This window comes from Flavobacterium sp. UW10123 (assembly GCF_040538975.1).
GTDB lineage: Bacteria > Bacteroidota > Bacteroidia > Flavobacteriales > Flavobacteriaceae > Flavobacterium.
This window is the reverse complement of record NZ_JBEWQE010000008.1, coordinates 1-57,671: the sequence shown is the minus strand read 5'-3', so window position 1 is coordinate 57,671 and position 57,671 is coordinate 1. Positions and strand designations below refer to the sequence as shown.

The window sequence follows — 57,671 nt, the reverse complement described above, 5'->3', positions numbered from 1 at the left end:
AGATTTTTCTATTATATTTAATTCCAATAGCATTTCCAGAAGTATACATTTTATTGGCTTTAAAAACTACTTTCATTTTGCCATCTTCAAGTTCTGCATCAGAAACTTTTTCAACAAGCCATGTAGACTGCCATTTTACAGATAATTCGTTTTCTGCGGTTTTGGTTACGCTTTTTACTAATTTAACGGCTTCTTTTGGAATTTCAAAGTTCTGTGTTAACTGCTTTTGAGTCATTGTCTGACCCATTTTGCATTTGTCTAATATTTTACGAATATTGGCAAAATTTAATAATTTGTCTGTAGCTTCTTTTTTTACAGAAGTTGGTTGACTAGCTATATTGTTTGCTATTTGCGGACTTAATGATTTAATTTCAATCGGATTCTTGATTGAAAATGGATCTTTTTTTGGAACAGTTTCTTTTGAGCTAAATTCTTTGGGAGCGGTAATATTTTTTGAGGAAACTTTAGAATTTACTTGAACGGGAGCCGGTTTTAATTTATTAACAGACTGAATGACTTTTTTAGGCTGCTTTTTTTCGTCATTGCCACAGCTGAAAAAGAAATAGGTAACAGAGAATAAAATAAGCAAGTGATTTTTTTTCATGACCTAAATATTTTTTTATTCTTTTATCCTTTATGTGCGGGATCTTCGTCCAAATATTTTTTAATCAAATGATGTCCTAAATAAATTGCTGGTGTCAATAAGATTGCAATTGCTAATTTAAATGTATATCCTATTAACCCTGAAGATATAAAAGTGTCAAAATCAATTTTTCCTGGAAGCCAAAAAGCAATTCCTAGAACAATAAATGAATCAAATAATTGAGAAATAACAGTAGAACCAGTTGCTCTCAACCATATTTTTTTTTCTCCAGTTCTGTTTTTAAAAAACCAAAATATCCAAACATCAATAAGTTGAGATGCCATGAAGGCTATTAAACTTCCAACAATAATCCACATACTCTGACCAAACACAGCTTGAAACTGATCGTCATTCACTGGGCTAATTCCGTTTGCTGCAGGAATAGTGATTGCCATAAAGAGTATCAAAAAAGCATAAGCAATCAGACATGCGGTTATGAAAGAAAGTTTTTTTACACCTTTTTCTCCAAAATATTCATTGATCAAATCGGTGGTTAGAAATACAATTGGCCACGGTAAAATTCCTATACTCATGACAAAAGGACCAATTTGAATTAGCTTTCCTCCAATTAACTCAGCCACAACGGCGTTAGTTATAAATATTCCTGCTAAAATTACAAAAACAATTTCTTTTCTGGTTCTAAACATGTTATTTTTAAATTGGTATTTCAAAAATAAACTATTTCTTTTTAAATCTTAGAAGCAGATTAATTTTTATAATCTGTTGACGTATGAAGTTTGCTTCTGATTGGTTAATTTTGAGATTCTGTTGCTCTTTTTCTGATTGAAATTGTGCACAGAACTAATTAATGTATTTGTTATGAAAACACCAATAGAGTTAGATAATTCATTGCTAAAAGATTGGTCTGGTCCTTATGGAGGTATTCCAGATTTTACGGCATATAAAATTTCAGATTTTAAGCCCGCAATAGAATTTGCGATTAGAGAAAAATTAGAAGAAATCGATGCAATTGCGAATAATCCACTAAAGCCTACATTTGAAAATACCATTGAAGCTTTAGAGCTTTCGGGTACAAAATTAGATCAAATTCATGCAGTTTATGGCATTTACAGGTCCAATCTTAGTACTCCAGAGTTTAATGTAGTTGATACCGAAATGTCTCCAAAATTGGCAGAGATTAATGACAAATTGTATCAAAATGAAAAACTCTTCTTTAGAATTGAAACTTTATACAAATCAGATGAAAAGAAAAGTTTAACCAAAGAACAACAGCGTTTGCTTTGGCTTTATTATACCGATTTTGTTAGAGAAGGAGCAGAGCTAAACGCTCAAGATAAAGAGAAAGTGGCTAATATTAATCAGAAATTAGCGGGACTTTTTACTGCTTTCAGTCAAAAGTTGCTGGCAGAAGAAAATAATCAGTATATAGAGCTAAAGGCAGAAACTGATTTTGACGGTCTGCCTGAGGAATTTAAGAATGCAGCAATTGCCGAAGCGAAAGAAAGAAATCTAAATGTTTTAGGATGTATTGGAAATACAAGATCTTCAATTGAGCCCTTTCTAACTTTCTCAAATAAAAGAACTATAAGAGAAAAAGCTTTTGATATTTTTGTAAAACGAGGCGATAATAAGAACAAAAATGATACAAATGAAACACTTGTATCTATTTTAAGGTTAAGAGCTGAAAAAGCAAAGATTTTAGGCTTTACAAATTTTGCCGAATGGAGTTTGTCGAACAAAATGGCTAAAGACCCGCAGAAAACGCTTGATTTGATGCATTCTGTATGGAAACCTGCTGTAGAAAAAGTAAAAAACGACGTTTCGGCTATGCAGGAAATGGTCGATAATGAAGGAGGAGATTTTAAAATCCAGCCTTGGGATTACCGTTATTATGCAGAAAAAGTGCGTAAAGCAAAATATGATTTAGATCAGAATGAAATTAAACAGTATCTACAACTTGAAAATTTACGTGAAGGAATGTTTTGGACGGCCGGAGAATTGTTTGATTTGGGCTTTAAGCAATTATTTGATGTCCCTGTTTATCATCCAGATGTTCGAGTTTGGGAAGTGAATAATAAAAAAACTGAAGAACCAATTGGTTTGTGGTATTTTGATCCTTACGCTCGTACGGGAAAACGTTCGGGAGCGTGGATGAATTCACACAGAGACCAGCAGAAAATAAAAGATAATGTACTTCCTATTGTGTCAAACAATTGCAATTTCATAAAAGGAAATAGCGATGAAGCTGTTTTAATTTCTTGGGATGATGCCACAACTTTGTTTCATGAATTTGGGCATGCGCTTCACGGATTGTGTTCAAATGTTACGTATCCGAGTCTTTCCGGAACTTCTGTTGCTAGAGATTATGTCGAGTTTCCATCTCAGCTGTTAGAACATTGGCTAGCAACGCCAGAGGTTTTAAATAAGTTTGCGCTTCATTATAAAACTAACCAACCTTTATCGCAATCATTGGTAGAAAGAATAGGAAAAGCGGCTAATTTTAATGAAGGTTTTGCAACGGTAGAAACGATTTCAAGTTCTATTGTCGATATGAAACTGCATTTAACAACTGATACGGTTGATCCACATGCATTTGAAGAGAAAGTTTTGAATGAAATTAATATGCCGTCAGAAATTGTAATGAGGCACAGAATTCCGCAATTTGCACATATATTTTCAAGCGATGGATATGCGGCAGGATATTACAGTTATTTGTGGGCAGATGTGATCAATGCAGATGCTTATGAAGCTTTTTTAGAAGCTGGCGGACCGTTTGATAAAAATGTCTCTGAACGTCTTTATAAAACCGTTTTAAGCGTTGGAAACACTATTGATAATGAAGAAATGTATGAGAGTTTTAGAGGTCATGCGCCAAAATCTGATGCATTGATGCGAGCAAGAAACTTTCCAGTTGAGAGTTAGTTTTATAAAAATAAAAAAGCCCGAATAAATAAATATTCGGGCTTTTTAATATTGAAAATAATATATTAACCTAAAGTAACTCTTTTGAAACCTGTAATTTCAACATTGAATCCTTTTACGTAGTCACCAACTTTTTTACTATCATCTTTGATGAAGTTTTGATCTAAAAGAGCTTTCTCTTGATCTAAAGTAGTGTTGTCAGAAATGAAACGTTGAACTTTTCCTGGAAGAATTTTGTCCCAGATTTGTTCTGGTTTACCTTCAGCTTTTAATTCAGCTTTAGCATCTTCTTCTGCTTGTTTGATAACTTCAGGAGTTAATTGAGAGAAAGAGATGTATTTAGGAACATTTTTCAAAGTTTTTCCTAAACGTGCAGCTTCTTCATTGTCTTTTTCAATTACAGCAATACGAGCAGCAAGTTCAGATTCAACGAAAGCAGGATCAAAATCTTTGTAAGATAATGTGTCAGCTCCCATAGAAGCAACTTGCATAGAAACGTCTTTTGTTAAAGTCTCAGCATTAGCAATTGGAGCAGAAATTGCAGTTAAAGCAGCAATTTTGTTAACGTGAACATAAGATCCAACGAAAGCACCTTCTAAAATTTCGAAACCACCGATTTCGATTTTCTCACCGATAACTCCAGTTTGCTCGATTAATTTCTCAGCAACTGTAATTCCATTGAAATCAGAAGCTAAAAATTCTTCTTTAGACGAGAAGTTGATAGCTCTTTCAACTAAATCTTTAGCTAAAGTTACGAAAGCCTCATTTTTACCTACGAAGTCAGTTTCGCAGTTTAAAGTAAGGATTGCTCCTTTAGTGTTGTCAGCATTGATAAAAGAAACAGCAGCGCCTTCAGAAGACTCACGGTCAGAACGGTTAGCAGCAACTTTTTGTCCTTTTTCTCTAAGGATTTGGATAGCTTTATCGAAATCTCCTTCAGCTTCAACTAAAGCTTTTTTACAGTCCATCATTCCGGCACCTGTAGATTGTCTTAATTTATTTACGTCTGCAGCAGTAATTGTTGACATAATATTTTGAATTTTTAATGTTAAAAGTAAAAAATTCCAGCTTTTAAATCCCAAACTCCAATTTTAATAAATTATCAACATAACGTTTTTAATTTTGTATTTTGGATTTTGGAATTTAAAATTTGGAATTTAAAATTTGATTTATTCTTCAGTTGCAGGAGCTTCAGCTTCAACAGCAGGAGCTTCTTCAGCAGCTTCAACTTCTTTTTCAGCACCTCTGTCAGAAAGACCTTCGATTACTGCAGTAGTTACTAAAGATAAAATTTTGTCAATTGATTTAGAAGCGTCATCATTTGCAGGAATCACGTAATCAACCTCTCTTGGGTCAGAATTCGTATCAACCATTGCGAAAACTGGAATGTTTAATTTTTGAGCTTCTTTTATTGCGATGTGTTCAGCTTTGATATCTACTACGAACAATGCTGCAGGTAGTCTAGACATATCAGCAATTGAACCTAAGTTTTTCTCTAATTTAGCACGTAGACGATCAACTTGTAAACGCTCTTTTTTAGATAAAGTGTTGAAAGTACCATCTTTCTTCATTTTATCGATAGAAGACATTTTTTTAACTGCCTTTCTGATAGTTACGAAGTTAGTCAACATTCCACCTGGCCATCTTTCAGTGATGTAAGGCATGTTTGCAGCTTTTGCTTTATCAGCAACGATGTCTTTAGCTTGTTTTTTGGTAGCTACGAATAAGATTTTTCTACCTGATGCTGCGATTTTTTTCAAAGCTTCATTAGCTTCTTCGATTTTAGCTGCAGTTTTATATAGATTGATAATGTGAATACCATTACGCTCCATATAAATGTAAGGAGCCATGTTTGGATCCCATTTTCTAGTCATGTGTCCGAAGTGAACACCTGCTTCTAGTAATTCTTTTACTTCTATTTTGTTTGCCATTTTTGTACTAGTTTACGTTCTGTTGATTAGCAATGTGTGAATGGCGATTTCTCTGGCTTCATACATTTAGATGCTAAACTATATCCTACCTCGATAGGAGAGCAACAATAACTGTGTTTTTTAATTTCAATAAATAATTGATAATGTCTTGTTCCATTTGAACAAGACAGGTAATATTAACGTTTAGAGAATTGGAATCTCTTACGAGCTTTCTTCTGACCGAATTTCTTACGTTCAACCATTCTTGGGTCTCTTGTTAATAAACCTTCTGGTTTAAGGATTCCTCTGTTTTCAGCGTTAACTTCACACATTACGCGTGCTAATGCCATTCTTACAGCTTCTGCTTGACCAGTTGTACCACCTCCGTAAACGTTTACTTTTACATCAAAGTTACCAGCGTTTTCTGTCATAGAAAGCGGTTGTAAAACTTTGTATTGTAAAGTTGCAGTTGGAAAGTAAGTTGCGAATTCTTTTTTGTTTACAGTGATGTTTCCAGTTCCTTCAGAAACGTATACACGTGCAACAGCGGTTTTTCTTCTACCGATTTTGTGAATAACTCCCATTACTTAAGATCATTTAGGTTAACAGTTCTAGGTTTTTGAGCTCCGTGTTTGTGCTCAGCTCCTACAACAACATTTAGATTTCTAAAAAGTTCAGCACCTAATTTGTTTTTAGGTAACATACCTTTTACAGCTTTTTCTACTAATGCAGCTGGATTTTTAGCTTGCAATACTTTAGCAGTTAAAGTTCTTTGTCCTCCTGGGTAACCTGTATGACGCATGTAAATTTTGTCATTCATTTTTGTACCTGTAAGGTTAATTTTTTCTGAGTTGATAACAATTACGTTATCTCCACAGTCAACGTGCGGTGTGTAACTTGGCTTGTACTTACCTCTTAAGATCATTGCAACTTTAGAAGCAAGACGTCCTAAGTTATGACCTTCAGCGTCAACAACAATCCACTCTTTAGTTACAGTGGCTTTGTTTGCTGAAACTGTTTTGTAGCTTAATGCGTCCATAATATTATTTTAATTAAACATTCCATCCCCAATAAAGGGGATGCAAAAGTACAATTAATTATTTTAAAACCAAATACCTGAAAGAATATTTTATCTGCTGAAAATCAGGACTTCAGTTTTTTAATTAATTAATGAATAAAAAAAACGTCTTCACAATAAAGTAAAGACGGTTAAATATTTAGAAAAAATCGATCACACAATAAATATATTGGCAATATCTACAACTTGCTGTGTCGTAAGTGGTTCATCATAAGCTTCTGAGCCAGCCGCAGCACCAAAAGCAGTTGCTGTATTAAATCCTGCCTGCATGGTTACACCTTCTCCATCATAAACTGCTTGTGTTGCTGCAGGCATGCCAGCACCTCGTTCGGCATTAGAAATCCACCCTTTTAATCCTCTTAATCGTCTAACTTCAGAAGCATGTCGCGCTTCAACAGAATGGATTTGCAATGCAGCAGTCAATAAATCGGGTGTCGTTATCAAGTTGGCGGCTTGTCCTTTATATGCTCTAACTCCCGTATCTTCAAAAGCTTGAGCCAAAGCTAAAAATGTTGGATAATCATGAAAAGGATCAAAAGCTCCACCTACAGTAAAATCAAAAGTAGGTTTGGGTACAAAGTTCGCGCTTGCGGTTCCACCCAATCCTGCAATTAAAAACTTAACGTGATCAGATTCGTGTGCCGCTATTTGCTGAAAGACTTTCAAATCGCGGCCGCCATTTTCAGAAGCTGGAATTACTCCGGAATCTAATGCCAGGGCATAAAATTCGTTTTCAAGATATTCTAAGGTTAAAGCAAACTGAAGGGCTCCAATTGGAGTTGCAGGAGTTGCTGTTATATCTTTAGCGAAAGCTTTATTGGTAAGAGCCGACAATCCAAATGGAATTGATGCTAAAGCTAAATTTTTTCCCATATTTCCAAAGTGCGAAAAACTATCTCTGCGAGAACCAGTACTATTCATTAAATTGTCATCAGTAAAGGATTCTATAAATTTCAAAATGTTCATAATTTCTAAGTTTTAGCGGTTAAGATTAAGGCAAGTATTTAGCTGTAAATTTTGTGGTGATAAAACCAGCTGCAATCGGTAGGATTTTCGATGGATCTTTTGCATCATCCAATCCTGTTGACATATTTACAATATCGTCTCCAGCAAAATCTTTCGAATTTGGATTAATTAAACTTCTTATTGCAGCAGCGTGTCTGGCTTCAACAGAAACAATCTTTCCAGCTAATAATAAGTAGTCTGCGGTTTTAATTAATCTTCCTGCTCCGTTATAAGCAGCAACGCCAGTATCTTCTAGTGCTTTTGCAGTAGCTAGAACTTCGGTACGGCTATTGAAATTTAAAGAACCATAATTAAAGGCTAAAGAAGGTAGCAATTGCGAACTTGGATCGGGAAGCGCTCCATTTAAAGCAGCTTTGAAAAAATCTCTGTGAACTACTTCGTGATGGTACAAATCAGTCAAAACTTCGCGTTCAATACTACTAAATACGGTGTTAAAACCGCTAGAATTCACTACTTTAGTGTAAAAGTCGGCTTCTAATTGTTCTAGAGCATACGCGTAGGTTAATACTCCAAAATCTCCGGAGCCTAAATCAAAAACACCATTTCTTACTCCTGGCAAAGAAGTGTCTGGCATATCATTGTCGTGGTCATTATCGCTACAGCCAGCCAAAACCAGACCTGTGGTCATTAATGTTAATCCGCTGAGCTTAAGAAAGCTCCTTCTGCTATTCAGTGAAGGGTCAGCTTCATGAATTTTAACTTCGTTTTTCATAATCAAGTTTTTTATTAGGTTAACAACATTGGTTTTTAGTTAATGGGTATTTAGTTATTAACGAAATTTTAGTAAGAGCGGTTTTAAAATCTCTGTTTAATTAATTATTATTTCGAAATGACTTATATTTTTAAATACTAATAGCTTGTTTTTGTTTTATTTTAGGTAATTCTACTATATTTGTATTAATTACATAAAATTCAATTGGATGAAAGCTAAAGCAACTCTAAAACAAATTGCGAAAGAACTTGGTGTTTCTGTTTCGACTGTATCTAAAGCGTTGAATGACAGTCCAGAAATTAGTGAACAAACGAAGGTGAAGATTAAGGAGTATGCCAAACTCAAAAACTATAAGCCGAATGTTATTGGTTTGAATCTAAAGAATCGTAAAACAAAAACGATTGGAGTAATTATTCCAAATATTCTAAATTCTTTCTTTGCGAAAGTTTTTAGCGGTATTGAGAAAGTTGCTGATAAAAAAGGGTATAATGTAATTACGTGTATATCAAACGAGTCATTAGAAAAAGAAATCCACACACTCGAAATGTTGAGTAACGGAACTATTGACGGATTTATCCTTTCGGTTTCAGAAGAAGCTCAAAAACTTCAAGATTACAATCATTTTTCAGAAATTATTAATGATGGAACACCAATCGTGATGTTTGACCGTATTGCTGATGAAGTAGATTGTGATAAGGTTGTTGTGGATGATTTTGATTCGGCATTAAACTCGACACAGCATTTAATTAATCTTGGATGTAAAAATATTGCTCTAATTTCTTCTGTAGATAATTTAAGTGTTGGAAAATTAAGAGCTGACGGATATTTGAAAGCTTTAAAAGACAATAATATTCCAGTTAATGAAAAAATCATTCTTCGCACCGATTCTGAAGAAGATATGAAAAGTAAAATTGATGCAATTTTTGATAATAAAATTGACGGAATTTTTGCTTTGGATGAAAATGATTCGGTTGCAGCCTTAAGAGTAAGTTTGAAAAAAGGATATAGAGTCCCAGAAGATATTTCGATTATTGGTTTTGCAGATGGTATTTTAGCTTCGAGACGTTTATCGCCAAGTTTGACGACGGTTAGTCAGCATGGTGTTGAAATTGGAGAGGTTGCCGCAAAAAGATTGATTGAAAGATTGGAAGAACCTGAAGGAACAGTTTCTGAATATGAAACAATCATCATCAAAACAAAATTGAAAGAAAGAGAATCTACAAGAAAAGTATAAATAAAGAAAACCCATCAGCAGAAACTGATGGGTTTTTATTTATAATGAATATGGAAATTTAGGATTTTTATACTTTTTTAATTTCTCAAAAGGAACTAAAAATGGTTCTTCACAAGCTCTTGCGGCTCTATAAAAAATAGGAGTAAATTCAATTCCTTTTTCAGTATAACTCCAAGATGGGAAATCCCAATATTCTTCATTGGTATAATCACAGTAATCATCTTCATTTTTAGGTTTTTCAAAATGCTCTTGAGAATTAATTACAGCAAGTAATTTAGGTGCAAAATAGTCATTTCTGTATTTAGAAAAAGTATCAAAATTATTCTGTTTGTCGCCAGTTACGCTTTTGTCAAAAGCTAGAATATCATCAATTCCATATTGCTTTCCGTTGTTTAAATCAATAAGATAACCACTACTTCCAAAATCGGGATGAGCTCCTCCGCAGTCCCAAAACATTGAAATTTGAAAACCTAATAAATCATTGTTCAGAAAGTTAATTGTTGAATTTCCTTCAATGCCTTTTCCTTGGCTGTATTCAAAACTAGATGCACAATTAAGCTGAGCTAATGTATTTTCAATATGTATACTTTCTAAGATCGGATTAATCAAAGCCTTGTTTTTTGTTGTAAAATTGTTTCCTAATCTAAAAAAATCAGAATTGCAATGCTTTTCAGAATACCACACAAATTCTTTGTTGTTATAAATCGTAATTTTCTGTTTTTTAAATTCAAGGAATTTGTATTTTACCAGATTAAGACGTTCGTCATCAAATCTAATTTTAAGATTCGACTTGTAGTTGTCAAAATTTACAGGTTCAAGGTGAACGACTAATTGCTTGTCTTTTGCATCATACCAAAAGCCATCAAAATTATTGCCCGATTTTTTGAGATAAAATTTTTCAGTAATAACATCGCCCGGTTTAAAATAGAAAGTATAATTATTGTCGTTTAATTTTGCTTCCAGCTTAATGTCTTTTAATGAATTCTTGTAGAAATAAACAGCATTTAGACTAGCTTCCTGATCTGAATTATAGACCTGAATAGTCATAAAAATGGTGCTTTTTCCTAGAGTTCCTTCCAGATAATAAATCTTGTTCTGGCAAAATGAAATTGTTGAATAAAGTAGAAAAAATAGAATGTAAAGCTTTTTCATTTTTTGATTATAAAGTTTAGCAAAGAAAGAAAATATTTGCAATAGTAAAAGGCGGATGTTCTCTTAAAATTATTTGGAATTAAATAACTGCAAAGATTTTATTGTTGCCGTACTATATAGTCTTCCAATTGGTAGAATCTTATTTTTGATCGTTACGGAACGACTATTAAATTGTGAAACCTTTTTTAACGGAATCAAAAAAGAACGATGTATTCTGAAAAAAAAGCCTTCGGGTAATTTTTCAATCATTTCGGTAATAGACTGATGTGTTTTAAAAGAATCTTTTTCTGTATGAATAATTAAATAATTTCCTTGTGACTCAAAATAATCTATTTCATTAAGATATAATTTAAGTGTTTTCCTTTCGCACTTGACAAATATAAAAGGCTGTTCGGTTTCAGTTTGCGCCAGTTTTTCAAATTGTTGATTCGTTTTTTGGATTTTACTGTATTTATGTACCGCTTTTGAAAATCGTTCCAATGAAATGGGTTTTAATAAATAATCAATAGCTTCAAGGTCAAATCCTTCTACTGCATATTGTGAATTGGCAGTTGTAAAAATAATTCCGATATCCTTTGGTATTAATTTAGCAAACTCGATTCCCGATTTGCCTGGCAGGTTGATATCTAAAAAAACTAAATCCACCTTATTTGTCTTTAAAAAGCCTAGAGCACTATTAGTGTTCATAAATTTACCTTTCAAATCCAAAAAATCGAACTTTGCAATGTGCATTTCCAACAATATAGATGCTGGAAGTTCATCTTCTATAATAATACAGCTTATTCTAGTTGGTGTCATTAATTTTAATTTTTAGAGAGACAAAAAAAGATTCGACTTCATTTTTGATATTTAAAACATGCCTTTCAGGATAGAGAAGTTCTAAACGTCTTTTAACATTGGAAATTCCAGTACCGCTATATGGATTTTTAGCTTTTTTGTCTTCGAAAAAATCCTGCGGTAAACTATTCTCAATTTTAATTATTAGCCATTCTTCAGAAAATGTAATTGAAATTGTAATCCATGCTTTTGAACTGACATCGTCCAGACAGTATTTAAAACTGTTTTCTATAAAAGGAAGAATCAAGAAAGGTTCAATAACTTGATTTTCTGTAATTCCATTTGTGCTGAAACTTAGTTCGAGTCTGTTATCAAATCTTAATTGCTGTAGTGAAATATAATTTTTTAAATACTCTATTTCTTTCTCCAAAGGAATATGTTTGGTATTTACTTCGTAAACAGAATATCGGAGAAAGTCGGAAACTTTAAGGACTATATCTGCGGAATCATCTGATTTGCTTAAAATCCTTGAATACAAACTATTTAGAACATTAAATAAAAAATGAGGATGAAACTGATTTCGGAGAGAAAACAATTCTGCTTGCAGTTTTTCAGAAATAATCAGTTGTACTTTGTTTTTAGCCTCGGCGATATAATAGACAAGCTTGATGATTAAAGGAACCGTGACAACAAATTGGAGTTTAATAACATTATATAAATATACAGGTGCAGAAAAAAGCGGTTCTGATTTCCATTCGGTCAAATTAAATGCAATAATGATATAGTTGTCAATTAAACGCTGAATGAATGCAAAAAATAGAATTGAAATCAAATAGACAAAAATAAAAAGAGCCTTTCTTTTCCTGAAAAATAATTTTGGCATTGCTACTTCTACAATCAATAGTACAAATATAATTTTAGGAAAAACGCTATAACATTCATTATATAATGCCCTCCAGAAATCTGCTGTAGGTAAACCCTGTACTAAGCTGAATAATAAAATATATCCTAGCCAGTAGCCTATATAAAGTTTTATTTTTTGCGATGTGTTTTCAGGATAAATAGCTATTTCATTCATTGCCGAATTTATTTCTTTAAATGTAAAGCTAGTGGTTTTGAATTAGAATTAAAATCCTAGTGTGACAGAAAACAGTTTTCTTATTTAAATAGCATAATTGTTTCTGAGTTGTTGTTTGCAACACAAATTATGTTGTTTAAATAATTGTCTTTTTGATAGATAAAAAGCATAATACCTTTCGCAGACTAATCTAATTTTTTAAAAAACTATTATGAAGAAAACCGTTTTATTTTTAATGTTGCTATTTTGTTTTTCTTGGGTAATAAACGCTAAGAACACTGAAGTTTATCCAACAAATTGGTGGGTAGGAATGAAAACCAATTCTATACAGTTATTAATTCGAAGTATTGACGCTTCTTTTACAACAGATAAAGTAAGCATTAATTATCCAGGAATAACGATTAACAAAACATATTCTTTTCCAAATGCAAAATATATTGCTATAGATATTACCATTGCACCAGAAACTACTGCTGGCGATGTATTTATTGAATTAAATCAAAAGTCAGGAAAACAGAAAATAAAGTGGCCTCTTTATGACCGAAAACCTGGTAATGGAACACAGTATGCGCAAGGCGTTACTTCTAGCGACTTTATCGAATTAATTATGGTAGATCGCTTTAGTAATGGAGATACTGCCAATGATAAAGTAAAAGGAATGAGGGATCAATCTCTTAATAGAAAAGAAATGTATGAACGCCATGGAGGAGATTTGCAAGGGGTAATTAACAATCTAGATTATATTCAGGGACTTGGAGTTACTGCATTGTGGTTTACGCCAGTTATGGAAAATGATATGGAGAAAAGAACTGAGCATGGTTATGCAATTACAAATCATTATAAAATTGATCAAAGATATGGAGGAGATATTGCGTATGAAAAATTAAGCAATCAACTTCACGCTAGAGGGATGAAGCTTATTTTTGATGCAGTTTATAATCACATAGGATCGTTTCATTTTCTAGAATTAGATCCTCCTGCAAATGATTGGGTTCATCGCTGGCCAGAATATACTCAAACTAATTACAGAGAGATTCCGCTTTTTGATCCGTATGGAACAAAATCAGATAAAAAGAAAATGAGTGATGGCTGGTTTGATAAAATAATGCCAGACATTAATCAAGAAAATCCGTTTATGGCCAATTTCATTATTCAAAATTGTATTTGGCATATTGAAAAGTTTGGTATTGATGGAGTTCGCTTGGATACTTATACCTATAATGACCTGAATTTTGCCAATCGTTGTAACAAAGCTATAATGGATGAGTTTCCAAAGATTTCCATTTTTGGCGAAATAATGGTGCATGGAGTAGCAAATCAGGCTTATTTTGAGCAGAATAATATAGATACATCGTTCAAAAGCAATTTGCCTTCGGTTGTAGATTTTCAAAGTTTGTATTACGGAATCATTCCAGCTTTGACAGAACCTTTTGGGTGGAAAGGAGGAGTCAATCAATTGTATTATACTTTGAGCAGTGATTTTTTGAGTAAGAATCCAATGCAGAAAGTATTGCTTTTAGATAATCATGACGAGGCTCGATTTTTTTCATTAATGGGAGAAAATGTAGAAAAGCAAAAAATGGGGTTTCAATGGTTGCTGACCTGCAGAGGGATTCCGCAACTATATTATGGTTCTGAAGTTTTGATGAAGGGATTTAAAAATCCAGATGGTTTACTAAGAGCTGATTTTCCAGGGGGATGGAAAGAAGATGAAAAAAATGCTTTTACAGGAAAAGGAATGACTGAGGATGAAAAATCGACACAGGAATTGGTTCGTAAACTGGCTAATTTTAGAAAAAATGCATCAGCAATAAAAACGGGAAAAATGATGCATTATACACCTGTTGATGGTTTGTATGTTTACTTTAGATATGATGACAACCAGACAATAATGTGTGTGATGAATACAAGTAGTTCTGAAAAAGAAATTGACTTTCAAAAATATGATGAAAGAACCACTGGATTTATTTCTGCTAAGAATGTGATTACAGAAGAAATTTTTTCAACTTCTAAAAAGACAGCTATTCCAGCAACAAAAATGTGGGTTTTAGAATTAAATAAATAAAAAAATGGTTAAAAAAAGTATAGTTTTTCTTTCGATTCTTTTTCCTTTTTATGTTTTTTCTCAGTCTAATGAGGTTGAAAATTCAGTTCAATATTTACTCAATAATTTCAAAACGCCTGAAGAGTATATTGCCTCAAAATTTGCAGAAAAAGATATAGTTCTGCTGGCCGAAGAACATCGGGTTAAAGAAAATCTCTTATTAGTAAAGAATTTGATTCCTGTTTTGTATAAAAATAACGTCTATAACTTAGGGATGGAGTTTGGTGCAAGTGAAGATCAGGTAAAATTAGATTCGTTAGTTTCTGCCACTGATTATAATGAGGATTTGGCTAGAAAATTAATGTTTAATTATAACTCAGGCTGGGCTTTTAAAGGGTATACTGATTTGTATAAGGCGGCATGGTTATTAAACAAATCACTGCCTAAATCTGCAAAGAAATTCCGAATCTTAAACTTAAGTTATCGTTACGATTGGTCTTCATTTTCAGGACAAAGAACCCCTGAGAAAATGAAAAAGGTATTTTATAAAGGAAATACAGAAATATTTCGATTTGGGATCGTAGAGAAAGAAATTATTGCCAAGCAAGAGAAGGTTTTGATTCTTACGGGAGATATTCATGCATTTACAAAATACAAATTTCCAGTGTATGATTTTCTAGGGCAGGATTTTGTGAGATTAGAAGATGGTTATTTCGGAAATCAGCTTTATGCAAAATATCCACAGTTAGTATATTCTGTTTTATTGCATAAACCTTTTGCTAATCGCCCTGAAATTAAACCAAATTTGGTTTCGCCAGCAAATGGCAAAATTGAAATTATAATGAAGAAACTGCAAAATAAACCAATCGGGTTCGATTTAATTAATACGCCTCTTGGAAAGTTACGAGATGATAGTTACTATTCTCTTGGCTATAGCAATTTTACATTGGAAAATTTTTATGATGGCTATGTATTTTTAAAACCAATTAAAGAGCTTTCGGGTTGCGATATTGACTTGAATTTTTTAACGGCTAGTAATTGGAATCAAGCTCAAGAAAATATTGCAGATCCAGACTGGAGACCACGACCAAAGAATTTAAAAGTTTATTGGGAACAAATTAAAGATTATGGAGATATTCCAAAAAAATATGCAGAGGTAGATAAATACTAGTCTTAAACGGCTATAAATTAATAATCCGCTAAAAGCATTCACTTTTAGCGGATTTATTTTTTACTGAAATTTTACTGAAATATTAATGCGCTTCTAACCAATCTTTACCTAAACCAAGTTCAACCTCTAAAGGAACCGACATTTTAAAGGCGTTTTCCATTTCGTGTTTAATCATTGGCTGAATTTTTTCGAGTTCATCATTGTGAACATCGAACACAAGCTCATCATGTACTTGAAGCAGCATTCTAGACTTCCAGTTTTCGTCACGAAGTTTTTTATGAATGTTGATCATTGCTATTTTGATTACATCGGCAGCACTTCCTTGAATTGGTGCGTTTACTGCATTTCGTTCGGCAGCGCTTCTTACTACGGCATTAGCAGAATTAATATCTTTTAAGTAACGACGACGGCCTAAAATAGTCTGTACGTAACCTTTTTCGCGTGCAAATTCAACTTGTTCTGAAATATAAGATTTAAGACGCGGATAAGTTTTGTAATAAGCATCGATCAAAGCGGCACTTTCGCTTCTAGAAAGTGAAGTTTGGCTGCTTAAGCCAAAAGCAGAAACACCGTATATGATTCCGAAGTTTACCGTTTTAGCATTACTTCTTTGTTCGCGGGAAACTTCTTCTAAAGCAACATTAAAAACCTTGGCAGCGGTTGCTCTGTGAATGTCTTCTCCATTTTGGAAAGCTTTAATCATATTTTCTTCACCGCTCAGAGCAGCAATAATTCTTAATTCAATTTGAGAGTAATCGGCAGAGATTAAAGTATGGTTTTCATCGCGTGCAACAAAAGCTTTACGAATCTGACGTCCTCTTTCGGTACGAATTGGAATATTCTGTAAGTTCGGATTATTAGAACTCAAACGTCCAGTTGCTGCAACGGCCTGCATATAATCGGTATGAACACGTAAAGTCTTTTTATCAACTTGTTCAGGCAGAGCCAAAATATAAGTGCTTTGCAGTTTTACCATCTGGCGCCAATCTAAAATATCTTTTACAATTGGGTTGTCATTTGCTAAATAAGTCAAAACTTCTTCGCCAGTTGCATATTGCCCGGTTTTGGTTTTCTTCTGTTTTGCTCCGCCAATTTTAAGTTTTTCGAATAAAATATCACCTAATTGTTTTGGCGACGCTAGGTTGAATTTCTCACCAGCAGTTTCATATATTTTCTGCTCCAAAGATTTGATTTCAACATCCATTTCTTTAGACATATCTTTTAAGAAATCAACGTCTAGGCGGATACCCTCCATTTCCATATCAGCCAAAACACTAACTAACGGAATTTCGATATCATCAAATAACTTTTTAGTCTCGGTTTTGTCTAATTGAGTCGTGAAAATTTCTTTTAACTGTAAAGTAATATCAGCATCTTCGGCAGCATATTCTTTAATATCTTCTAAAGGAACATCACGCATATTAAGCTGATTCTTCCCTTTTTTACCAATTAAAGTTTCAATAGATTTTGGAGAATAATTTAAATAGGTTTCAGCCAAAATATCCATATTATGACGCATATCTGGGTTAATCAGATAATGTGCGATCATCGTATCAAAAAGTTTTCCTTTTACAGTAACGCCGTAATTAGAAAGGATTTTTAAATCGTATTTTAAATTCTGCCCGATTTTCTCAATGTTTTCATTTTCAAAAAACGGAACAAATTTGTCTACTAAAGCTTTTGCTTCTTCCTGATTTTCGGGAAACGGAACATAAAATGCTTTTCCTTTTTCATAAGAGAAAGACATTCCGACCAATTCTGCATGCAAAGCGTCAATTCCTGTGGTTTCGGTATCAAAACAAACAGAAGTCTGTTTTTCTAAATTCTGCAAAAGCAATTTTATACCCAAATCACCTTGAATCGTCTGATATGAATGTGGCGTATTTTCTAATGTATTATAGAAAGAAGTTCTTGGAGCTTCTGTGTCTTCATCTTCAGCGCTTCCAAAAAGATCAAACTGATCTTCGTTCTTAGCTGTAGCTTTTTTTACAGGTTTAGTATCTGGAGTGGCAGTTGTTTGAGTTCCATCTGTTTTAAACAAATTATCAAATTGCTCCGCCATTCTTCTAAATTCCAATTCCTGAAAAATAGCATCTGTTTTTTCGATATCAGGGCGAGATAGTTCGTAGTCGTCTTCATTAAAAGTTACATCGCAATCTGTAATGATGGCTGCAAGCTTTTTAGAAAGAATTCCTTTTTCCTTATTCGCTTCGATGTTTTCTTTCATTTTGCCTTTTAGCTTGTCAGTGTTTGCTAAAAGGTTTTCCATAGTGCCAAATTCTTTTAGGAATTTTTTGGCAGTTACTTCACCAACACCAGGAAGCCCAGGAATATTATCGACAGCGTCACCCATCATTCCAAGAAAATCAATTACTTGTTCTGGTCTTTCTACTTCAAATTTTGCCAAAACCTCAGGAACTCCCCAAATTTCAATTCCGTTACCCATTCGGGCTGGTTTATACATAAAGATATTTTCAGAAACCAATTGTGCAAAATCTTTATCGGGTGTTACCATAAATACCTGATAGTTTTGTTTTTCGGCTTGTTTTGCAATTGTTCCAATTAAATCATCAGCTTCACAGCCTGCAAGTTCAATAATCGGAATATGCATCGCTTTTAATAATTCTTGAATATACGGAACAGCAATTTTAATTGCTTCTGGAGTTTCGTCTCGGTTTGCTTTGTATTCTACAAACATTTCGGTTCTCACATGGCTTCCGCCTTTATCAAAAGCAACGGCCAAATGATCTGGTTTTTCTCTTTTAATAACATCCAATAGAGAGTTCATAAAACCCATAATTGCAGATGTATCCATTCCTTTTGAGTTGATTCTCGGGTTTTTAATAAAAGCATAATAACCACGAAAAATTAATGCATAAGCATCTAGAAGAAAAAGGCGTTTTTGAGTTGACATATTAAAAATATTAGTCTGTAAAAATAAACAATTGAGTTCTCAAAAATTGTCAAAAATGAAAATTTTTACCATATAAGTTATGTAAGTTCATTTTAGCAATATGTATAACAATTAGACACACCGCAGTGCGTCTAATTGTTATGATAAATAGTATTGATACAGAATTTTTAAATGAACTTATATAATTTATATGGTGAAAATCTGCAAAGCGTTAATATCAAGTTAAAATTTTTTATTCAGGGATTTCTTCATTTTTTCTTCATGTTACGGAGGTAATTTTGATCTGTAAAATAAAAGTTATTAATTCTTAAATCTTAGAAATCATGAGAAATTTATTGATGTTATTAGTGGCAGTTTTAGGAACAAGCGCAATGGTTCACGCATTTCCTGCAAAAGATGGAAAAACAACTCCAGCAAAAGAAGTTAAAGCTACAAAACAGCCAAAAAGCAAATCTGATAAAAAAACAAAATCAGTAAAAAGCGAAGCGCCAAAAGCTGAAAAAGCAAAGGTAAAAAATGAAGCAAAAAAATAGTTTAAAATAAAAGGTAGATAATTTAAAATTTTAGAAATCATGAAAAAATTAATTTTATTGGCAGTAGCAGTTTTAGGAACAAGTGCAATGGTAAGTGCACAAACAACTCCAGCTCAAGCGGCACCTACAAAAGAGGTAAAAGCTACAAAACACCACCATAAAGGAAGCAAAAAAGCAAAAGCTGAAGCTCCAAAAGAAGAAGCAGCATCTGTGAAAAAATAAAAATTGCTCTCGTTTTGTTTTCGAAGCATTGTAACGGAGGCAAAACAGGAATAATGATTATGAGAATGCGATTGAAGAAGCTGATGAAGAAATTTGTCAGCTTTTTTCATTCGTTAATTTTTTAATAATGTATAGCAGAACTTTTGAGAATTGATTAATTTTAGTTGTGCTTAAATGCCTTGTTTATGAATGTTTTAATTGTTGAAGATAATAAAGAGCTTGCTGTAGAAGTTTACGATTTTCTATGTAATGCAGGTTATATCTGTAAAATTGCAAATAGTTGTGCCGATGCTTTGGAAGAATTTGGAAGCAATGATTACGATGCCATGTTGCTAGATCTTGGCTTGCCTGATGGTGATGGTTTTGAAGTTTTGCAGGCTGTTCGAAAAACAAAATCTAAAATTGCGGTAATCGTACTTACAGCACGCGGAGAATTGGATGACAGAATTAACGGGCTTCATCTTGGAGCCGACGATTATTTGACCAAACCTTTTGCTTTAACAGAATTGGCGGCGAGATTGTTTGCTGTAATTCGCAGGATTCATGGTTTTACTTTAAACAATTTAAGTATTCATGGTTTTTTATTGCAGCTTCAGGATTATAAAGTAAGCTTTAATGAAGTTCCAGTAAGCCTTACCAAAAAAGAATTTGATATTTTTCAATATTTGGTTCTCAATAAAAACCGTGTGATTACAAGGCTGCAATTGACAGAACATATTTGGGGCGATATTCTAGAGGTCAATTCTGATTCTAATTTTATCGATGTTCATGTTCGTAATCTTCGTAAAAAGTTAGACAAACATACTTCTATAGATTGGTTTGAGACGGTTCGAAATGTTGGGTATCGTATAAACGAATAATGCTATTCTTGTGAAAATAAAACATCAATTAGCCATTTTTAATGCCATGACCAGATTGCTGGTCATTTTGATTTTATGGCTAATGCTTCCTATTTTGGTAGAAAATGTAGTATACCATCATATTAATAACAGTTTGCTGGAAAAAAAGAAAAAATTTATTGAGCATCTTAATCAAGAAGAAATCAATGATTTTATAGAAAATCCAGATGATTCTACTCAGACTTTTTCGGAGTTTTCTACACTTCATAGTGAATTTTTGGTGCTGTCTCGAGTGCCGATAAAACCACATCAGAAAAAAACAACTTTTACAAATGAATATCGTAAGATTGAAAATGAGGAAAGCGAATACCGAATTCTGCAACATCATTTTACTTATGAAGGCGAAGATTATCAGCTTGAAATTGGCAGCAGTTTGAGCGAGGTTAACGATTTAACTTTTGTAATTAGACTCTTTATCATAATTGTTTTTGTGGTAATTCTATTGATGACTTTTTTGGCAGACACTTTTTATATTGAATATCTTTTAAAACCATTTTATAAAATTATTGACACTAAAATTAGGCGTGTAAATGAGCCTGAAGCATTTGATCATACTCCTATAAAAGCGGCTTCACGAGATTTTAGAGAATTAGATTTTGTTTTAAACCAAATGATGGATCGTATTGCAGAAGTTTTTAAAAAAGAAAAACAGTTTATCTCCAATGTTTCGCACGAACTTTTAACGCCAATAGCATTGCTAAAAAACAAACTTGAAAACTTATTGCAAAATGAATCTTTAGATGATAATGCGGTTGATAAAATTGCAGGTTCTCTCAAGACGCTAGATATGCTGAAAAAAATCATCAATAATTTATTGCTGATTTCAAGAATAGACAACAATCAGTACGAAGCAAATGAAGAAATTAATCTTCGTGAAATTGTTTCCGATTTGCAGGAAGATCTTCAAGATCGAATGGACGACAGAGAAATTCAGTTTGAAAATAAAATGGAGAACAGTTTTATTTTTACAGGAAACAAAACTTTAATTCATATCCTGATTTATAATTTGGTAACCAATGCCATTAAATATAACAAACCGCAAGGAAAGATTATTGTAGAAGATGGTTTTGCAGAGAATCATTATTTTATTTCGGTAAAAGACTCTGGAATTGGGATGGACGAATCGCAGTTAGAAAAAATATTCAGCCGTTTTACCAGAATAAGTTCCGACCAGGAAGGGCAGGGCTTAGGACTTGCAATTGCAAAAAGTATTGCTTCCTTCCATCATATAGAAATTACGGTAGAATCTGCAGTTAGAGAAGGCACTTCTTTTAGATTGTGGTTTCAAAATCACAATTAAAAGTTAAACTTTTTTGTAAGGCTTTTTCTTCATTTGGGCTTCATTTTGTGGATATACCTTTGACTTATAAATAATGAAATAATAAATCATAAAAATTTAAAGTCATGAAAAAATTAGCAATTTTAACAGTAGCAGTTTTAGGAACAGTTGCAATGGCAAGTGCACAAACAACTCCAGCACCAGCAAAATCAAAAGAAGTGAAAACTGAAAAACAAGATAAAAAAGCAAACAAAAAAGCTAAAGGTGATAAAAAAGTAGAAGCTGCAAAACCAGAGGCTCCAAAAGCAAAATAAACGAGACTTTAAATCTTGAGATTAAATAGTTTTAAAGGTTGGTTAGGTTTAAAGCTGAAAGAGACATCTTTCAGCTTTTTTTATGTTTAACAGCGTTAAAATTTTTATAATAAAAAGAAATAGAATTCGCATTCTTTGTTACTTTGTTTAAAACTAAAAATTAAATGATCCTTCGTTTTGTAATTCTATGTGCTCTTTTATTATTTATTGAGTTCTATTCATATCAAGCTTTTCGAACTTTAGTCAAAACTCGTTGGGTTGTGATTAGTTATCAAGTTATAAGCTTACTGGTCTTAGTCTTTATTATCTATTCTTTTTCGCAAGTTGATCGTTCTGTTGGTCAAACTAGACAATTTATGTTTACCACAGGTTTGATGCTGACGGTATATGTGCCAAAAATTTTGCTTACGCTAATAATGTTTGGAGAGGATATTTTTAGAATAGGGGCAAGCATCTTAAATTATTTTGTTTACAATACTCCTAGAAAAGAGATGATGCCTGACAGGCGAAAATTTGTCAGCCAACTGGCATTAGGTTTGGCCGCGATTCCGTTTCTTTCTATTATTTATGGAATTTTTGAAGGAAAATATAATTTTAAAGTAATTAAACAAACTGTTTTTTTTCCAGATCTTCCAGATGCTTTTGACGGTTTTAAAATCACTCAGATTTCTGATGTTCACAGCGGAAGTTTTGATAATCCAGAGAAAATCAATTACGCCATTGATTTAATTAATGCGCAAGAATCGGATCTAATTTTATTTACAGGAGACATTGTAAACACGCATGCTAAAGAAATGCATCCTTGGCTGGAAACGTTTAGCCGCATTAAAGATTATAAATACGGGAAGTTTGCAGTTTTAGGAAATCATGATTATGGCGAATATGTGACTTGGCCTTCAGAAAAAGAAAAAGACGAAAACTTTAAGGCTATTAAAAATTTGTATGGTCAAATTGGCTTTAAATTAATGCTTAACGAACATACTTACATTCAGAAAGGCGATGACAAAATTGCTTTGATTGGTGTAGAAAACTGGGGAGTGAATTTTAAAAAAGCAGGTGATTTAAATAAAGCTTCTGAAAACGTACATCAAGATGATTTCAAGGTTTTAATGAGTCATGATCCAAGCCATTGGGATGCCGAAATTAAAAATCATCCAAAGAATTTTCATTTGACATTTGCAGGCCACACACACGGTATGCAGTTCGGAATTGAGATTCCAGGATATTTTAAATGGAGTTTAGCGCAGTATATTTACAAACAATGGGCTGGATTGTACGAAAACGTCGGAAGATACGTTTATGTTAACCGCGGTTTTGGTTTTCACGCTTATCCGGGACGAGTTGGAATTATGCCTGAAATAACAGTTATTGAACTAAAAAAAGGCCGTAATGTCGGTTAATTCGTTAAAAATGCTACATTTGTATAATATTTATTTCTTTTAAGAGATTTAAAAAACTTAATTTTTTGGTTTTATGTCAAAATTTGGAGAACTAATAAATGCTCAAGTTCCAGTGTTAATTGATTTTTACACAGATTGGAATGAATCTTCAGTTTCTATGCATCCTGTTATTAAGGACGTAGCTGCTGCGCTTGGCGATAAAGCCAAAGTAATCAAAATTGATGTAGATAAAAATCAGGAACTAGCAGAAGCGCTTCGTATTAAAGGACTTCCAACTTTAATGATTTACAAAGAAGGGCAAATGATCTGGAGACAATCTGGAGAGCTTGATGCTAATACTATAATTGGAATTGTTCAAGAACAATTCAACGTCTAAATAACTTCTTTCTATTGATGTTATTTAGTGAATAATATCAAACTTGTACCCGTTTTCTTTTAAAAAATGCAGTGTTCGAGGCAAGGCAAATCTTAAATTTGGAGAAGCCTTAATGCTGTCATGAAACACAATTACGCTACCAGATTTCACGTTTTTAGTCACATTTTCAAGGCATTTTTCAGGAGTAATGCTTTGATCGAAATCAGCGCTTAAAACATCCCACATTACTATTTTATAGCCTAAACTTCTAAGAATTTTAGATTGCGCTTTTTTGATTTTCCCGTAAGGAGGACGAAATAATAAACGGTGAGGAGCCTTTTCTTGTTCGTCTAGAACGGCTGCACAGTTTTTTACATTTTCAATATAATCATTGGTATGTATTTTCCATCCATTTACATGGTTCATGGTATGATTACCAATTGAATGTCCGTCGGTAATTAACTTTTCAAATAGAGCCAGATTGGCTTTAATGTTTTTTCCGATGCAGAAAAAAGTAGCTTTTGCATCAAATTTTTTTAATTCAGATAAAACCCAGTCTGTAATTTCTGGAGTAGGGCCATCATCAAAAGTCAGGTATATTTTCTTTTCGTTGTTAGGAATGTCCCAGCAATATTTAGAAAACACCTTTTTTATAAATGAATTAGTTTTTACCCAATAGAAGCTCATTTTGAATTAAAGTTGTATTATATGTATAAAATTAAAAAATGCAGCGCTATTTATCAAACAGCGCTGCATTTTTTTAATAAGTAAGATTTTCGTATATTATTTACTCTTTTTCACGTCCAAAACGCTCAAAAACATTTACGTAAGTATTAAATGTAGTTTTGTGCTGGTTGTAAAAAGCAGTGTCTTTATTTTCATCCATTACATGCAATAAACTTCTGTAACGTTCGATATCTGTAATAATATCTACAGCTAAATCAGTTTGATCAGAAGGAGTCAATGTACTGTAATAGTTTAGATTCTCTTTGTATTTCTGAACCAATTTGTTTAAAAGATCTTGTGCTTTAGCTTTTTCACCAACTTTATAATAGCCATCGGTAAAAGCTTCAACTAAAGAATAATATCCATATTGGTCTAAAGGCATTTTGGTCATTGCCAAATTGATTACATTTTTAGCTTTGTCAATTTTACCTTCAGCAATAAGCTGGTTCATTAATCTAGAAAGATTCGTACGGTACGTAATACTGTTTCTTCTAGTTTCAGGATCGTGGTAAATGTTTCCATTACTATTGCCCCAATCCCATTTCATTACAATATCGTACATTTTATCTGCATCGATTTGTCCCATGTCTAATGGTCCGCCATCTTTAGAAGGAGTGTTTTTTATTGGAACTAATTTATACACCATTCCGTCCAATTGCAGATAATCTTTTAGCCATAAATAATCTTCATCATCAAAAGCTCCACCACTAAAGTAAATTGGTCTTTTCCAATTGTTATTGGCTAAAATATCAAGCATCATTAAACGATTTTTGTATAATGCGCTTCCTTTGATGTCAATATCTAAGTAAGGAACAATAGAATCGTAATACTTAGGATTAACTACTTTATTTTGAATAATAGTGTTTTTATCCACATTCACTCTAATCTTATTTGTTGGGTAGAAATGGATAGTTTGTCCGTTTTGTAAACCAACAGTCGATTTAGGGTTTTTGATGAAATCGATAAAATCTTTAATATTCCAACGTGTATCAATTTTCTGAATGTAAGCTGTGTAATCTAAATTATCTCCCACATATTGACTATGTTCAAAAGATATAGGCAATGGATTTGATTCGTAAGACTTAGCCTTCATTTGATCAATATACCAATCTGTCATAAATAAACTTGTATTTACAATCTTCACATCGGTTCTAAAATGCTCAATTTCTTGTGCATACCAAAGAGGGAAGGTGTCGTTATCTCCAATTGTAAATAAGATTGCATCTTTATCACAAGAACTCAAATAAGCTTTTGCCATTGCAACAGCAGTATATCTTCCAGATCTATCGTGATCATCCCAGTTTTGAGAAGCCATTAAAACTGGCGCTGCCAATAAACTTCCAGCAATAATTACTGGTCCTGCAATTTTTGGAGCAAGGTATTTCTGGAAACTTTCATAGAGCGAGTAAACGCCAAATCCGATCCAGATGGCAAAGACATAGAATGAACCCACTAAAGCGTAATCTCTTTCACGAGGTTCAAAAGGTCTTTCATTTAAATATATTTTTAATGCAATTCCTGTAAATAAAAATAAAGCCAAAAGTACATAGAAGCTCTTCAAATCCTTATTGGCGTGATACATGATACCAATCAATCCTAAGATAAATGGAAGGAAATAATAAGCATTACGTCCTTTATTATTTAATACATCTGATGGTAAATTGTCTTGCGAACCTAAATGAACAGAATCTAAAGCTTTAATGCCGCTAATCCAATTTCCGTCCAAATTATCATATTTGCCTTGAATATCATTTTGACGTCCAACAAAATTCCACATCAAATATCTCCAGTACATATACCCAAATTGGTATTCAAACATAAAGGCAAAGTTATCTGCTGTAGTAGGCTTTTCGATAAGTAAATACTCTCCGTAACTTCTTAAGAATTTTACATAACCTTCATTATCAATTTGCTTTTGAGCATAAGCTTTTCTGAACTCAGAAACTGTTTTTTCAACCTCATTGCGCAATTGAGCTGTAGCCTTGTTGTATTCATCTTCACTTAATTGACTTGCATCAATTCCGTATTTTGCCAAATCTTCATCATAATTATGATTTGGATCGATTCTGAATTTTGGAGGATTTGTAAAGTTGATATAGTTTTGAATGTGCCCCGTTTCTGTACTCCACATTCTTGGCAGAATTGCTTTCTGATTATCATCAGAATTTTGTTCTGCGTTTTTGTAATTATTGGTAATAATATATTTACCTGTTTTATAATCTCTTTCGTAGTTTGGTTTTTTGTCTAAATAAGGAGTTTTAGCATCAAGACCAGCAAAAAGTTCAGTGTATTGAGGCCCATAAAATAAAGGATTCACACCATATTGCTCACGATTATAATAAGCCAAAACCTCAGTAGCATCTGACGGTTTATTTTCGTTAATAACTGTGTTGGCGTTTGCACGAACAGGAAGCATTAACCAAGTTGAGAAACCAATCAAGATGAACAAAATACACAATATAATAGTGTTGTAAAATATTAGACCTTTTTGTCTAGTATATTTTAAGCCAAAATAGAAAAAGGCAACAAATAATAATGCTACAAATATGGTTCCTGAGTTAAATGGAAGTCCCATGCTGTTTACCATGAAAATCTCGGTTTTTCCGAAAAATGCCATAGTAAGAGGAAGAAGTAATTTGAAGATGAATAATAAAATTCCGATAACAACTACGTTAGCAACGATAAAATTCTTGATTGTAACTTTTTCGTAGTGTTTGAAATAATATAAGAATCCAATAGAAGGAATAGTTAAAAGAGCCATAAAGTGAACTCCAAACGAAAGACCAACAACTAGTGAAATAATTAAAAGCCATTTATTTCCTTTTGGTTTGTCCATGTCTTGTTCCCAACGTAAACCAAGCCAGAAAAGTAATGCGATTAATAAAGAAGCCATTGCGTAAACTTCCGCTTCTACGGCATTAAACCAAAAGCTATCAGAGAAAGTGTAAGCCAAAGCACCTACAAAAGAACTCCCTAAAATAACAATCGAGTTATTTTGGTCAATTTCGGCAAAACGAGCTACAATCTTTTTCAAAATCATAGTCGATGACCAGAACATAAATAATATAGTAAATGCGCTAGAGAAAACAGACATCATGTTAACCATTAGAGCCACATGTTGAGCATCTATCGCAAACATTGCAAAAAACGCACCCATCATTTGGAAAAGTGGAGCTCCTGGCGGGTGACCTACTTCTAGTTTGGCTGCGGTAGCAATATATTCTCCGCAATCCCAAAAGCTCATTGTAGGTTCAACTGTTAATGTATAAGTTATTAAAGCGATTGCAAATGCAAACCAACCAATAATTGTATTCCATTTATTGAAATTGAATTGTGCCATATTTAGGTGTTAAAAATTTGAATGTTTTTCTATCCTACAAAGAAAATGTTTTTTTATGTAAAGAAACGAGCATTAACAAAAAATTCTATAAAACTATAAGTTTAAAGTAACGTGTTGTTTCTGAGAAGTTTTCGAAGTGGAAGTAGATTTCAATGTGAAAAAAAACAAAAAAAATGATTTTTTTTGCTCAAAAAGTTTGCACAAACTAAATAAAGACTTAAATTTGCACTCGCTTTACAGCACTGCTGGTCTATGGTGTAATGGTAACACTACGGTTTTTGGTGCCGTCTTTCTAGGTTCGAGTCCTAGTAGACCAACAGAAAAGTCTCTCAGAAATGAGAGACTTTTTTTTATTTAAAAAAGTTTCATTTAAAATTTGCATAAATTAAATAAAGTTTTAATTTTGCACCCGCTTAACCGCACTGCTGGTCTATGGTGTAATGGTAACACTACGGTTTTTGGTGCCGTCTTTCTAGGTTCGAGTCCTAGTAGACCAACAGAAAAGCCTCTCAGAAATGAGAGGCTTTTTTTATGCTTTGAATTCGGGATGTTTTTTAACGCAAAGCGCGCTAAGGTATTCGCAAAGTGCGCAAGGAATATTTTTTTTAAGAATGCAGAGTTTGCAAAGCTTTGTTGGTGAGATTTTCCGAGTTTTATTTTAATATAGCCTGTGATTTCAACCACGGGGAGCTTATTGCGAAAGACGTATTCTGGGAGGTATGTTGTAGAAGGTTTATTTATGATTTAAAGACGAAGGGACGATTCCGAATTTCTTTTTAAAGGAAAATGAAAAATGCGATAGATCTTCAAAGCCGACTCCTATATAGACATCTGATGGTGGATTTCCTTGACTGATTAAATAATAAGCCTCTTGAAGTCTTTTGTTTAAAAGCCATTTTCCGGGTGTTTCCTGAAATACTTTTTGAAAATCTCTTTTAAAGGTGGCTAAACTTCTTCCTGTAAGATACGCGAATCGCTGCATTTGAACGTTGAAGTGAAAATTCTTATTCATAAAAGCTTCTAAGTCGATTTTGCCAGGTTCATTAAAATCAAATAAAATGTCTTTTAATTCTGGATTTACTTTTAATAAAAGGTGAATGGCTTCTTTGATTTTTAAATTGAATAAAGCCTCGTTGTTTTCTTCTTCAACTTCAAGATAAGACAGCAGAGATTCCATGAAAGACTTGTAAAGTGGGTTTGGAGCTAATGAAAACATAGCGTCTGAATCTGCTTTTTTGTCGGCTTTCAAATTATATTCTTTGCTGATTTCTTTTAAAATTTCCTGATCAAGAAAAAGAGAAATGGTTTTAAATTCTCCTCCTTCTGGCGGAATCTTGGTAAATTTTGCTAAATGGTTTCTTCTGCTAAAGCGAAAATCTCCTGGTTTTGAATGAAAAGTGTTTTTGCTGTCTGAAGCAATCATTTCGCCAGAAATTTGATAGCTAAAAACATGTTCGGGTATAAAATGTTCGCCTTCTCGACTGCGTGAATAATAGCACGAGTAAAGGATTTTGGGCTTTGTATTTGGTTTGATGCTCATATTGTAAAAATACTAAAAGATCTGGAAATCTTTAGGTGTAAAGATTTCCAGATTGATGAAGATTATTTTTGCTGAATTAATGCTCTTGGTTCTAGATAAGCTTCAAGGCCAATTGTTCCAAATTCGCGTCCAATTCCAGATTGTTTAAATCCGCCAAAAGGAGCCATTGGATCATGGCTAATTCCGTTAATCTGAACTCGGCCTGCATTAAGTTGTGAAGCGACATTGTGTGCTCTTTCTGAATCTGATGAACTTACGTAAGCTTGTAATCCGTAAGTGGTGTCATTTGCAATTTCAATGGCTTCTTCTTCTGTTTTATAAGTAATGACAGATAAAACAGGGCCGAATATTTCTTCTCTAGCAATGCGCATCTGATTGTTAACGTTGATGAAAACAGTTGGTTTTACGAAATTCCCGCTTTCTAGTCCTTCCGGTTTTCCGAGTCCGCCACTTAATATTTCTGCGCCTTCATTAATTCCTGTCTGAATATAATCTTGAACGCGATTAAATTGTTTTTCGCTAACCATTGGTCCGACTGCAGTGTTTGGATTTTTTGGGTCTCCAACAATGAAATTTGGAATCGTTTCTTTGATAAGAGATTTTACTTCGTCTAATTTGTTTTCTGGAATCAATAATCTAGTTCCGGCAATACAAGCCTGTCCGCTATTCATAAATGCTGCGCCAATGGCAAGCGGAATAGCTTTCGATAAATCGGCATCATCTAGAATAATGTTTGGAGATTTTCCGCCAAGTTCAAGAGTGACTCTTTTCATGGTATTGACTGCTTCTTTTGCAATTATTTTTCCAACATTAGTTGATCCTGTAAAAGATATTTTGGCAATATCTGGATTTCTGCTTATTTCCGCACCAACAATTTCTCCCAATCCGTTTACAATATTAAAAACTCCTCTTGGAAGATTTGCTTCGTGAAGACATTCTAAAATTAATTGTGTTTGTTGAGCACTCATTTCGCTAGGCTTAATTACAGTTGTGCATCCAGCTGCAATTGCTGTAGATAGTTTGCTGCAGATAAAACCATTGCTTGAATTCCATGGAATGATGATTCCGACAACGCCAATTGGTGTCATCTGGACTTCAGATTCGCCCATTGTTTTAACAAAACTGTAAGAGTTAAGAAGGTTTATTGCAGAGTCAAAACTTTTCAGCATATAATCGTAGCTTACGCTTGCAAACTGAAATGTTCCTCCGTATTCTTCTGTCATTACATTGATAAAATCGTCTTTTCTTTTTTCAACAGAAGATTTGATGTTTTTAAGGAATTGGATTCTTTCTGAAGCTGTTGTTTTTGAAAAAGTTTTGAAAGCATTTTTGGCTGCTTCAATAGCTTTTTGAGTGTCTTCTGTGTTGCTTAAACGGACTTTTCCTAATTTTTCGTTTGTTGTTGGGCTGATTAAATCAAAATACTCAGTTCCGTTTGGAGTTACGAATTCTCCATTAATGTAAATTTTGTCTATTGTTTTCATGATATATGCTTTTAAATTTTATTTGACAAAGTTCTGGATAAAGCTGGCGGGAGACTTTGTTGTGAAGTTCAAATAAACTTTGTTTAAAAGCTCATGAATAAGGTGTTTTTTATGGGTGAAGAGTTTTTGTTTTCTTATTTTTTATTGTATATTGTTGTTTATCAGTAATTTGTATATATTTGATATGGCAAAAATACTGCAGTATGTTTTTGTTTTTAGCTAATTAATAACTATAAAAAAATGAAGTTATGGATAATTTTGAAAAATTCAATTCGGAAAAATTGAGTGCTTCTGAAATGAAAGAAGTGCAAGGCGAAGGTATTCTTGATGATTTATTGAAGGTTGTTGATACTGTTACACCATTAGTTGCCCCATTAATTGATGCTGTTACGGGAGGGAAGTGAAAAAGAAGTTGAAATGCTGTTGAGTTTCTTTAAGTTTAATATTAATAAAAAAGCTTCTCAATTGAGAAGCTTTTGCTTTTTTAGATTTTAAATGTAATTACGGGTTTAACGGCGTGATTAACCAGGCCTTCGCTGATGCTTCCGTTAAAGAAGTGTGCAAAACCAGTTCTGCCATGTGTGCACATTCCGATAACATCGGCGTCTATTCTGTTGGAGAAATTGATGATTCCTTTTTCGATATTGGTGTCGTTGTAAATTTGGGTAGTGTAGTTAGAGATATTAAATTCTTCAATAAAATCATTCATTGCCTCCTCGCTAACATGAGTTGGTTTGAAGCTGTTAGGGGTGCAGATGGTGACCAAGTGTAATTTCGAATCAAATAGTTTGGTGAAATTTAAAAGTTTTTCAAATGGTTTTTTTGCTTCGTCTGAAAAGTCAGAAGCAAAAACAATATTGGCTGCATTAAAATTTGGAATATTTTTCTTGATGACTAAAACAGGAATTTCAGAGTTTCTGACTACTTTTTCTGTATTTGAGCCTATTAGAAGTTCTTCAACGCCAGAAGATCCATGCGATCCCATGACAATTAAATCAACGTCGTAATCTTTACTAATTTGAGTGATGCCGTGTATAGGTTTGTCCATTTTTACGATTTCAGTTACCGGGATTCCTTCTAGGTAATCTCTAGAGGCAACTTCGTCTAGTGTTTCGTTTGCTTTCTTCATAAAAAGCATGGCTTCAGGAATGCTGGTTCCGCCCAATACAGCGTCGTTTGATTGCTGCGGCAATTCGAGCATATGAAGAAGAATGAGTTCAGAATTGTTCTTTTTTGCGATTTGAGCGGCAACTTTTAAAGCGTCTTCTGCATGTTCTGAGAAGTCGGTAGGTACTAAAATTCGTTTCATGATTTTGAGGGTTAAAAATTATGAATAATTCGCGTTTTTAATGCTATATAAAGATAAGAAATTATTTTAGAGCAATCAATTTATTTGATTTATAAAAAAAACACTATATTTGCACTGTTATTTATTAAAATCTAAATAATGAGGGGACTAAGTGTCCCCTCTTTTTATAAAATTATGACATTTAAAGAAAAAGTAAACGGATTAATTACGGAAGCTCTTCTGGAAAAACCATCAGTCTTTTTGGTTGATTTGGCAGTTTCGGATTCTTTTAAAATTAGTGTTGGTTTAGACGGAGATAATGGAGTGGCGCTGCAAGACTGCATAGATATCAGTCGCGCAATCGAGAATAATCTGGATCGTGAAGAGCAGGATTTCTCGCTTGAAGTAGCATCGGTTGGGGTAGGAACTCCTCTTAAAATGATAAGACAATACAAGAAAAATGTTGGTAGAACGTTGATTGTTACCACAAATACAGAAAAAATCGAAGCGGAATTGGTAGAAGCTAATGATGTTTTCATAATTTTGTCTTGGAAAGCAAGAGAACCGAAAAAAGTAGGAAAAGGAAAAGAAACAGTTCAAAAAGAGCAACAAATACCTTATACAGAAATTAAAGAGGCAGTTGTTACGGTAACATTTTAATTTTAATTAAAAAATTCGCATGGAAAATTTAGCATTAATCGATTCATTCTCAGAGTTTAAAGATAATAAACTTATTGATCGTGTAACGCTTATGGCAATTTTAGAGGACGTATTTAGAAATGCATTAAAGAAAAAATACGGTTCAGATGAAAATTTCGATATCATTATTAATCCTGATAAAGGTGATATGGAGATTTGGAGAAGAAGAGTAATTGTTGCTGATGAGGATCTTGATTTTGAAAATGAGGAAATTACATTGACTGAAGCAAGAAAAATTGAAGCGGATTTTGAAATTGGAGAAGAAGTTTCTGAAGAAGTAAAATTGATTGATTTAGGGAGAAGAGCTATCTTAGCGCTTCGTCAGAATCTAATATCTAAAATTCACGAACACGATAATACAAACTTATACAAACAGTTTAAAGATATTATCGGTGATATTTATACAGCAGAAGTGCACCACGTACGTCCAAGAGTAGTTATCTTAGTTGATGATGAAGGAAACGAGATTGTGCTTCCAAAAGAAAAACAAATTCCATCAGATTTCTTCCGTAAAGGAGATAATGTTCGTGGAATTATTGAAAGCGTTGAATTAAAAGGAAACAAACCTCAGATTATTATGTCTAGAACTTCTGAGAAGTTCTTAGAGAAATTATTTGAGCAAGAAATCCCAGAAGTTTTCGACGGATTAATTACTGTGAAAAATGTAGTTCGTATTCCTGGTGAAAAAGCAAAAGTAGCTGTTGATTCTTACGATGATAGAATTGATCCAGTTGGAGCTTGTGTGGGAATGAAAGGTTCTCGTATTCACGGAATTGTTCGCGAATTAGGAAATGAAAATATTGATGTAATCAATTATACAAACAATATTCAATTATTTATTACAAGAGCTTTAAGCCCTGCTAAAGTTTCTTCTATCAAAATTGATGAAGATAACAAACGTGCTGAAGTATTCTTGAAATTAGAAGAGGTTTCTAAAGCAATTGGTAGAGGTGGTCACAATATCAAATTGGCAGGTCAATTGACAGGTTATGAGCTAGATGTTATTCGTGAAGGAGATGTTGCCGGTACTGTTGCAGATGAAGACGATGTTGAATTAACAGAGTTCTCAGATGAGATCGAAGAGTGGGTAATTGAAGAGTTTGCAAAAATCGGTTTGGATACTGCAAAAAGTATCTTGAAACACGACGTAGAAGATTTAGTAAGAAGAACAGACTTAGAAGAGGAAACGATTCTAGATGTTATGAAGATACTAAAAGAAGAGTTTGATAATTAAGCAATAGCTTACATCTGCTCTAACAACACAACGAAAAAGGTAATAATAAAAAGGTTATATGTCTGAAGAGAGAGTAATAAGAATAAACAAGGTTTTAAGGGAATTAAATATTTCGTTAGAAAGAGCTGTAGATTATCTAAAAGATAAGGGAATTGCTATTGATGCAAATCCAAATGCAAAAATTTCTGATAGCGAGTTTAATATCCTTCAAAGCCAATTTGCGGGCGATAAGGGGAACAAGGAGGCTTCTAAAGAGGTTGGAGAAGAAAAAAGAAAGGAAAAAGAAGCATTACGCGTAGAGCGTGAGAAAGAAATTGAAGACAAACGCAGACAAGAAGAAGAGCGTCAAAAACAGCAAGAAATAATTAAAGCAAGAGCAGTTGTTTCGGGACCTGTACAAGTTGGTAAAATTGACTTGAATCCAAAAAAACCTGCGATTACTCCTTCTGAGGAAACGGTTAAGGTTGAAGAACCAAAAGCTGTTGCTGCGCCTGTGCAGCCAGAAAAACCTGTTCAAAATGAAACAGTAAAATCTGAACCAGTTGTTTCAACTCCTGTTTCTGAAACTAAAAAAGAAGAACCTATTATTACTGAGAAAAAAGAAGTTAAAGCAGAATCTAAAGTTGCGCAGGAGCCAATCGTGTCTACTGATCCGACAACTTCAGAGGAAACTATTACTACTCAATATCAAAAGCTTACAGGAACAACTCTTACAGGTCAGACAATTGATTTGTCTCAATTTAATAAGCCTAAGAAAAAGAAAGAAGATCCTAAAGCGGCTCAGAATAAACCTGGAACTCCTGGAGTTGGGAATAATAATAACGCAAATAAAAATAAGCGTAAAAGAATTGGTCCAAAACCGGGTACGCCTGGTGCGCCAAAACCTGCTACAGGTAATGCGCCTGGAACACCAAATCCAAATAAGCCTGCTCAGAATAACAATGGTGGAGGTTTTAATGCTAATAGAAGCCAAAGACCAGGTTTTGTAAAAGGAAACCGTCCTGCAATTGTAGCTAAAGTTGAGCCTACTGAAGAAGAAGTAAAAAACCAAATTAGAGAAACTCTTGAAAAACTTCAAGGTAAAGGAGGGAAATCTAAAGCGGCAAAATATAGAAGAGATAAAAGAGAAACGCACCGTCAGAAATCTGATGATGAGCAAAGAGCTCTTGACGAAGGAAGTAAAACTATTAAAGTTACAGAGTTCGTTACTGTAGGTGAAATTGCAATCATGATGGATGTGCCGATTACTAAAGTAATTGGAACTTGTATGTCTCTTGGTATCATGGTTACCATGAACCAGCGTTTAGATGCTGAAACTTTAACTATCGTTGCTGATGAGTTTGGTTACGATGTTGAATTTATTACAGTAGATATCGAAGAAGCGATTGAAGTTGTAGAAGATAAAGAAGAAGATTTAGTAACTAGAGCGCCAATTGTGACAGTAATGGGTCACGTTGACCACGGTAAAACATCTTTACTGGATTATATTCGTAAAGAAAATGTTATTGCTGGTGAGTCAGGAGGTATTACACAGCATATTGGGGCGTATGGGGTTACTCTAGATAACGGGCAAAAAATTGCATTCTTAGATACTCCAGGACACGAGGCGTTTACCGCGATGCGTGCACGTGGAGCTCAGGTTACCGATATAGCTATTATCGTTGTTGCGGCAGATGATGATATCATGCCACAAACAAAAGAGGCGATTTCTCACGCACAAGCTGCGGGAGTGCCAATTATATTTGCAATCAATAAAATTGATAAACCAAACGCGAATGTTGATAAAATTAAAGAGCGTTTGGCTGGTATGAATTTACTTGTTGAAGATTGGGGTGGAAAAATTCAATCGCATGATATTTCTGCAAAAGTTGGAACAGGAGTAAAAGAATTATTGGAGAAAGTTTTATTGGAAGCTGAGATTTTAGATCTAAAAGCAAATCCAAATAAAGCGGCTCAAGGAACTGTTGTTGAAGCTTACTTGGATAAAGGAAAGGGTTATGTGTCTACAATTTTAGTACAACAAGGTACTTTGAAAATTGGAGATTATATGCTTGCTGGTAAACATCATGGTAAGGTTAAAGCGATGCATGATGAAAGAGGGCATACAGTATTAAGTGCTGGACCTTCGACTCCAGTATCTGTTTTAGGTTTGGATGGAGCAGCAACTGCTGGTGATAAGTTTAACGTATTTGAAGATGAAAAAGAAGCAAAACAAATTGCATCTAAACGTTCTCAATTAATGCGTGAACAGTCTGTGCGTACTCAAAGACATATTACGCTTGATGAAATTGGACGTCGTATCGCTCTTGGTCAATTTAAAGAATTGAACGTAATTCTTAAAGGAGACGTGGATGGATCTGTTGAAGCATTATCAGATTCGTTCTCAAAACTTTCTACAGAGGAAGTTCAAATCAATATTATCCACAAAGGAGTTGGTGCAATTACAGAAACCGATGTTAACTTGGCTTCTGCATCTGACGCAATCATCATCGGATTTAACGTTCGTCCTGCTGGAAATGCAAGACAGCTGGCAGATAAAGAAGAAATTGATATCCGTTATTATTCTATTATTTACGCGGCTATCGATGACTTGAAAGATGCGATGGAAGGAATGTTGGCTCCTGAGATGAAAGAAGAAGTTTTAGGAACAGCCGAGATCCGTGAGATTTTCAAAATTTCTAAAGTTGGATCAATTGCTGGTTGTATGGTAACTGATGGTAAAATTTTGAGAGCTGCTAAAATTAGAGTTATTAGAGATGGAGTTGTAGTTCATACAGGTGAATTAGTTGCTTTAAAACGTTTCAAAGACGATGTGAAAGAGGTAACTAAAGGTTACGATTGTGGTATTCAGATAAAAGGATTTAATGATATTGAGATTAATGATGTTATTGAATCTTACCATGAAGTTGCAATCAAAAAGAAATTGAAATAAGATTCAGTTAATATATTTAAAAGTCCCAATGCAAATTGGGACTTTTTTTTGTTTAAGCTTTTTATATATTGATGATTTTGGTATTAAGAAATTAATTATTGCAAATGCGTTTCATTTTATAATAAACCTAAAAGAAAGATTAGACAACGGTTTAGTTAGCAGATTGGTTGTTTATTTGTGTAGTAATTTTCTTTTTTTTAAATATAAATGCAAGTGTAAGAATAGTTTGTTGGATAAAATATTTGTATTGATATGAGGATAAGGGTAGGCCATATTGTAAATATAATTCTTGGCGGGCATTTGAAATCATAGAATTCTGTTAATAATTTTGCAAATGTTCAGCAGTTAAGAGAAATTATGCCAGCTTTGCTAGAGGGATATTTATCTGAAGCAGAAATACCAAATAGTCTTCTTTTGCTATCGCCGCCTCCTAAACACAACTCCAATCTTTTTGAATTGGATTTAGAATATGCTAGAAGAGCTTTGGAATCTAAAGATGAAGAACGCCTTTTGCAAGCGGCAAGAGATGCGGATTTGTCCTTTCCTTTTGCGATTAAATCATTTGAACCAATCATTGGTGTGGAAATTAGTGAATCAAAAACTCCTAAGCTTTATATACTGATGCGAAGAGTAATGACAGATGCGGGACTGTCTACTTATGCAGCTAAAATCATTATAAGCGTAAGCGTCCATTTATGGTTAATAATCAAAAGACATGTACTCCAGATCAAGAAAATATATTGTATAAAGTAAGCTCGTTTCCCTCGGGCCATGCTGCTGTTGGTTGGGCATGGTCATAGGTTTTAATTAAGCTTTTCCCAAAAAAGGAGAAAGAAATTTTGAAACGCGGACATGACTTTGGTGAGAGCCGTGTTGTTTGTAATGCGCATTGGGATAGCGATGTAAAGATGGGCAGAGTTATGGGGAAGGCTGCTGTTGATTGTTTGTGGACTAATTCAGATTTTTTGACTGATTGGAATGGTGTTGAAAAAGAGATACAGCAGATTTTTGATTCTAATTCGGAATAAAATGAAGTGGTTGTGAATTTGAGAGATATTTCAAATTTTTATATTATTTTTGGATATAAATGAGGTAAATATGAAAAGAGTTTTAATATATACTACCTTGCTTTTTGTAAGTTTTTCTACATTGTCTTTTTCGCAGGAAAACGTTGAAAAACCTTCTCCGCCAGTTGGAAATGCTCTAGTTGGGGATTATTATGGACAAGACGTTTCGGAGGCTTTTGTGACTAAGTCGATTTCGGTTGTAGAACTCGAAAAAAAATTAAAAGCTGTAGACAAAATAGAAAGTGTTACAGTAAAAGGTGAAGTGACGGATGTTTGTCTGAAAAAAGGTTGTTGGATTAGTATTAGGGCGGAACAAGGAACTTCTTTCTTTGTTAAAATGAAAGATTATGCTTTTTTTGTACCGATAGCGTTAAAGGGAAAAATTGTAGTTTTAGAGGGAAGTGCAGAGAGAAAAGTTACATCTGTTGACGAGCTTAAGCATTATGCAAAAGATGCTAAAAAAACAAATACGGAGATAGATGCGATTAAAAATCCAAAAGAAAAAATACGTTTTTTAGCTAGCGGAATCAAAGTGGTAAACTAAATTTAACAGTTGTAAAAATTATAAAAAAAGCGAGATGTAAAAATCTCGCTTTTTTTATTTCCAAATGAATTACTTGCCTGGTTTGAGTAAGAAGACACTTTTATATCTTTTTTTGATTTCCGCCAAATTTCTTTCGGCTTCTATTCTAGTCTTAAAATTTCCAACAATCACTTTGTAATTTGGAGTGCTGAAAATAATAGTTCCGTCAATGTTTGAGTTTTCTCTTTTGAAATCCGATAACGTTTTTTTTGCCTCGTCGCTTTTACCACTAAAAATTTGGATTCTATAGGTATCGTTTGTATTTATTGACGTGTTAATTTTGCGCTTCTCGTTTAGTAATTGCTCAAATTTAGGATCTTGATTCAATGTTAAATTTTGGTCTTGCGCATTAATATTGTGTGCAAAAGCAATCGTTGTAATTGTTAATAAAAGGCTTTTTGAAGGACTTAAAATTCTCATAATGTGATGGTTTTTATGCAAAAATACTATTTAAAGTTTGAGTGTAAAATTTTAATATTATTTAGAATTGATATAAATTGATAATTAAGACTATTTTAAGGTTTTGAGAATAGCTCATAAGTCGTATTTTTGTGCAAGTTTTAAAAGAGGGTATAGGTTTTTGCTGGATTTAGTACAGAAAAAATCATACCAAAAATTAGTAGACAATTATTTATACTATATGAAAAAGGTGGGTAACCATAATTCGATCTCAAGAAAATTGCTGTTTGGCTTATCGCTAACGTTAATTTTCTCCCTAACTTCATTTGCTCAAGATGCTCCTGCTCCGGCGGCGCCTGAGGCTGCTGCGGCTGCTCCAGCTGCAGGAGGCGGTGATCCAGTAAAAGGGAAAGAACTTTTTAATGCAAATTGCGCTGCATGTCACAAATTAGATGCTAAATCAACTGGTCCTGCTTTAAGGGGGGTTGCTGATAAGCATGACAAAGCTTGGATTTACAAGTGGGTGCATAACAGTTCTGACATGATTAAGTCAGGTGATGCTGTTGCTGTTAAACTTTTTGAGGAAAATAACAAAGCTGTTATGACTTCTTTTCCTCAATTGTCTGAAGGAGATATTGATAACATTTTAGCTTATACTTCTGAACCTAAAGCTGAACCAGCTGCTGCTGCAGGTGGCGCTGCAACTCCTCCGGGAACAAATGTTCAGGATGGTGCTATTTCGAATAATATTATTTTAGGGGCTCTTGCTCTTGTTATGGCTATTTTAGTTGTGATGTTGTTCATGGTGAACAAGGTTTTAACTAAAGTTGCAAATAAAAACGGTATTGAGGTTGCTCCAAAAGAAGAAAGACTTCCAATCTGGAAAGCTTTCGCTAAAAACCAATTCTTAGTTTTAGTAACTGCAATCTTCTTGCTTTTGGCTAGTGGTTATTTTGTTTACGGATACTTAATGCAAGTAGGTGTAGATCAGAATTATGAGCCAATTCAGCCAATTCACTACTCTCACAAAATTCATGCTGGTGATAACGAAATCAATTGTAAATATTGCCACTCTGCTGCTCGTGTAAGTAAAACAGCTGGTATTCCTTCTTTGAATGTTTGTATGAACTGTCATAAAAACATTTCAGAAGTTGCTGAAACTACTGCTACTCCAGAGTACAGTAAAGCATTCTACGATGCTCAAATTCAAAAATTATATGATGCTGTTGGATGGGATAAGACTAAACAGGCTTATACTGGAAAAACAATGCCTGTAAAATGGGTTCGTATTCACAACTTACCTGACTTTGTTTACTTCAACCACTCACAACACGTTACTGTTGCTGGTATTGAATGTCAAACTTGTCACGGACCAGTGCAAGAATTTGAAATCATGAAGCAATACTCTAAATTAACAATGGGATGGTGTGTTGATTGCCATAGAAAAACTGATGTTAAGATGGAAGGTAATGCTTACTATGACAAAATTCATGCTGAACTTTCTAAAAAATACGGTGTAGAGAAATTAACTGCAGCGCAAATGGGAGGTTTAGAGTGTGGTAAATGCCACTATTAATCGATTTATTAAGATTTTAATATATATATACAATGTCATCAAACAAAAAATACTGGAAAAGTGTTGAAGAGCTAGAAAATAGCTCTATTGTTGAGGCGCTTAGAAATAACGAATTTGTTGAAGAAATTCCTACTGATGAGTTTTTAGGTAATGCGGAAGCTTTAGCTACATCAGGAACTTCACGTCGTGACTTTTTAAAGTACGTAGGGTTTAGTACAGCGGCTGTAACATTAGCTGCTTGCGAAGGTCCTGTTCACAAGTCTATCCCTTATGTATTGCAACCAGAACAAATCATTCCTGGTGTTGCAGATTATTATGCAACTACAGTTTTTGATGGATTTGATTTTGCTAATCTTTTGGTGAAAACTCGTGAGGGTCGTCCAATTAAAATTGAAAACAATACAATTGCGGGAGCTAAGTTTTCTGCAAATGCTAGAATTCATGCCTCTATCTTAGGTTTGTATGATAGTACTCGTTTAAAAGAGCCAAAAGTAGAAGGTAAAGATTCTTCTTGGTCAGCTATTGATTTGAAAATCAAATCTAGTTTAGCAGATGCAAAAGCTAAAGGTGGACAAGTGGTATTATTGACTAATACTTTAGCAAGTCCATCTACAGAAAAATTAATTGGAGAGTTTATTGCAAAAAATCCAAACGCTAAGCACGTTGTATATGATGCAGTTTCATCATCTGAGGCTTTAGATGCTTTTGAATCTGTTTACGGTCAAAGAGCTTTAGTTGATTATGATTTTTCAAAAGCTTCTTTAATCGTATCTGTTGGAGCTGATTTCTTAGGAGATTGGCAAGGTGGAGGATATGATGCTGGATATGCACAAGGACGTATTCCTCAAAATGGAAAAATGTCTCGTCACTTTCAGTTTGAATCAAACATGACATTATCTGGAGCTGCTGCTGATAAGCGTGTTCCAATGACTGTAGCTGCTCAAAAGCAAGCTTTAGTTCAAATTTATAATATTGTTGTAGGTGCTTCTGTTCCTGTAGCTTTAGAAGGAAACTTTAAAACTGAAGTAGTAAAAGCTGCACAACAGCTTAAAGCTGCTGGTTCAAAAGGAGTTTTAGTATCTGGAATTGAAGATAAAAATGCTCAATTATTAGTTTTAGCTATCAATCAAGTATTGGCTAGTGAAGCTTTTAGTACTGCTGGAGCCAGACAAATTAGAAAAGGATCTGATGCTGCAGTTGCACAGTTAATTAAAGATTTGAATGCTGGAAGTGTTCACACTTTAATTATGAGTGGAGTTAATCCTGTTTACACTTTAGCTGATTCAGCTTCTTTTGTATCTGGATTGAAAAAAGTTAAAACTTCGGTTGCTTTTTCATTGAAAGAAGATGAAACTGCATCAATTGTTTCAATTGCTGCTCCTGCTCCTCACTATTTAGAATCTTGGGGAGATCTTGAGCTTACAAGCGGAACATATAGCTTAACTCAGCCTACAATTCGTCCGATCTTCAATACAAAACAATTTCAAGATGTTTTATTGTCAGTAAACGGTACTGCAGGTACTTATTATGACTACTTAAAAGCAAATTCTGGAGCTTATACTGCAGGTGCTTCTTGGAATAAAGTATTGCACGATGGTGTAGCTGTTTTAGGAGCTTCAGCATTATCAGGAGGAGCTATTGATGCTGCTACTGCTGCAAATGCTGTTGCAAAATCTAAATCTGCTGGTGAATTCGAATTAGTATTATATACTAAAACAGGATTAGGAGATGGACAACATGCTAACAACCCATGGTTGCAAGAGTTTCCAGATCCAATTACAAGAGTTTCTTGGGATAACTATGTGACGGTTTCTAATGCAGATGCTAAGAAACTTGGTTTGTCTAACGAAATTGTTGCAAACGGAGGTTTAAATGGTAGTTATGCTACTATTACAGTAGACGGAGCAAAGTTAGAAAACGTTCCAGTTATCGTTCAGCCAGGTCAAGCAGTTGGTACTTTAGGTCTAGCTCTTGGTTACGGACGTAAAGCAGCTCTTAAAGAAGAAATGCAAGTAGGTTTAAATGCTTACGCTTTATATAAAGGTTTCAATAATGTTCAATCTGTTTCTATCGCTAAAGCTGGTGGAGTACACGAGTTCGCTTGTGTTCAAGGTCAGAAAACTTTAATGGGTAGGGGAGATATTATTAAAGAAACTACTTTAGAAATATTCAATACTAAAGATGCTGAACATTGGAATGAAAAACCAATGGTATCTTTAGATCACCAAGAAGTTGAGGCTACTACTGTAGATCTTTGGGAATCATTTGATCGCACAACTGGTCACCACTTTAATCTTTCAATCGACTTAAATGCTTGTACTGGATGTGGAGCTTGCGTTATCGCTTGTCACGCTGAAAACAACGTTCCTGTTGTAGGTAAAGCAGAGGTAAGAAGAAGCCGTGATATGCACTGGTTACGTATCGATAGATACTATTCTTCTGAAAGTACTTTTGAAGGTGATAATGAAAGAAAAGAAGGAATTGCTGGTTTATCTAGTTCATTATCTACATTTAATGAAATGGAAAAAGCGGGAGATAATCCTCAAGTTGCATTCCAGCCTGTAATGTGTCAACACTGTAACCACGCACCTTGTGAAACAGTTTGTCCTGTTGCTGCAACTTCTCACGGTCGTGAGGGGCAAAACCATATGGCTTACAACAGATGTGTTGGTACTCGTTACTGTGCAAACAACTGTCCATATAAAGTACGTCGTTTTAACTGGTTCTTATACAACAAAAACAGCGAGTTCGATTATCATATGAACGATGATTTAGGACGTATGGTTCTTAACCCAGACGTTAACGTACGTTCTCGTGGTGTTATGGAGAAATGTTCTATGTGTATCCAAATGACACAAGCTACTAAATTAAAAGCTAAAAATGAAGGTCGTCCAGTTAGAGACGGTGAATTCCAAACAGCTTGTTCTAGTGCTTGTTCTTCAGGAGCGATGATATTTGGTGATGTAAATGATAAAGAAAGTAAAGTTGCTAAATTAGCTGCTGACGAAAGATCATACCACTTATTAGAGCATGTAGGTACAAAACCTAATGTGGTTTACCATGTTAAAGTTAGAAATACTTAGTAAAATTATTAATTAAGAAACAATATAAAGGATTATGTCGTCTCACTACGAAGCACCCATTAGAAAACCTTTAGTTATAGGTGATAAATCTTATCACGATGTAACTGTAGATGTAGCAGCACCTGTTGAAGGACCTGCAAACAAGCAATGGTGGATTGTATTTTCAATCGCATTAATAGCCTTCCTTTGGGGGTTAGGTTGTATAATTTACACCGTATCTACCGGTATCGGAACATGGGGATTAAATAAAACAGTTGGCTGGGCTTGGGATATTACTAACTTCGTTTGGTGGGTTGGTATTGGTCACGCCGGAACATTAATTTCTGCGGTATTATTACTTTTCCGTCAACGTTGGAGAATGGCCATCAACCGTTCTGCTGAAGCTATGACTATTTTCTCAGTAGTACAAGCGGGTCTTTTCCCAATCATTCACATGGGACGTCCATGGTTAGCATATTGGGTATTACCTATTCCAAACCAATTTGGATCTTTATGGGTAAACTTTAACTCACCATTACTTTGGGACGTATTCGCGATTTCAACGTATCTTTCAGTTTCATTAGTTTTCTGGTGGACTGGTTTATTACCTGACTTTGCAATGCTTCGTGATAGAGCTATTACTCCTTTTAATAAAAGAGTTTATTCTATCTTAAGTTTTGGATGGAGCGGTAGAGCAAAAGACTGGCAACGTTTTGAAGAGGTATCTTTAGTATTAGCTGGTTTAGCAACTCCACTTGTACTTTCTGTACACACGATTGTATCTATGGACTTTGCTACTTCTGTAATTCCTGGATGGCATACAACAATTTTCCCTCCATACTTCGTTGCTGGAGCGGTTTTCTCTGGATTCGCGATGGTAAATACATTGTTGATCGTTATGAGAAAAGTATCTAATCTTGAAGCTTACATTACTTTGCAGCATATCGAGTTAATGAACATCATTATCATGATTACTGGATCTATTGTTGGTGTGGCTTACATCACTGAGTTATTCGTAGCTTGGTATTCAGGTGTAGAATATGAGCAATATGCATTCTTAAACAGAGCTACTGGACCTTACTGGTGGGCATATTGGTCAATGATGACATGTAACGTGTTCTCTCCTCAGTTCATGTGGTTCAAAAAATTAAGAACAAGTATCATGTTCTCATTCATCATTTCGATTGTTGTAAACATCGGTATGTGGTTTGAAAGATTCGTAATTATTGTTACTTCTTTACATAGAGATTACCTTCCATCTTCTTGGACAATGTTCTCACCAACATTTGTTGATATTGGAATTTTCATTGGAACAATTGGTTTCTTCTTTGTATTGTTTTTATTATACTCTAGAACATTCCCTGTAATTGCTCAGGCAGAGGTTAAAACAATTTTGAAAGGAACAGGAGATAATTATATTAGAGAAAGAGCAAACAGTAAAGATTCACATCATGAGTAATAAAGTTATATACGCCATTTATAATGACGATGACGTTTTGATGAATGCAGTAAAGAAAACTAGAGCTGCTCATCATCATATTGAAGAGGTTTTTACTCCATTTCCGGTTCACGGATTGGATAAAGCCATGGGATTAGCACCAACAAGATTAGCAATATGTGCTTTTTTATATGGTTGTGTTGGTATTTCTGTTGCAACAACTATGATGAGTTATATCATGATTCATGACTGGCCACAGGATATTGGAGGTAAACCAAGTTTTAGTTTCATCCAAAACATGCCTTCTTTTGTGCCAATTATGTTTGAAATGACTGTGTTTTTTGCAGCCCACTTAATGGTAATTACTTTTTACATGAGAAGTAGATTATGGCCATTTAAACAAGCTGAAAACCCAGATGTAAGAACAACTGATGACCACTTTTTAATGGAGGTTGCTGTAAATGATAACGAAGCTGAATTAGTTTCTTTCTTCGAAGGAACTGGAGCTGTTGAAGTTAAAGTAATAGAAAAGAATTAATTGTAGCTATGAAAAGGATATATAAAATAACACTTTTAGTTGGTATAACTATTTTAGTTTCATCTTGCCACAATAATTCGGCACCGAACTATCAGTATTTCCCAAATATGTATGAATCTGTTGCTTACGAGCCATATTCAGAAGCAAAAATATTTAAGGGAGGAAAAGAAGGACAGCTTCCTGTTGCAGGAACTATCAATAGAGGTTTTGAACCTTATGAATATGAAAATTCAACTGCTGGTTATGAATTAGCAAAAGCTAATTTAAAATCACCTTTGACAGAAGAAGAGAAAAACTCTGGAAAAGGGAAAGAACTTTTCGAAATTTACTGTATCAGTTGTCATGGTGCAACTGGAAACGGTAAAGGTAAATTGGTTGAAAGAGAGAAATTTCTTGGAGTACCTAGCTATAAAGACAGAGAGATCACAGAAGGAAGTATCTTTCATGTTGAGACTTATGGTTTAAATGCAATGGGTTCACATGCAAATCAATTAAGTGCTCACGAACGTTGGTTAGTTGCTGACTATGTTCTGAAACTAAGAAGCCAATTATAATTGTTGAACAAACTGATCGTAATAGATATGTATACATTTTCAAGTAAATTAAAAACTTTTTCTATCATCTTAATGGCCGTTGGTTTATTAGGAATTGGGTATGGTTTTTTAAGTGCACCAAAAGATATTCAAGAAGTTGAAAAAATACTAGCTGCAGATGAACATGGTTCTCATGGTGCTGCACATGAAGAAAAAGCGGAGGCATCTCACAAAGAAGCAGGTCATCATGAAGCTGCTGAAGCTGCACATGACGCTCATAAAGGAGCTGCACATGCTGAAGTTTCTGGTGCAAATGAGCACGAAAAACATTTAGAGCACGTATTACACCAATTGCAAAATAAGCCTTGGTCTGCTGTATATGTAGCTTGTATTTTCTTTTTACTGCTTTCAATGGGAGTTTTAGCTTTCTATGCTATCCAACAAGTTGCTCAAGCAGGTTGGTCTCCAGTTTTGTTTAGAGTTATGCAAGGTATAACAGCATATTTGCCTGCTGGTTCTATAATCTTCTTTATACTTTTAGTATTATGTGGATTACACTTTAATCATATTTTTGTATGGTTAGGTGAAGGTGTAACAGATCCTAAGAGCCCAAATTATGATGCTATCATCGCTGGGAAATCGGGGTATTTAAACTTTCCTTTCTGGATTGCAAGAGCTTTTATCTTTTTATTAGGATGGAATATTTACCGTCACTTTTCTAGAAAAAACTGTTTGGCACAAGATGAAGCAAATGATGATCTTTACTACAAAAAGAATTTCAAAGCATCTGCAGGATTCTTAGTATTCTTTATCGTTTCTGAGTCTATTATGTCTTGGGACTGGATTATGTCTTTTGATCCACATTGGTTTAGTACTTTATTTGGATGGTATGTATTTGCTTCTTTCTTTGTAAGTGGTATTACAGCTATTGCGTTAGTAACTATCTATTTAAAATCTAAAGGATATTTGGAGTATGTAAATACAAGTCATATCCATGATTTAGCTAAGTTCATGTTTGGTATCAGTGTATTTTGGACTTATTTATGGTTCTCTCAATTTATGTTGATTTGGTACGCTAATATTCCAGAAGAGGTAACTTATTTTGTAACAAGAATTCAGTTATATAATCTTCCTTTCTTTGGGGCGGTTGTTATGAACTTTGTTTTCCCATTATTAATATTAATCAATACTGACTTTAAACGTCTTAACTGGGTTATTGTTATGGCAGGTGTTGTAATATTATTAGGTCATTATGTTGATTTCTTTAATATGATCATGCCTGGTACAGTAGGAGACAAATGGTTTATTGGAGTTCCTGAAATTGCATCGATTCTTTTCTTCTTAGGTTTATTTATATTTGTTGTATTTACTGCATTAACTAAATCTCCTTTGCTTGCAAAAAGAAATCCTTTCATCGAAGAAAGTAAACATTTTCATTATTAATATTTAAAGAAGTAAACAGATGACAAGTTTGTTGGTAATTATAGTTTTAGTTTTATTAGCGGTTGCATTATGGCAATTGACGAAGATATTTGATCTTACTCAAGTAGGATCGTCTTCTGATGATTCGCAGGTTGCATCAGATAATGACAATAACGTTCAGGGATATATCATGTTTGGCTTTTTAGCTTTCATTTATATATTTACGATTTATGGTTTACTAAAATGGGGTAATTTGGTACTTCATACCCCTGCCTCTGAGCATGGTGGTTTAGTAGATAATTTAATGAACATTACTTGGGTTTTAATCTTCATAGTTCAAGTTATTACGCAAGGTTTGCTTTACTGGTTTTCTTTTAAAAATAGAGGAAACAAAGATAAAAAAGCTTTATTCTTTGCTGATAGTAATAAATTAGAGGCTATTTGGAGTATTATTCCTTCTGTTGTTTTAGCTTGTTTAATTCTTTATGGGTTGTACGCTTGGAATAACATTATGTTTGTTGATAAAGATGAAGATGTAATCGAAATCGAATTATATGCTCAGCAATTTAAATGGACTGCAAGATATGCAGGACAAGATAATGTTTTAGGTAAAGCTAATGTACGTTTAATCGAAGGAGTAAATACATTAGGGGTTGATATGTCAGATCCAAATGCTCAAGATGATATCGTAGTTTCAGAATTGCATATTCCAAAAGGAAAAAAAGTTCACTTTAAAATGCGTTCTCAAGATGTGTTACACTCTGCTTACTTTCCTCACTTTAGAGCACAAATGAACTGTGTTCCTGGTATGGTTACTGAATTTGCTTTCGTTCCAACTTATACTACTGCGGAATATAGAGAATTACCATTTATGGTTGAAAAAGTAGCGCACATCAATAAACTTAGAGCTGAAAAAAGTGCGGAGTTAGTTGCAAAAGGTGGTACAGCTTTAGATCCTTACACATTTGATTATCTATTATTATGTAATAAAATTTGTGGAGCTTCTCACTACAACATGCAAATGAAAGTTGTAGTTGATTCTCCAGAGGATTACAAAAAATGGTTAAGTGAGAAAACTACTTTAGCTCAAGATATTAAAGCGGCAGCTGCTGCTGAGAAACCAGCTGAAGGAGCTGCACCAACTACAGATACTGCTGCAAAAGTAATTGACACTGTTAAAACAGTTGTTGATACTGTTAAAGCTGCTGTAGCTAAAGTTGCGATGAAATAATATTATTAAGAAAATTTAAAGTACAAATATATGTCAGCAGAAGCGCACGGTCACGATCACGGACAAGATCACGAGCACGAACATCATCATAAAGACACGTTCATTACTAAATATATTTTTAGTATTGATCACAAAATGATTGCTAAACAATACTTGATTACTGGTATTGTTATGGGAGTAATTGGGATTGCAATGTCCTTGCTTTTTAGAATGCAATTAGCGTGGCCAGAAGAGTCTTTCAAAATATTTAATGTTTTATTAGGAGATAAATTTGCACCTGATGGTGTAATGGCAAATGATATTTATCTGGCTTTAGTTACAATTCACGGTACCATCATGGTATTCTTTGTACTGACGGCAGGTTTAAGTGGAACATTCAGTAACTTATTGATTCCACTTCAAATTGGAGCAAGAGATATGGCATCTGGATTTATGAATATGATTTCATACTGGTTGTTCTTTTTATCAGCAGTTGTAATGTTATGTTCTTTATTTGTTGAAGCTGGACCAGCATCTGCAGGATGGACAATTTACCCTCCTTTGAGTGCATTGCCACAAGCAATTCCTGGATCTGGTACAGGTATGACATTATGGTTAGTATCTATGGCTATTTTCATCGCATCTTCATTGATGGGATCTTTAAATTACATCGTTACTGTACTTAACTTAAGAACTAAAGGAATGTCTATGACTAGACTTCCGCTTACAATCTGGACTTTTTTCGTAACAGCTATTATTGGTGTTATTTCATTCCCAGTTTTATTATCTGCAGCTTTGTTATTGATTTTTGATAGAAGTTTTGGTACTTCGTTCTTCTTATCTGATATCTATATTGCAGGAGAGGTTTTACATTATCAAGGAGGTTCTCCAGTATTGTTTGAGCATTTATTCTGGTTTTTAGGTCACCCTGAGGTTTACATCGTAATCTTACCAGCGATGGGTCTTGTTTCTGAAATTATGGCTACAAACTCTCGTAAACCAATTTTTGGTTATAGAGCTATGATTATGTCTGTTCTTGCAATTGCATTCTTATCAACTATCGTTTGGGGTCACCATATGTTTATTTCAGGTATGAATCCTTTCTTAGGATCTGTATTTACTTTTACAACTTTATTGATTGCAATCCCTTCTGCTGTAAAAGCGTTTAACTGGATTACAACTTTATGGAAAGGTAACTTGCAATTTAACCCTGCTATGTTATTCTCTATCGGAATGGTTTCTACTTTCATCACTGGAGGTTTAACAGGAATCATTTTAGGAGATAGTACTTTAGATATTAACGTTCACGATACTTACTTCGTAATTGCTCACTTTCACTTAGTAATGGGTATCTCTGCACTTTATGGAATGTTTGCTGGTATTTACCACTGGTTCCCTAAAATGTACGGAAGAATGTTAAACAAAAACTTAGGTTATATTCACTTCTGGATTACAGCAGTTTGTGCTTATGGAGTTTTCTTTCCAATGCACTTTATCGGATTAGCTGGTTTACCAAGACGTTACTATACAAATACTAACTTCCCATTATTTGATGATTTACAAAATGTGAATGTTTTAATTACAACATTTGCTCTTGTAGGAGGTGCATTCCAGTTAGTATTCTTATACAACTTCTTTAGCAGTATTTTCTACGGTAAGAAAGCAGTTCAAAACCCATGGAGATCTACAACTTTAGAGTGGACTACTCCAGTTGAACACATCCACGGAAACTGGCCAGGAGAAATTCCTCACGTATATCGTTGGCCGTATGACTATAGTAACCCTAATCACGATGTAGATTTTGTTCCTCAAAATGTACCAATGAAAGAAGGTGAAGAAGTTTTACACCACTAAAAATAATCAAGGGCTGTCAGATATGACAGCCTTTTTTGTTTAGTTAAAGTTTTTTAATCGTTCAGTTTTACTATTTTACAAACTGATTAGTTTATATATCTTTGTGGGATGAATGAAAATCTAGATCCTACTACTAAAGGATATAACTCAGAAGAGTTAGATCTTGAAAAAAGATTACGTCCGCTGTCATTTGATGATTTTGCTGGACAAGATCAAGTTTTAGAAAATTTAAAAGTCTTTGTTGCTGCGGCTAATCAGCGTGGCGAGGCACTTGATCACGCACTTTTTCATGGTCCTCCTGGTCTAGGGAAAACAACTTTGGCAAATATATTGGCAAATGAATTGCAAGTTGGCATTAAAATTACTTCTGGACCAGTATTGGATAAACCCGGTGATTTGGCTGGTTTGCTGACAAACTTAGACGAGAGAGATGTTTTGTTCATAGATGAGATCCATCGTTTAAGTCCAGTTGTTGAAGAATATTTATATTCAGCAATGGAGGATTTTAAGATTGATATTATGATCGAATCGGGTCCAAATGCAAGAACGGTTCAAATCAATTTAAATCCTTTTACTTTGATTGGTGCAACAACACGATCAGGATTGTTAACGGCTCCAATGCGTGCTCGTTTCGGAATATCTTCACGTTTACAATATTATACCACTGAACTTTTAACCACTATTGTTGAAAGAAGTGCATCTATATTAAAAATGCCTATTGATTTGGAAGCTGCGATTGAAATTGCAGGAAGAAGTCGTGGAACTCCTCGTATTGCTAATGCGTTGCTAAGACGTGTTCGTGATTTTGCCCAAATTAAAGGAAATGGTAGAATTGATATAGAAATTTCAAAATATGCCTTAAAAGCACTTAATGTAGATGCTCACGGTCTGGATGAAATGGATAATAAGATATTGCTAACCATTATTAACAAATTTAAAGGTGGTCCAGTGGGACTTTCAACTTTGGCAACTGCTGTAAGTGAAAGTAGTGAAACAATCGAAGAAGTATATGAACCATTTTTGATTCAGGAAGGATTCATCATGAGAACGCCTCGAGGTAGAGAAGTTACGGATAAGGCCTATAAACATCTTGGAAAAGTAAATATTAATAATCAAGGCGAGCTATTTTAATATTAATAGTAATGTCTCTAAGTAAAAAATATAACTATCCGTCAAAACTCTCTATTTTTAGATTTTTTGTTGATGCCGAAGGTGTCCGTAGAAACCCGATACCCTATCATAAAAAATATTTTGAGAGTTTTGGAGATTCATTTTCTATAAGAATTGGAAAATCAAGGCACATTATCTTATCAAGAGATAATGATGTTGCTCAATATATACTGCAGAAAAATCAGAAGAATTATTATAAATCTAAATTCCAGTCTGTTTATCTTTCTAAATATTTAGGAAAAGGTCTTTTAACGGTTGATGGAGAATTTTGGCTGAAACAAAGAAGGCTTATTCAGCCTGCTTTTCATAAGCAAAAAATGAACCAGCTAGTTGACAACATGAAACTAACTATCGTTTCTGAGCTAAAAGAAATTGTTGTTGATAAGAAAGTTGATCTTTTTCCTATGATGAGTGAAGTAGCATTTAATGTTGTAGCTAAATCATTATTTCAATTTTCTATTGAAGAAGAAAAACTTAACCGTATAAAATATATTATTGAAACGGTCCAGAATTTTCTAATTAAAGAAATTAGATTGCCACATAAAGCATGGTGGTTTTCAATTAGTGGTCAGGTGAAAGAGCACCTCCAGTTGGCAAAGGAAAACGATGCGATCATTAGAGGTATAATAGATGAAAGAGTTGCTTCTCAAAATGAAGTTAATGACTTACTGAACATGCTTTTGGAAACTCGCTATGAAGATACAGGCAAGGGTATGTCTGTTGAACAATTAATAGATGAAATAAAAATTCTCTTTATAGCTGGACATGAAACAACCGCTAACGCTCTCACTTTTACATTTCAATTGCTAGGAAGTCATTTAGATGTACAGCAAAAAGTATTTGAAGAAATTCTTAAAGTTGAATCGGAAAGTGACAATGTAGTAGAGCAGCTTCAAAAAATGACATATATAAATGCGGTTTTGAATGAGTCAATGCGGTTGTATCCGCCTGCTTGGATTACTGACCGACAAAATGTTGAAGATGATGTTTTAGGGAAATTTAATATCAAAAAAGATACGCTTATTGGTGTTTCTTTTTATGAGTTACACCGAAATCCAAAATATTGGGATAATCCAGATCAGTTCAACCCAGATCGTTTTGTAGGGGAACAGAAAAAAAATTCTATGCAATATTTTTATCCCTTTGGAGCAGGACCAAGAATGTGTATTGGTGCTGGCTTTGCTATTTACGAAATGTCTTTGGTAATTTCCCATATTATTAAAAAATATAGAGTTGATTCAGTACGAAATACGGTCAATTTTAATCCTTTGATTACCTTAAAACCTGTCGGTGTTGAAGTTGTTTTTTCTGAGAGATAATGATAAATTCTAAAGAAAAATATTCGAAATTTATAAAAGAAGAAGCCAAAAGACTTGGTTTTCTTTCTTGCGGTATTTCGAAAGCAGGTTTTTTAGAGGAAGAAGCTCCTCGACTTGAAAATTGGTTAAAGAATAATCGGAATGGTCAGATGGCTTATATGGAAAACCATTTTGACAAACGTTTAGATCCGACTTTATTGGTTGATGATGGTAAAAGTGTTGTATCGCTTTTACTGAATTATTATCCAGATTCTTTTCAAAATGATGAAAGTTTTAAGATATCTAAATATGCTTACGGGCAAGATTATCATTTTGTAATTAAAGATAAACTAAAAGAACTTCTGCATTCTATCCAAGAAAATATTGGCGAAGTTTCTGGACGTGCTTTTGTTGATTCAGCACCTGTTTTGGATAAAGCTTGGGCGGCCAAAAGCGGTTTGGGTTGGATTGGAAAAAACAGTAATTTGATCACTCAAAAGGTCGGCTCATTTTACTTCATAGCCGAACTTATTATTGATTTAGAATTAGAATATGATTATGCTGTCACAGATCATTGTGGTTCTTGCACAGCCTGTATTGATGCTTGTCCCACACAGGCAATTGTTGCTCCATATATTGTTGATGGAAGTAAATGTATTTCTTATTATACAATCGAATTAAAAGAAAATCTTCCTGAAGAGATGAAAGGAAAATTTGATGAATGGATGTTTGGCTGTGATACTTGCCAAGATGTTTGCCCATGGAATCGATTTTCTAAACCTCACTCTGAGCCTTTGTTTAATCCTAATCCAGATTTACTTTCCTTTACTAAAAAAGACTGGTTAGAGATTACTGAGGAAACTTTCCGAACAGTCTTTAAAAATTCACCTATCAAGAGAACAAAATTCGACGGCTTAAAACGTAATATTAATTTTTTAAAATAAGAAGTATTGTAATTTTTATTGTATTGTTTTTTAGATAGTTATGATTTTTTGTATAGGTAAAAGCTTATTTTTTATGCCTTTACGATTTCTTGCTGTTTCGTCAGTTTTTTTGTAAGAATATGCTTTATTCGTAAAATTTTAAGACTTTTTGATTTGTTCATAATCAAATTGTTACATTTTAAACATGTTAAAAGAGTTGAACATTTGTTAAAAATTGTTGTTTAACGAGTTTATCTGCATTTTGTCGGCATAATGATGTTCGATTTCCTTTCGCGATATACTTTCGCGCTTTCCAAATCTACTTAATTTAAAACTAGAAAGACTTTTATAGTCTTTATTTTACTATATGACAATGGTCTACATAATGCCTTTTTTGTATGTAAGTCTTGAAAAAACTATTTCTAGTTTTTTTAAATCCATTTTATATTTTTTCACGTATCTCATCAAGATGCAAAAAACGATCATCCGTTTTTTAGCGTCCAAAATTTCTGTTCCACAAACTCAAGTTGTCTATGCGTAACTTTACTTTTTGTAAGTCTGGATTTTCTAGACTAATCTTTTTTATTGTTTTTTTATTACTAACCGCACAAAATGCTTCAGCTCAGTTTTTTGCAAAACATTATATTGCGCCTGCACCTTGGCAGTACACTAGTAAAGCAAATGAAATTATAATTGCTACTAATTCTCTTACTCCAGTAACTTTTACTATAACAAAGAGTAATGGGAATGCCATCTCAATAACAAAGCCAGATGGTTCTGCTGTACCAAGCACATTAACCACTGTGAAAGGAACGCCAGCTGTTTACAGATTTGTGGGTGAACCAAACGGATTAGCATTTAACGATGCTAATACGGTTTATAATGATAGAGGTCTTATAGTTACGGCCACAACTCCCGGAGGAGCTGTTTCGGTTAACTTAAGAAATGTTGCGTCTGATGCAATAGGTGAAGGAGGAGACAATTATATTAAAGGGAATGCCTCATTAACCAGTTTTGGTGATGCTGGTTTAGGTGTTGAATTTAGAGTAGGATATTACCGAAATATGGGGACAGCTACCAGAGAGCGACCTTTTTATAGTGTTATGGCGATTAATAATAATACACAAATTAAAGTGAACGGAAGTGTAGTAACTACTTTGAGTGCTGGACAAAGTTATTTATTTAATGCTACAATTGGTTCATTAGTGGAGTCATCTGGACAGGTTGTAATGAATATGGGGGTAAGAGTAGATACTCCAGAAGCATGTGGAGACGGAACTTTTGATCAATTGCCTCCAATATCTGTATTAGGGATGGAATATTTCTTGGAAAGAGGAAAAGGTAATAATACGGCCGAGCAGACGACTATTGTGATGACAAAAGATAATACAACATTTACAATAACTAATTTTAGTAATACAGGAAATGTAGTTGGTACACCTGTAACAGAAACAAGAAATGCCGGTCAATCTTATACTTTTCAAAATGGCGTTTCTGGCCAGCAGCTTTCGGCATCAAGAATTGTAGCAAATAATAATGTTGCTGTATATTCGGGTACTGCCGATGGGTGCGAAGTGGATGTCTCAACAATTGCACCTGTATCAGCTTGTGGAGGATCTAATTTTGTTGAAACCTCTGCCTTTAAAGGATATGGTAATGAAACATTAGACTATTTTGGTTATGTATTGTTAAGAAGTCAAAACGATCCTGTGATGTTAAATGGTACTAATTTAGAAACTAGAACAGGTACTACTAGGCGCCAATTAGGAAATACAGGTTGGTACATAATAGATTTCAATAGAACTCAGATAAACAACCCTAATACTATTTCTATTAGTAGTGATTCAAAGCTTACGGTTTCTATTGCTCAGCAAGGTAACGGTTATTCGATGGCTGCATTTTTTTCAAACTTTGCGCAACAGCCATCGGCGCCTAAAGAAACCTATATTGGTACAGTTGGTTGCCTAAAACAATCGGCAAAATTAACTACAGACGCTAACTTTGCACCATATCAATGGCGTTATAATGGAACAGTTATTCCGGGAGAAACTTCAAATACTATAACTGTTACCAAGTCTGGCTCATATACTGTAACATCAACACTATCTTGTGGCGTTAGTTCACAATCGACTCCTATTACGGTTACACTTTGTAGTGACGTTGCTGTAGAAAATGCAGTTAATGTTTCTAGTCAATGTGTGGGATCAAATGTTGTTTTTACCTTAACTGCTAAAAATTTAGGGCCTTCCAATGCAGAAGGTGTTTCGGTTACAGACAAACTTCCTTCGGGGTATACTTATGTTTCTTCTTCACCTTCAGCTGGAACTTCGTATGATAACACTTCGGGAATATGGACAATTTCTGGTTTAGATAGTGGTGCAAGTGCGGTATTGACGATAACTGCCACAGTTAAAGATACGGGAACTTATTCTAATACTGCTACTATTACATCATCTAATGTGGATGATCCTAGTGCCAATAATACTGCTACATCTTCAATAACACCAAATGCTTTACCAGTTGCAGCGACTCTTAGTTCGAATAGTCCTGTTTGTTCTGGATCAAATGCTGTTTTTACAATATCAGGAACTTCAGGAAATGCTGTTACTTATACAGGAGCGGCTTCAGGGACGGTTACAATAGGATCTGATGGAAAAGCTACAGTTACAGTGTCAAATGTAACTTCAAATAGCACTTTAAATTTAACTAACGTAAGTAATGGGAATTGTAGTCGAGTATTAACAGTTAGCGCTACAGTAACAGTAAATTCACTACCTGCAACACCAACAATTTCTGCTGCGTCAACAGGAACAACATTCTGTTCAGGAGGCAGTGTTGTACTGACATCATCTGCAGGATCTGGAAACCAGTGGTATAAAGATGGAGTTGCGATTCCAAGTGCAACAAATAAAACTTATAGTGCGACAGCGAGCGGTTCATATACAGTTACAACTAATAACGGAACCTGTACAAGTGCAGCATCTGCAGGTACAGTAGTAACAGTAAATTCATTACCAGTTGCTTTATCGTTAACAGGAAGTACAATTTGTGTTTCCCCAGGAGGAAATGGAACAATTTCTTCATCAACTTCAGCTAATGGCGTTAATTATCAATTATATGATTCTAGTAATGCAACTGTTCAATCTGCAAAAACTGGAAATGGTTCTGCATTAGAATGGAGCAATCTTTCTGCTGCAAATGGATATTATGTTATTGCTACTAATGCATCGAACTGTACTTCAAAAAGTAATGTAGTTAATATAACAACGAATCCTAATCCAACGATTTCGATTGGAGGGACATTAACGGCTTGCTTAACAACTACTTTAACCACAACGACAAATGCAAGTTCACCAACTTATGTTTGGTATAAAAATAATGTTATAATTTCTGGGGAAACTTCTTCTTCACTGGTTGTAAATTCTGATGGAGATTATAAAGTTAAAGTTAGAAATACAGTAACAGGTTGCGAGCAAACTTCAGCTGTGTCTACAGTTAAGGTTAGTGATACAGAAAAACCTGTGAAACCAACATTAGCCGATGTTACGGGCGAATGCTCTGCAACAGCGACGGCTCCGACTACAACTGATAATTGCAAAGGAACAGTTACTGGAACAACGACGGATCCACTGACATATAATGCTCAGGGAACTTATACGATTAACTGGAGTTTTGATGACGGAAACGGAAACGTAGAAACGGCGACCCAGGAAGTGATCATTAAAGACACT

General features: G+C 34.1%; 48 protein-coding genes and 2 tRNA genes (1 of these 50 running past the window's edge). 32 read left to right on the top strand and 18 right to left on the bottom strand.

Annotated features, from left to right (window positions below; all coding sequences use genetic code 11):
- On the bottom strand, window positions 1-604 hold the 5' portion of the coding sequence (locus tag ABXT06_RS10555) for a hypothetical protein (protein WP_354590728.1). The gene continues 77 nt to the left of window position 1, outside the view; only the first 604 of its 681 coding nucleotides appear in the window; the start codon lies at window positions 602-604; its stop codon lies beyond the left edge, outside the window.
- A gap of 23 nt (window positions 605-627) precedes the next feature.
- Window positions 628-1,290 carry a queuosine precursor transporter gene (locus ABXT06_RS10550; protein ID WP_354590727.1) on the bottom strand — a complete coding sequence of 221 codons (663 nt, stop codon included), beginning with the start codon at window positions 1,288-1,290 and terminating at the stop codon, window positions 628-630.
- 172 nt (window positions 1,291-1,462) lie between these two features.
- On the opposite strand from ABXT06_RS10550, the gene ABXT06_RS10545 reads away from it, so the two are divergent.
- Window positions 1,463-3,526 carry a M3 family metallopeptidase gene (locus ABXT06_RS10545; protein WP_354590726.1) on the top strand — a complete coding sequence of 688 codons (2,064 nt, stop codon included), beginning with the start codon at window positions 1,463-1,465 and terminating at the stop codon, window positions 3,524-3,526.
- Window positions 3,527-3,591: 65 nt separating this feature from the next.
- Here ABXT06_RS10545 and tsf read toward each other — a convergent pair whose 3' ends face one another.
- The 6 genes from tsf to ABXT06_RS10515 form a co-directional block, all read right to left on the bottom strand.
- Window positions 3,592-4,554: a translation elongation factor Ts gene (gene tsf / locus ABXT06_RS10540; protein ID WP_354590725.1), complete on the bottom strand. Its 963-nt coding sequence runs from the start codon at window positions 4,552-4,554 to the stop codon at window positions 3,592-3,594.
- Window positions 4,555-4,695: 141 nt separating this feature from the next.
- Window positions 4,696-5,457, bottom strand: a complete 762-nt coding sequence (gene rpsB, locus ABXT06_RS10535) for a 30S ribosomal protein S2 (RefSeq protein WP_109191769.1) — start codon at window positions 5,455-5,457, stop codon at window positions 4,696-4,698.
- Between the two features lie 176 nt (window positions 5,458-5,633).
- Window positions 5,634-6,020: a 30S ribosomal protein S9 gene (gene rpsI / locus ABXT06_RS10530; RefSeq protein WP_035645327.1), complete on the bottom strand. Its 387-nt coding sequence runs from the start codon at window positions 6,018-6,020 to the stop codon at window positions 5,634-5,636.
- Window positions 6,020-6,475: a 50S ribosomal protein L13 gene (gene rplM / locus ABXT06_RS10525; RefSeq protein WP_179003107.1), complete on the bottom strand. Its 456-nt coding sequence runs from the start codon at window positions 6,473-6,475 to the stop codon at window positions 6,020-6,022. Before rplM ends, rpsI begins: the two co-directional genes overlap by 1 nt.
- A gap of 192 nt (window positions 6,476-6,667) precedes the next feature.
- On the bottom strand, window positions 6,668-7,480 hold the full coding sequence (locus ABXT06_RS10520; RefSeq protein ID WP_354590724.1) for a ferritin-like domain-containing protein: 813 nt from the start codon (window positions 7,478-7,480) through the stop codon (window positions 6,668-6,670).
- 25 nt (window positions 7,481-7,505) lie between these two features.
- Complete coding sequence (locus tag ABXT06_RS10515; protein ID WP_354590723.1) at window positions 7,506-8,252, bottom strand: ferritin-like domain-containing protein; 747 nt, start codon at window positions 8,250-8,252, stop codon at window positions 7,506-7,508.
- A 208-nt stretch (window positions 8,253-8,460) separates the two neighbouring features.
- On the opposite strand from ABXT06_RS10515, the gene ABXT06_RS10510 reads away from it, so the two are divergent.
- On the top strand, window positions 8,461-9,486 hold the full coding sequence (locus ABXT06_RS10510) for a LacI family DNA-binding transcriptional regulator (protein ID WP_354590722.1): 1,026 nt from the start codon (window positions 8,461-8,463) through the stop codon (window positions 9,484-9,486).
- 39 nt (window positions 9,487-9,525) lie between these two features.
- On the opposite strand, the gene ABXT06_RS10505 is transcribed toward ABXT06_RS10510, so the two are convergent.
- From ABXT06_RS10505 to ABXT06_RS10495, 3 genes are all read right to left on the bottom strand, one after another.
- Window positions 9,526-10,638, bottom strand: a complete 1,113-nt coding sequence (locus ABXT06_RS10505; RefSeq protein ID WP_354590721.1) for a hypothetical protein — start codon at window positions 10,636-10,638, stop codon at window positions 9,526-9,528.
- A 69-nt stretch (window positions 10,639-10,707) separates the two neighbouring features.
- Window positions 10,708-11,436, bottom strand: a complete 729-nt coding sequence (locus ABXT06_RS10500; protein ID WP_354590720.1) for a LytR/AlgR family response regulator transcription factor — start codon at window positions 11,434-11,436, stop codon at window positions 10,708-10,710.
- On the bottom strand, window positions 11,423-12,493 hold the full coding sequence (locus ABXT06_RS10495; protein ID WP_354590719.1) for a sensor histidine kinase: 1,071 nt from the start codon (window positions 12,491-12,493) through the stop codon (window positions 11,423-11,425). Before ABXT06_RS10495 ends, ABXT06_RS10500 begins: the two co-directional genes overlap by 14 nt.
- Before the next feature lie 211 nt (window positions 12,494-12,704).
- Here ABXT06_RS10495 and ABXT06_RS10490 point away from each other — a divergent pair, with 211 nt between their 5' ends.
- Together ABXT06_RS10490 and ABXT06_RS10485 are read left to right on the top strand one after the other, a co-directional pair.
- Entirely contained in the window at window positions 12,705-14,558 is a 1,854-nt protein-coding gene (locus ABXT06_RS10490) for an alpha-amylase family glycosyl hydrolase (protein ID WP_354590718.1), read from the top strand.
- A gap of 4 nt (window positions 14,559-14,562) precedes the next feature.
- Window positions 14,563-15,708: a hypothetical protein gene (locus ABXT06_RS10485; RefSeq protein WP_354590717.1), complete on the top strand. Its 1,146-nt coding sequence runs from the start codon at window positions 14,563-14,565 to the stop codon at window positions 15,706-15,708.
- Window positions 15,709-15,790: 82 nt separating this feature from the next.
- Here ABXT06_RS10485 and polA read toward each other — a convergent pair whose 3' ends face one another.
- Entirely contained in the window at window positions 15,791-18,622 is a 2,832-nt protein-coding gene (polA, locus tag ABXT06_RS10480) for a DNA polymerase I (RefSeq protein WP_354590716.1), read from the bottom strand.
- A 323-nt stretch (window positions 18,623-18,945) separates the two neighbouring features.
- Here polA and ABXT06_RS10475 point away from each other — a divergent pair, with 323 nt between their 5' ends.
- The 7 genes from ABXT06_RS10475 (at window position 18,946) to ABXT06_RS10445 (ending at window position 23,645) form a co-directional block, all read left to right on the top strand.
- On the top strand, window positions 18,946-19,155 hold the full coding sequence (locus tag ABXT06_RS10475; RefSeq protein ID WP_354590715.1) for a hypothetical protein: 210 nt from the start codon (window positions 18,946-18,948) through the stop codon (window positions 19,153-19,155).
- 39 nt (window positions 19,156-19,194) lie between these two features.
- Window positions 19,195-19,377 (top strand): hypothetical protein, encoded by a 183-nt coding sequence (locus tag ABXT06_RS10470; RefSeq protein ID WP_354590714.1) that lies wholly within the window; start codon window positions 19,195-19,197, stop codon window positions 19,375-19,377.
- Window positions 19,378-19,562: 185 nt separating this feature from the next.
- Entirely contained in the window at window positions 19,563-20,237 is a 675-nt protein-coding gene (locus ABXT06_RS10465) for a response regulator transcription factor (RefSeq protein WP_354590713.1), read from the top strand.
- 10 nt (window positions 20,238-20,247) lie between these two features.
- Window positions 20,248-21,576, top strand: coding sequence for a sensor histidine kinase (locus tag ABXT06_RS10460; RefSeq protein ID WP_354590712.1), 1,329 nt, complete (start codon window positions 20,248-20,250; stop codon window positions 21,574-21,576).
- A gap of 104 nt (window positions 21,577-21,680) precedes the next feature.
- Window positions 21,681-21,869, top strand: a complete 189-nt coding sequence (locus ABXT06_RS10455) for a hypothetical protein (protein ID WP_354590711.1) — start codon at window positions 21,681-21,683, stop codon at window positions 21,867-21,869.
- A gap of 164 nt (window positions 21,870-22,033) precedes the next feature.
- Window positions 22,034-23,269, top strand: coding sequence for a metallophosphoesterase (locus ABXT06_RS10450; protein ID WP_354590710.1), 1,236 nt, complete (start codon window positions 22,034-22,036; stop codon window positions 23,267-23,269).
- A gap of 73 nt (window positions 23,270-23,342) precedes the next feature.
- On the top strand, window positions 23,343-23,645 hold the full coding sequence (locus tag ABXT06_RS10445) for a thioredoxin family protein (RefSeq protein WP_008466807.1): 303 nt from the start codon (window positions 23,343-23,345) through the stop codon (window positions 23,643-23,645).
- A 24-nt stretch (window positions 23,646-23,669) separates the two neighbouring features.
- Here ABXT06_RS10445 and ABXT06_RS10440 read toward each other — a convergent pair whose 3' ends face one another.
- Window positions 23,670-24,311 (bottom strand): polysaccharide deacetylase family protein, encoded by a 642-nt coding sequence (locus ABXT06_RS10440; RefSeq protein ID WP_354590709.1) that lies wholly within the window; start codon window positions 24,309-24,311, stop codon window positions 23,670-23,672.
- 100 nt (window positions 24,312-24,411) lie between these two features.
- Window positions 24,412-27,690 carry a glycosyltransferase family 117 protein gene (locus ABXT06_RS10435; protein WP_354590708.1) on the bottom strand — a complete coding sequence of 1,093 codons (3,279 nt, stop codon included), beginning with the start codon at window positions 27,688-27,690 and terminating at the stop codon, window positions 24,412-24,414.
- Between the two features lie 246 nt (window positions 27,691-27,936).
- On the opposite strand from ABXT06_RS10435, the gene ABXT06_RS10430 reads away from it, so the two are divergent.
- Together ABXT06_RS10430 and ABXT06_RS10425 are read left to right on the top strand one after the other, a co-directional pair.
- A tRNA-Gln gene (locus tag ABXT06_RS10430) sits at window positions 27,937-28,007 on the top strand.
- Window positions 28,008-28,116: 109 nt separating this feature from the next.
- Window positions 28,117-28,187, top strand: a tRNA-Gln gene (locus tag ABXT06_RS10425).
- 236 nt (window positions 28,188-28,423) lie between these two features.
- Here ABXT06_RS10425 and ABXT06_RS10420 read toward each other — a convergent pair.
- Together ABXT06_RS10420 and ABXT06_RS10415 are read right to left on the bottom strand one after the other, a co-directional pair.
- A complete protein-coding gene (locus ABXT06_RS10420; RefSeq protein ID WP_354590707.1) occupies window positions 28,424-29,230 on the bottom strand; it encodes a helix-turn-helix domain-containing protein in 807 nt (268 codons plus the stop codon).
- Between the two features lie 62 nt (window positions 29,231-29,292).
- Window positions 29,293-30,714, bottom strand: coding sequence for an aldehyde dehydrogenase family protein (locus ABXT06_RS10415; RefSeq protein WP_354590706.1), 1,422 nt, complete (start codon window positions 30,712-30,714; stop codon window positions 29,293-29,295).
- Between the two features lie 248 nt (window positions 30,715-30,962).
- On the opposite strand from ABXT06_RS10415, the gene ABXT06_RS10410 reads away from it, so the two are divergent.
- Window positions 30,963-31,118 carry a hypothetical protein gene (locus ABXT06_RS10410; protein WP_354590705.1) on the top strand — a complete coding sequence of 52 codons (156 nt, stop codon included), beginning with the start codon at window positions 30,963-30,965 and terminating at the stop codon, window positions 31,116-31,118.
- A gap of 80 nt (window positions 31,119-31,198) precedes the next feature.
- On the opposite strand, the gene ABXT06_RS10405 is transcribed toward ABXT06_RS10410, so the two are convergent.
- Window positions 31,199-32,023, bottom strand: coding sequence for a universal stress protein (locus tag ABXT06_RS10405; protein WP_354590704.1), 825 nt, complete (start codon window positions 32,021-32,023; stop codon window positions 31,199-31,201).
- A gap of 174 nt (window positions 32,024-32,197) precedes the next feature.
- Between ABXT06_RS10405 and rimP the strand changes: the two genes are divergently transcribed.
- The 6 genes from rimP (at window position 32,198) to ABXT06_RS10375 (ending at window position 38,478) form a co-directional block, all read left to right on the top strand.
- Window positions 32,198-32,662, top strand: a complete 465-nt coding sequence (rimP, locus tag ABXT06_RS10400; protein ID WP_162536295.1) for a ribosome assembly cofactor RimP — start codon at window positions 32,198-32,200, stop codon at window positions 32,660-32,662.
- Window positions 32,663-32,681: 19 nt separating this feature from the next.
- Window positions 32,682-33,935 carry a transcription termination factor NusA gene (nusA, locus tag ABXT06_RS10395; RefSeq protein WP_095927936.1) on the top strand — a complete coding sequence of 418 codons (1,254 nt, stop codon included), beginning with the start codon at window positions 32,682-32,684 and terminating at the stop codon, window positions 33,933-33,935.
- Window positions 33,936-33,993: 58 nt separating this feature from the next.
- The gene (gene infB, locus ABXT06_RS10390; RefSeq protein WP_354590703.1) at window positions 33,994-36,867 is read left to right on the top strand and encodes a translation initiation factor IF-2; all 2,874 of its coding nucleotides are present in this window, start codon (window positions 33,994-33,996) and stop codon (window positions 36,865-36,867) included.
- Between the two features lie 357 nt (window positions 36,868-37,224).
- Window positions 37,225-37,620, top strand: coding sequence for a phosphatase PAP2 family protein (locus tag ABXT06_RS22750; protein ID WP_502909024.1), 396 nt, complete (start codon window positions 37,225-37,227; stop codon window positions 37,618-37,620).
- A gap of 86 nt (window positions 37,621-37,706) precedes the next feature.
- Entirely contained in the window at window positions 37,707-37,895 is a 189-nt protein-coding gene (locus tag ABXT06_RS10380; protein ID WP_354590701.1) for a phosphatase PAP2 family protein, read from the top strand.
- Window positions 37,896-37,965: 70 nt separating this feature from the next.
- Window positions 37,966-38,478, top strand: coding sequence for a DUF4920 domain-containing protein (locus tag ABXT06_RS10375; protein WP_354590700.1), 513 nt, complete (start codon window positions 37,966-37,968; stop codon window positions 38,476-38,478).
- Between the two features lie 69 nt (window positions 38,479-38,547).
- Here ABXT06_RS10375 and ABXT06_RS10370 read toward each other — a convergent pair whose 3' ends face one another.
- Complete coding sequence (locus tag ABXT06_RS10370; RefSeq protein ID WP_111379241.1) at window positions 38,548-38,937, bottom strand: SPOR domain-containing protein; 390 nt, start codon at window positions 38,935-38,937, stop codon at window positions 38,548-38,550.
- A gap of 220 nt (window positions 38,938-39,157) precedes the next feature.
- Between ABXT06_RS10370 and ABXT06_RS10365 the strand changes: the two genes are divergently transcribed.
- The 12 genes from ABXT06_RS10365 to ABXT06_RS10310 form a co-directional block, all read left to right on the top strand.
- Window positions 39,158-40,492, top strand: a complete 1,335-nt coding sequence (locus tag ABXT06_RS10365; protein ID WP_354590866.1) for a c-type cytochrome — start codon at window positions 39,158-39,160, stop codon at window positions 40,490-40,492.
- Window positions 40,493-40,524: 32 nt separating this feature from the next.
- Complete coding sequence (locus ABXT06_RS10360; RefSeq protein WP_354590699.1) at window positions 40,525-43,575, top strand: TAT-variant-translocated molybdopterin oxidoreductase; 3,051 nt, start codon at window positions 40,525-40,527, stop codon at window positions 43,573-43,575.
- 34 nt (window positions 43,576-43,609) lie between these two features.
- Window positions 43,610-45,013: an NrfD/PsrC family molybdoenzyme membrane anchor subunit gene (gene nrfD, locus ABXT06_RS10355; RefSeq protein ID WP_008466839.1), complete on the top strand. Its 1,404-nt coding sequence runs from the start codon at window positions 43,610-43,612 to the stop codon at window positions 45,011-45,013.
- Window positions 45,006-45,530, top strand: coding sequence for a DUF3341 domain-containing protein (locus ABXT06_RS10350; protein WP_073407899.1), 525 nt, complete (start codon window positions 45,006-45,008; stop codon window positions 45,528-45,530). Before nrfD ends, ABXT06_RS10350 begins: the two co-directional genes overlap by 8 nt.
- 8 nt (window positions 45,531-45,538) lie before the next feature.
- A complete protein-coding gene (locus ABXT06_RS10345; RefSeq protein WP_111379237.1) occupies window positions 45,539-46,084 on the top strand; it encodes a c-type cytochrome in 546 nt (181 codons plus the stop codon).
- Between the two features lie 27 nt (window positions 46,085-46,111).
- Window positions 46,112-47,506 carry a quinol:cytochrome C oxidoreductase gene (locus ABXT06_RS10340; RefSeq protein WP_354590698.1) on the top strand — a complete coding sequence of 465 codons (1,395 nt, stop codon included), beginning with the start codon at window positions 46,112-46,114 and terminating at the stop codon, window positions 47,504-47,506.
- Window positions 47,507-47,525: 19 nt separating this feature from the next.
- Window positions 47,526-48,716, top strand: a complete 1,191-nt coding sequence (locus tag ABXT06_RS10335) for a cytochrome c oxidase subunit II (protein ID WP_354590697.1) — start codon at window positions 47,526-47,528, stop codon at window positions 48,714-48,716.
- 30 nt (window positions 48,717-48,746) lie between these two features.
- On the top strand, window positions 48,747-50,549 hold the full coding sequence (locus tag ABXT06_RS10330; protein ID WP_354590696.1) for a cytochrome c oxidase subunit I: 1,803 nt from the start codon (window positions 48,747-48,749) through the stop codon (window positions 50,547-50,549).
- 108 nt (window positions 50,550-50,657) lie between these two features.
- Window positions 50,658-51,680, top strand: a complete 1,023-nt coding sequence (ruvB, locus tag ABXT06_RS10325) for a Holliday junction branch migration DNA helicase RuvB (RefSeq protein WP_354590695.1) — start codon at window positions 50,658-50,660, stop codon at window positions 51,678-51,680.
- Window positions 51,681-51,691: 11 nt separating this feature from the next.
- Window positions 51,692-53,038 (top strand): cytochrome P450, encoded by a 1,347-nt coding sequence (locus ABXT06_RS10320; protein WP_354590694.1) that lies wholly within the window; start codon window positions 51,692-51,694, stop codon window positions 53,036-53,038.
- Complete coding sequence (gene queG / locus ABXT06_RS10315) at window positions 53,038-53,961, top strand: tRNA epoxyqueuosine(34) reductase QueG (protein WP_354590693.1); 924 nt, start codon at window positions 53,038-53,040, stop codon at window positions 53,959-53,961. The genes ABXT06_RS10320 and queG overlap by 1 nt, the downstream gene beginning before the upstream one ends.
- A gap of 512 nt (window positions 53,962-54,473) precedes the next feature.
- Window positions 54,474-57,671: Ig-like domain-containing protein (locus tag ABXT06_RS10310; protein WP_354590692.1), on the top strand; the 3,198-nt coding region annotated here is incomplete at its 3' end.

Excerpts from the sequence above, each read along its gene's own strand:
- ABXT06_RS10550 (WP_354590727.1), bottom strand. The coding sequence starts at position 1,290 with ATGTTTAGAACCAGAAAAGAAATTGTTTTTGTAATTTTAGCAGGAATA.
- ABXT06_RS10545 (WP_354590726.1), top strand. The coding sequence starts at position 1,463 with ATGAAAACACCAATAGAGTTAGATAATTCATTGCTAAAAGATTGGTCT.
- tsf (WP_354590725.1), bottom strand. The coding sequence starts at position 4,554 with ATGTCAACAATTACTGCTGCAGACGTAAATAAATTAAGACAATCTACA.
- rpsB (WP_109191769.1), bottom strand. The coding sequence starts at position 5,457 with ATGGCAAACAAAATAGAAGTAAAAGAATTACTAGAAGCAGGTGTTCAC.
- rpsI (WP_035645327.1), bottom strand. The coding sequence starts at position 6,020 with ATGGGAGTTATTCACAAAATCGGTAGAAGAAAAACCGCTGTTGCACGT.
- rplM (WP_179003107.1), bottom strand. The coding sequence starts at position 6,475 with ATGGACGCATTAAGCTACAAAACAGTTTCAGCAAACAAAGCCACTGTA.
- ABXT06_RS10520 (WP_354590724.1), bottom strand. The coding sequence starts at position 7,480 with ATGAACATTTTGAAATTTATAGAATCCTTTACTGATGACAATTTAATG.
- ABXT06_RS10515 (WP_354590723.1), bottom strand. The coding sequence starts at position 8,252 with ATGAAAAACGAAGTTAAAATTCATGAAGCTGACCCTTCACTGAATAGC.
- ABXT06_RS10510 (WP_354590722.1), top strand. The coding sequence starts at position 8,461 with ATGAAAGCTAAAGCAACTCTAAAACAAATTGCGAAAGAACTTGGTGTT.
- ABXT06_RS10505 (WP_354590721.1), bottom strand. The coding sequence starts at position 10,638 with ATGAAAAAGCTTTACATTCTATTTTTTCTACTTTATTCAACAATTTCA.
- ABXT06_RS10500 (WP_354590720.1), bottom strand. The coding sequence starts at position 11,436 with ATGACACCAACTAGAATAAGCTGTATTATTATAGAAGATGAACTTCCA.
- ABXT06_RS10495 (WP_354590719.1), bottom strand. The coding sequence starts at position 12,493 with ATGAATGAAATAGCTATTTATCCTGAAAACACATCGCAAAAAATAAAA.
- ABXT06_RS10490 (WP_354590718.1), top strand. The coding sequence starts at position 12,705 with ATGAAGAAAACCGTTTTATTTTTAATGTTGCTATTTTGTTTTTCTTGG.
- ABXT06_RS10485 (WP_354590717.1), top strand. The coding sequence starts at position 14,563 with ATGGTTAAAAAAAGTATAGTTTTTCTTTCGATTCTTTTTCCTTTTTAT.
- polA (WP_354590716.1), bottom strand. The coding sequence starts at position 18,622 with ATGTCAACTCAAAAACGCCTTTTTCTTCTAGATGCTTATGCATTAATT.
- ABXT06_RS10475 (WP_354590715.1), top strand. The coding sequence starts at position 18,946 with ATGAGAAATTTATTGATGTTATTAGTGGCAGTTTTAGGAACAAGCGCA.
- ABXT06_RS10470 (WP_354590714.1), top strand. The coding sequence starts at position 19,195 with ATGAAAAAATTAATTTTATTGGCAGTAGCAGTTTTAGGAACAAGTGCA.
- ABXT06_RS10465 (WP_354590713.1), top strand. The coding sequence starts at position 19,563 with ATGAATGTTTTAATTGTTGAAGATAATAAAGAGCTTGCTGTAGAAGTT.
- ABXT06_RS10455 (WP_354590711.1), top strand. The coding sequence starts at position 21,681 with ATGAAAAAATTAGCAATTTTAACAGTAGCAGTTTTAGGAACAGTTGCA.
- ABXT06_RS10450 (WP_354590710.1), top strand. The coding sequence starts at position 22,034 with ATGATCCTTCGTTTTGTAATTCTATGTGCTCTTTTATTATTTATTGAG.
- ABXT06_RS10445 (WP_008466807.1), top strand. The coding sequence starts at position 23,343 with ATGTCAAAATTTGGAGAACTAATAAATGCTCAAGTTCCAGTGTTAATT.
- ABXT06_RS10440 (WP_354590709.1), bottom strand. The coding sequence starts at position 24,311 with ATGAGCTTCTATTGGGTAAAAACTAATTCATTTATAAAAAAGGTGTTT.
- ABXT06_RS10435 (WP_354590708.1), bottom strand. The coding sequence starts at position 27,690 with ATGGCACAATTCAATTTCAATAAATGGAATACAATTATTGGTTGGTTT.
- ABXT06_RS10420 (WP_354590707.1), bottom strand. The coding sequence starts at position 29,230 with ATGAGCATCAAACCAAATACAAAGCCCAAAATCCTTTACTCGTGCTAT.
- ABXT06_RS10415 (WP_354590706.1), bottom strand. The coding sequence starts at position 30,714 with ATGAAAACAATAGACAAAATTTACATTAATGGAGAATTCGTAACTCCA.
- ABXT06_RS10410 (WP_354590705.1), top strand. The coding sequence starts at position 30,963 with ATGGATAATTTTGAAAAATTCAATTCGGAAAAATTGAGTGCTTCTGAA.
- ABXT06_RS10405 (WP_354590704.1), bottom strand. The coding sequence starts at position 32,023 with ATGAAACGAATTTTAGTACCTACCGACTTCTCAGAACATGCAGAAGAC.
- rimP (WP_162536295.1), top strand. The coding sequence starts at position 32,198 with ATGACATTTAAAGAAAAAGTAAACGGATTAATTACGGAAGCTCTTCTG.
- nusA (WP_095927936.1), top strand. The coding sequence starts at position 32,682 with ATGGAAAATTTAGCATTAATCGATTCATTCTCAGAGTTTAAAGATAAT.
- infB (WP_354590703.1), top strand. The coding sequence starts at position 33,994 with ATGTCTGAAGAGAGAGTAATAAGAATAAACAAGGTTTTAAGGGAATTA.
- ABXT06_RS22750 (WP_502909024.1), top strand. The coding sequence starts at position 37,225 with ATGCCAGCTTTGCTAGAGGGATATTTATCTGAAGCAGAAATACCAAAT.
- ABXT06_RS10375 (WP_354590700.1), top strand. The coding sequence starts at position 37,966 with ATGAAAAGAGTTTTAATATATACTACCTTGCTTTTTGTAAGTTTTTCT.
- ABXT06_RS10370 (WP_111379241.1), bottom strand. The coding sequence starts at position 38,937 with ATGAGAATTTTAAGTCCTTCAAAAAGCCTTTTATTAACAATTACAACG.
- ABXT06_RS10365 (WP_354590866.1), top strand. The coding sequence starts at position 39,158 with ATGAAAAAGGTGGGTAACCATAATTCGATCTCAAGAAAATTGCTGTTT.
- ABXT06_RS10360 (WP_354590699.1), top strand. The coding sequence starts at position 40,525 with ATGTCATCAAACAAAAAATACTGGAAAAGTGTTGAAGAGCTAGAAAAT.
- nrfD (WP_008466839.1), top strand. The coding sequence starts at position 43,610 with ATGTCGTCTCACTACGAAGCACCCATTAGAAAACCTTTAGTTATAGGT.
- ABXT06_RS10350 (WP_073407899.1), top strand. The coding sequence starts at position 45,006 with ATGAGTAATAAAGTTATATACGCCATTTATAATGACGATGACGTTTTG.
- ABXT06_RS10345 (WP_111379237.1), top strand. The coding sequence starts at position 45,539 with ATGAAAAGGATATATAAAATAACACTTTTAGTTGGTATAACTATTTTA.
- ABXT06_RS10340 (WP_354590698.1), top strand. The coding sequence starts at position 46,112 with ATGTATACATTTTCAAGTAAATTAAAAACTTTTTCTATCATCTTAATG.
- ABXT06_RS10335 (WP_354590697.1), top strand. The coding sequence starts at position 47,526 with ATGACAAGTTTGTTGGTAATTATAGTTTTAGTTTTATTAGCGGTTGCA.
- ABXT06_RS10330 (WP_354590696.1), top strand. The coding sequence starts at position 48,747 with ATGTCAGCAGAAGCGCACGGTCACGATCACGGACAAGATCACGAGCAC.
- ruvB (WP_354590695.1), top strand. The coding sequence starts at position 50,658 with ATGAATGAAAATCTAGATCCTACTACTAAAGGATATAACTCAGAAGAG.
- ABXT06_RS10320 (WP_354590694.1), top strand. The coding sequence starts at position 51,692 with ATGTCTCTAAGTAAAAAATATAACTATCCGTCAAAACTCTCTATTTTT.
- queG (WP_354590693.1), top strand. The coding sequence starts at position 53,038 with ATGATAAATTCTAAAGAAAAATATTCGAAATTTATAAAAGAAGAAGCC.